Origin of the sequence: Mucilaginibacter sp. (assembly GCF_041663085.1) — a bacterium.
In the GTDB taxonomy this organism is placed as follows: Bacteria; Bacteroidota; Bacteroidia; order Sphingobacteriales; family Sphingobacteriaceae; genus Mucilaginibacter.
In genome coordinates this window covers 1-57,671 of record NZ_JBAZRC010000008.1, presented here as the reverse complement: position 1 = coordinate 57,671, position 57,671 = coordinate 1, and the positions used below count along the sequence as shown (strand labels likewise).

The 57,671-nt window shown below is 43.0% G+C and carries 55 protein-coding genes and 1 other RNA gene; 29 read left to right on the top strand and 27 right to left on the bottom strand.

Annotated elements, in window-relative coordinates:
• Nucleotides 1-105: 105 nt before the first annotated feature.
• The 3 genes from msrA to WC615_RS04010 form a co-directional block, all read right to left on the bottom strand.
• Nucleotides 106-765, bottom strand: a complete 660-nt coding sequence (gene msrA, locus WC615_RS04020) for a peptide-methionine (S)-S-oxide reductase MsrA (protein ID WP_372976849.1) — start codon at nt 763-765, stop codon at nt 106-108.
• Nucleotides 766-843: 78 nt separating this feature from the next.
• Nucleotides 844-1,083, bottom strand: a complete 240-nt coding sequence (locus WC615_RS04015; RefSeq protein WP_191176753.1) for a DUF3820 family protein — start codon at nt 1,081-1,083, stop codon at nt 844-846.
• 51 nt (nt 1,084-1,134) lie between these two features.
• Nucleotides 1,135-1,374 (bottom strand): helix-turn-helix domain-containing protein, encoded by a 240-nt coding sequence (locus tag WC615_RS04010; protein WP_372976848.1) that lies wholly within the window; start codon nt 1,372-1,374, stop codon nt 1,135-1,137.
• Between the two features lie 212 nt (nt 1,375-1,586).
• Between WC615_RS04010 and WC615_RS04005 the strand changes: the two genes are divergently transcribed.
• Complete coding sequence (locus WC615_RS04005) at nt 1,587-1,811, top strand: hypothetical protein (protein WP_191176751.1); 225 nt, start codon at nt 1,587-1,589, stop codon at nt 1,809-1,811.
• A gap of 14 nt (nt 1,812-1,825) precedes the next feature.
• A complete protein-coding gene (locus WC615_RS04000) occupies nt 1,826-2,776 on the top strand; it encodes an aldo/keto reductase (protein ID WP_372976847.1) in 951 nt (316 codons plus the stop codon).
• 74 nt (nt 2,777-2,850) lie between these two features.
• Here the strand turns inward: WC615_RS04000 and WC615_RS03995 are convergent, their stop codons facing one another.
• Nucleotides 2,851-3,654: a hypothetical protein gene (locus WC615_RS03995; protein ID WP_372976846.1), complete on the bottom strand. Its 804-nt coding sequence runs from the start codon at nt 3,652-3,654 to the stop codon at nt 2,851-2,853.
• A gap of 211 nt (nt 3,655-3,865) precedes the next feature.
• Between WC615_RS03995 and WC615_RS03990 the strand changes: the two genes are divergently transcribed.
• Nucleotides 3,866-5,176 carry a sorbosone dehydrogenase family protein gene (locus WC615_RS03990; RefSeq protein WP_372976845.1) on the top strand — a complete coding sequence of 437 codons (1,311 nt, stop codon included), beginning with the start codon at nt 3,866-3,868 and terminating at the stop codon, nt 5,174-5,176.
• Nucleotides 5,177-5,222: 46 nt separating this feature from the next.
• Here the strand turns inward: WC615_RS03990 and WC615_RS03985 are convergent, their stop codons facing one another.
• From WC615_RS03985 to WC615_RS03965, 5 genes are all read right to left on the bottom strand, one after another.
• A complete protein-coding gene (locus WC615_RS03985; RefSeq protein ID WP_372976844.1) occupies nt 5,223-5,744 on the bottom strand; it encodes a tetratricopeptide repeat protein in 522 nt (173 codons plus the stop codon).
• A 429-nt stretch (nt 5,745-6,173) separates the two neighbouring features.
• The gene (locus WC615_RS03980) at nt 6,174-6,422 is read right to left on the bottom strand and encodes a hypothetical protein (RefSeq protein ID WP_372976843.1); all 249 of its coding nucleotides are present in this window, start codon (nt 6,420-6,422) and stop codon (nt 6,174-6,176) included.
• Nucleotides 6,423-6,456: 34 nt separating this feature from the next.
• The gene (locus WC615_RS03975) at nt 6,457-7,206 is read right to left on the bottom strand and encodes an ABC transporter ATP-binding protein (protein ID WP_372976842.1); all 750 of its coding nucleotides are present in this window, start codon (nt 7,204-7,206) and stop codon (nt 6,457-6,459) included.
• Complete coding sequence (locus WC615_RS03970) at nt 7,203-8,069, bottom strand: ABC transporter permease (protein ID WP_372976841.1); 867 nt, start codon at nt 8,067-8,069, stop codon at nt 7,203-7,205. Before WC615_RS03970 ends, WC615_RS03975 begins: the two co-directional genes overlap by 4 nt.
• Complete coding sequence (locus WC615_RS03965) at nt 8,069-9,040, bottom strand: ABC transporter substrate-binding protein (protein WP_372976840.1); 972 nt, start codon at nt 9,038-9,040, stop codon at nt 8,069-8,071. The genes WC615_RS03970 and WC615_RS03965 overlap by 1 nt, the downstream gene beginning before the upstream one ends.
• A 114-nt stretch (nt 9,041-9,154) precedes the next feature.
• Here WC615_RS03965 and WC615_RS03960 point away from each other — a divergent pair, with 114 nt between their 5' ends.
• The 5 genes from WC615_RS03960 (at nt 9,155) to WC615_RS03940 (ending at nt 16,222) form a co-directional block, all read left to right on the top strand.
• The gene (locus WC615_RS03960; RefSeq protein ID WP_372976839.1) at nt 9,155-10,411 is read left to right on the top strand and encodes a transglutaminase domain-containing protein; all 1,257 of its coding nucleotides are present in this window, start codon (nt 9,155-9,157) and stop codon (nt 10,409-10,411) included.
• 69 nt (nt 10,412-10,480) lie between these two features.
• Nucleotides 10,481-11,626 (top strand): methionine aminotransferase, encoded by a 1,146-nt coding sequence (locus tag WC615_RS03955; protein WP_372976838.1) that lies wholly within the window; start codon nt 10,481-10,483, stop codon nt 11,624-11,626.
• 60 nt (nt 11,627-11,686) lie between these two features.
• Nucleotides 11,687-12,466 (top strand): amidohydrolase, encoded by a 780-nt coding sequence (locus tag WC615_RS03950; protein ID WP_372976837.1) that lies wholly within the window; start codon nt 11,687-11,689, stop codon nt 12,464-12,466.
• Between the two features lie 367 nt (nt 12,467-12,833).
• A complete protein-coding gene (locus WC615_RS03945) occupies nt 12,834-15,869 on the top strand; it encodes a GH92 family glycosyl hydrolase (protein WP_372976836.1) in 3,036 nt (1,011 codons plus the stop codon).
• A 5-nt stretch (nt 15,870-15,874) separates the two neighbouring features.
• Complete coding sequence (locus tag WC615_RS03940; protein WP_372976835.1) at nt 15,875-16,222, top strand: TfoX/Sxy family protein; 348 nt, start codon at nt 15,875-15,877, stop codon at nt 16,220-16,222.
• Nucleotides 16,223-16,229: 7 nt separating this feature from the next.
• Here WC615_RS03940 and WC615_RS03935 read toward each other — a convergent pair whose 3' ends face one another.
• Nucleotides 16,230-17,072, bottom strand: coding sequence for a phytanoyl-CoA dioxygenase family protein (locus WC615_RS03935; RefSeq protein ID WP_372976834.1), 843 nt, complete (start codon nt 17,070-17,072; stop codon nt 16,230-16,232).
• Nucleotides 17,073-17,165: 93 nt separating this feature from the next.
• Between WC615_RS03935 and WC615_RS03930 the strand changes: the two genes are divergently transcribed.
• Both WC615_RS03930 and WC615_RS03925 read left to right on the top strand, forming a co-directional pair.
• Nucleotides 17,166-17,726, top strand: coding sequence for an AraC family transcriptional regulator (locus WC615_RS03930; protein ID WP_372976833.1), 561 nt, complete (start codon nt 17,166-17,168; stop codon nt 17,724-17,726).
• A gap of 78 nt (nt 17,727-17,804) precedes the next feature.
• A complete protein-coding gene (locus tag WC615_RS03925) occupies nt 17,805-18,548 on the top strand; it encodes a heavy-metal-associated domain-containing protein (protein WP_372976832.1) in 744 nt (247 codons plus the stop codon).
• Here WC615_RS03925 and WC615_RS03920 read toward each other — a convergent pair.
• From WC615_RS03920 to WC615_RS03890, 7 genes are all read right to left on the bottom strand, one after another.
• Nucleotides 18,545-19,846, bottom strand: a complete 1,302-nt coding sequence (locus tag WC615_RS03920) for a PAS domain-containing sensor histidine kinase (RefSeq protein WP_372976831.1) — start codon at nt 19,844-19,846, stop codon at nt 18,545-18,547. The genes WC615_RS03925 and WC615_RS03920 overlap by 4 nt on opposite strands.
• The gene (locus tag WC615_RS03915) at nt 19,827-21,200 is read right to left on the bottom strand and encodes a sigma-54-dependent transcriptional regulator (protein WP_372976830.1); all 1,374 of its coding nucleotides are present in this window, start codon (nt 21,198-21,200) and stop codon (nt 19,827-19,829) included. The genes WC615_RS03920 and WC615_RS03915 overlap by 20 nt, the downstream gene beginning before the upstream one ends.
• Before the next feature lie 18 nt (nt 21,201-21,218).
• Nucleotides 21,219-22,331, bottom strand: coding sequence for an ABC transporter permease (locus WC615_RS03910; RefSeq protein WP_372976853.1), 1,113 nt, complete (start codon nt 22,329-22,331; stop codon nt 21,219-21,221).
• A 94-nt stretch (nt 22,332-22,425) separates the two neighbouring features.
• Nucleotides 22,426-23,664, bottom strand: coding sequence for an ABC transporter permease (locus WC615_RS03905; protein ID WP_372976829.1), 1,239 nt, complete (start codon nt 23,662-23,664; stop codon nt 22,426-22,428).
• Nucleotides 23,665-23,689: 25 nt separating this feature from the next.
• Nucleotides 23,690-24,355, bottom strand: coding sequence for an ABC transporter ATP-binding protein (locus WC615_RS03900; RefSeq protein ID WP_372976828.1), 666 nt, complete (start codon nt 24,353-24,355; stop codon nt 23,690-23,692).
• Between the two features lie 18 nt (nt 24,356-24,373).
• Nucleotides 24,374-25,831: a TolC family protein gene (locus WC615_RS03895; RefSeq protein ID WP_372976827.1), complete on the bottom strand. Its 1,458-nt coding sequence runs from the start codon at nt 25,829-25,831 to the stop codon at nt 24,374-24,376.
• Nucleotides 25,832-25,835: 4 nt separating this feature from the next.
• Nucleotides 25,836-27,083, bottom strand: a complete 1,248-nt coding sequence (locus WC615_RS03890; RefSeq protein WP_372976826.1) for an efflux RND transporter periplasmic adaptor subunit — start codon at nt 27,081-27,083, stop codon at nt 25,836-25,838.
• A 248-nt stretch (nt 27,084-27,331) separates the two neighbouring features.
• Between WC615_RS03890 and lepB the strand changes: the two genes are divergently transcribed.
• The 3 genes from lepB to WC615_RS03875 all read left to right on the top strand — a co-directional run bounded on the left by lepB (nt 27,332) and on the right by WC615_RS03875 (nt 31,821).
• Nucleotides 27,332-28,432 carry a signal peptidase I gene (gene lepB, locus WC615_RS03885; RefSeq protein ID WP_372976825.1) on the top strand — a complete coding sequence of 367 codons (1,101 nt, stop codon included), beginning with the start codon at nt 27,332-27,334 and terminating at the stop codon, nt 28,430-28,432.
• 181 nt (nt 28,433-28,613) lie between these two features.
• Nucleotides 28,614-28,940, top strand: coding sequence for a hypothetical protein (locus WC615_RS03880; RefSeq protein ID WP_372976824.1), 327 nt, complete (start codon nt 28,614-28,616; stop codon nt 28,938-28,940).
• Between the two features lie 70 nt (nt 28,941-29,010).
• Nucleotides 29,011-31,821 (top strand): prolyl oligopeptidase family serine peptidase, encoded by a 2,811-nt coding sequence (locus WC615_RS03875; RefSeq protein WP_372976823.1) that lies wholly within the window; start codon nt 29,011-29,013, stop codon nt 31,819-31,821.
• Between the two features lie 128 nt (nt 31,822-31,949).
• Here the strand turns inward: WC615_RS03875 and clpB are convergent, their stop codons facing one another.
• Nucleotides 31,950-34,547 carry an ATP-dependent chaperone ClpB gene (gene clpB, locus WC615_RS03870; protein ID WP_372976822.1) on the bottom strand — a complete coding sequence of 866 codons (2,598 nt, stop codon included), beginning with the start codon at nt 34,545-34,547 and terminating at the stop codon, nt 31,950-31,952.
• A gap of 182 nt (nt 34,548-34,729) precedes the next feature.
• Here clpB and WC615_RS03865 point away from each other — a divergent pair, with 182 nt between their 5' ends.
• Complete coding sequence (locus WC615_RS03865; RefSeq protein ID WP_372976821.1) at nt 34,730-36,052, top strand: ATP-binding protein; 1,323 nt, start codon at nt 34,730-34,732, stop codon at nt 36,050-36,052.
• Between the two features lie 467 nt (nt 36,053-36,519).
• Nucleotides 36,520-37,917, top strand: a complete 1,398-nt coding sequence (locus tag WC615_RS03860; protein WP_372976820.1) for an MBL fold metallo-hydrolase — start codon at nt 36,520-36,522, stop codon at nt 37,915-37,917.
• 4 nt (nt 37,918-37,921) lie between these two features.
• On the opposite strand, the gene WC615_RS03855 is transcribed toward WC615_RS03860, so the two are convergent.
• The 4 genes from WC615_RS03855 to WC615_RS03840 form a co-directional block, all read right to left on the bottom strand.
• On the bottom strand, nt 37,922-38,233 hold the full coding sequence (locus WC615_RS03855) for a hypothetical protein (protein ID WP_372976819.1): 312 nt from the start codon (nt 38,231-38,233) through the stop codon (nt 37,922-37,924).
• 209 nt (nt 38,234-38,442) lie between these two features.
• Nucleotides 38,443-39,171, bottom strand: a complete 729-nt coding sequence (locus WC615_RS03850) for a (Fe-S)-binding protein (protein ID WP_372976818.1) — start codon at nt 39,169-39,171, stop codon at nt 38,443-38,445.
• A gap of 14 nt (nt 39,172-39,185) precedes the next feature.
• Complete coding sequence (locus tag WC615_RS03845; RefSeq protein WP_372976817.1) at nt 39,186-40,505, bottom strand: MFS transporter; 1,320 nt, start codon at nt 40,503-40,505, stop codon at nt 39,186-39,188.
• Nucleotides 40,506-40,567: 62 nt separating this feature from the next.
• Nucleotides 40,568-41,257 (bottom strand): aspartate/glutamate racemase family protein, encoded by a 690-nt coding sequence (locus WC615_RS03840; protein ID WP_372976816.1) that lies wholly within the window; start codon nt 41,255-41,257, stop codon nt 40,568-40,570.
• Between the two features lie 161 nt (nt 41,258-41,418).
• Between WC615_RS03840 and rnr the strand changes: the two genes are divergently transcribed.
• The 6 genes from rnr to WC615_RS03810 all read left to right on the top strand — a co-directional run bounded on the left by rnr (nt 41,419) and on the right by WC615_RS03810 (nt 47,619).
• A complete protein-coding gene (gene rnr / locus WC615_RS03835) occupies nt 41,419-43,557 on the top strand; it encodes a ribonuclease R (protein WP_372976815.1) in 2,139 nt (712 codons plus the stop codon).
• An 86-nt stretch (nt 43,558-43,643) separates the two neighbouring features.
• Nucleotides 43,644-44,618 (top strand): polyprenyl synthetase family protein, encoded by a 975-nt coding sequence (locus WC615_RS03830; protein WP_372976814.1) that lies wholly within the window; start codon nt 43,644-43,646, stop codon nt 44,616-44,618.
• 7 nt (nt 44,619-44,625) lie between these two features.
• Entirely contained in the window at nt 44,626-45,036 is a 411-nt protein-coding gene (locus tag WC615_RS03825; protein ID WP_372976813.1) for an energy transducer TonB, read from the top strand.
• Nucleotides 45,033-45,437, top strand: a complete 405-nt coding sequence (locus WC615_RS03820) for an energy transducer TonB (protein WP_372976812.1) — start codon at nt 45,033-45,035, stop codon at nt 45,435-45,437. Before WC615_RS03825 ends, WC615_RS03820 begins: the two co-directional genes overlap by 4 nt.
• 2 nt (nt 45,438-45,439) lie before the next feature.
• Nucleotides 45,440-45,856, top strand: a complete 417-nt coding sequence (locus tag WC615_RS03815; RefSeq protein WP_372976811.1) for an energy transducer TonB — start codon at nt 45,440-45,442, stop codon at nt 45,854-45,856.
• A gap of 164 nt (nt 45,857-46,020) precedes the next feature.
• Complete coding sequence (locus WC615_RS03810; protein WP_372976810.1) at nt 46,021-47,619, top strand: M1 family metallopeptidase; 1,599 nt, start codon at nt 46,021-46,023, stop codon at nt 47,617-47,619.
• Nucleotides 47,620-47,795: 176 nt separating this feature from the next.
• Here the strand turns inward: WC615_RS03810 and rpmA are convergent, their stop codons facing one another.
• From rpmA to WC615_RS03790, 4 genes are all read right to left on the bottom strand, one after another.
• The gene (gene rpmA / locus WC615_RS03805; protein ID WP_372976809.1) at nt 47,796-48,236 is read right to left on the bottom strand and encodes a 50S ribosomal protein L27; all 441 of its coding nucleotides are present in this window, start codon (nt 48,234-48,236) and stop codon (nt 47,796-47,798) included.
• A gap of 49 nt (nt 48,237-48,285) precedes the next feature.
• Nucleotides 48,286-48,594: a 50S ribosomal protein L21 gene (gene rplU / locus WC615_RS03800; protein ID WP_067059538.1), complete on the bottom strand. Its 309-nt coding sequence runs from the start codon at nt 48,592-48,594 to the stop codon at nt 48,286-48,288.
• 68 nt (nt 48,595-48,662) lie between these two features.
• Nucleotides 48,663-49,166, bottom strand: coding sequence for a hypothetical protein (locus WC615_RS03795; protein ID WP_372976808.1), 504 nt, complete (start codon nt 49,164-49,166; stop codon nt 48,663-48,665).
• A 71-nt stretch (nt 49,167-49,237) separates the two neighbouring features.
• Complete coding sequence (locus tag WC615_RS03790) at nt 49,238-50,632, bottom strand: dicarboxylate/amino acid:cation symporter (RefSeq protein ID WP_372976807.1); 1,395 nt, start codon at nt 50,630-50,632, stop codon at nt 49,238-49,240.
• A 50-nt stretch (nt 50,633-50,682) separates the two neighbouring features.
• Between WC615_RS03790 and WC615_RS03785 the strand changes: the two genes are divergently transcribed.
• The 4 genes from WC615_RS03785 to WC615_RS03770 are packed head-to-tail and all read left to right on the top strand — an operon-like array spanning nt 50,683 to nt 52,854.
• Complete coding sequence (locus tag WC615_RS03785) at nt 50,683-51,210, top strand: hypothetical protein (RefSeq protein ID WP_372976806.1); 528 nt, start codon at nt 50,683-50,685, stop codon at nt 51,208-51,210.
• Nucleotides 51,211-51,253: 43 nt separating this feature from the next.
• Nucleotides 51,254-51,751: an RNA polymerase sigma factor gene (locus WC615_RS03780; protein WP_067059544.1), complete on the top strand. Its 498-nt coding sequence runs from the start codon at nt 51,254-51,256 to the stop codon at nt 51,749-51,751.
• The gene (locus WC615_RS03775; protein ID WP_372976805.1) at nt 51,738-52,328 is read left to right on the top strand and encodes a hypothetical protein; all 591 of its coding nucleotides are present in this window, start codon (nt 51,738-51,740) and stop codon (nt 52,326-52,328) included. The genes WC615_RS03780 and WC615_RS03775 overlap by 14 nt, the downstream gene beginning before the upstream one ends.
• 4 nt (nt 52,329-52,332) lie before the next feature.
• The gene (locus WC615_RS03770) at nt 52,333-52,854 is read left to right on the top strand and encodes a GNAT family N-acetyltransferase (RefSeq protein ID WP_372976804.1); all 522 of its coding nucleotides are present in this window, start codon (nt 52,333-52,335) and stop codon (nt 52,852-52,854) included.
• 115 nt (nt 52,855-52,969) lie between these two features.
• On the opposite strand, the gene dinB is transcribed toward WC615_RS03770, so the two are convergent.
• Nucleotides 52,970-54,154 carry a DNA polymerase IV gene (gene dinB / locus WC615_RS03765; RefSeq protein ID WP_372976803.1) on the bottom strand — a complete coding sequence of 395 codons (1,185 nt, stop codon included), beginning with the start codon at nt 54,152-54,154 and terminating at the stop codon, nt 52,970-52,972.
• 74 nt (nt 54,155-54,228) lie between these two features.
• Here dinB and WC615_RS03760 point away from each other — a divergent pair, with 74 nt between their 5' ends.
• From WC615_RS03760 to WC615_RS03745, 4 genes are all read left to right on the top strand, one after another.
• Entirely contained in the window at nt 54,229-54,834 is a 606-nt protein-coding gene (locus WC615_RS03760; RefSeq protein ID WP_372976802.1) for a 2'-5' RNA ligase family protein, read from the top strand.
• 134 nt (nt 54,835-54,968) lie between these two features.
• Nucleotides 54,969-55,067: signal recognition particle sRNA small type (gene ffs, locus WC615_RS03755), an RNA gene on the top strand.
• Nucleotides 55,068-55,183: 116 nt separating this feature from the next.
• Entirely contained in the window at nt 55,184-56,140 is a 957-nt protein-coding gene (locus WC615_RS03750; protein WP_372976801.1) for a YpdA family putative bacillithiol disulfide reductase, read from the top strand.
• A 60-nt stretch (nt 56,141-56,200) separates the two neighbouring features.
• Entirely contained in the window at nt 56,201-57,205 is a 1,005-nt protein-coding gene (locus WC615_RS03745; RefSeq protein WP_372976800.1) for a LacI family DNA-binding transcriptional regulator, read from the top strand.
• Nucleotides 57,206-57,671: the final 466 nt, after the last annotated feature.

The window sequence follows — 57,671 nt, the reverse complement described above, 5'->3', positions numbered from 1 at the left end:
TAAGGCTTCAGATAGAGGGCAGAAATTAAAACCACATTAAACTGATTATCAGCATGTTTCGTTTGTCCCGTTTGTCCCGTTTCAAAAATGGAACAAGATGTAAAATTATTTCTGAAACTCAGGTTTCAATTCCGCCTTCATCGCCTTGCGAAACTTCATCACTTTAGGTTCGGATACACTGCTGATGTACGGGTTATCACCATTGGTGCGGTAATACCCCTGGTGGTAATTTTCGGCAGCATAAAAAGCAGTAAATGGTACTACCTGCGTAACTATGGGGTTACTGTAATGCCTGCTTTCGTTTACTTTTTTAATGGTGCTTAGCAGGGTATTCTTTTCGGCATCGTTACGGTAAAAGGCTATGGAGCGGTAATCGGTACCCTCATCCGGGCCCTGGCGGTTAAGGGTGGTTGGGTCGTGCGCAAAAAAGAAAGCCTCGGCCAATGTAGCGTAACTGATCACTTTAGGATCATAATAAACCTGGGCCACCTCGGCATGGCCTGTATTCTGGCTGCTCACCTCCCTGTAGGTAGGGTTTTTGGTTTTGCCCCCTGCATAGCCCGATACCACTTTGCTAACACCTTTCAACTCGCTCATGGCCTCGCTCATACTCCAGAAACAGCCGCCGCCAAATGTGGCTACGGCCTGCCCTGCTACGGGTTTGGGTACAGGTGCAAAAGCATCACCATTATTATTTTTTGATTGCCCGTCGGCACAGCCGGTAAACATTAACAGGGCCGCGAAATATATTACTAAATTTTTCATGATCGTTATTTATCTGTTTAGTAGTATTTACGCAAACAACCTTACAATGGTTTAGGCCGATAGTCACGCGGGGGTAAACTATCGCCTCCCGTACTTTTGTTTGATCTGCCTCAGGATCTGGTCAACCCCGTTGCTTTTAATTTCGAATACGGTGCTCAGCATCATACCCAGTTTACCCGGCGGAAAGCCTTTATTGTGCATCCATTCCAGGTAGCTAATGGGCATATCGCATATCAGGGTATCTTTATACTTACCAAAGGGCATGCGGGTATTTACAATATCAATTAAAACCTGCGGGTCGGGTACTATATTTTCCACCGTGTAAATGTAGGATAATATTGTTTAAGCCGGTGGAAATGTTGGCGGTTGTCAGGCTACTTTTTTTAAATGCGGGGCGCATATAGGCTTCAGAAACTCATGTACCTCAACTTCAAATATCTCGCATATCTCAATAAGTTTCAACAGGGTTACTTTGGTATGCCCTAACTCAACTTTGCAGTACGCGTTTTGTGTTTGGTTAAGTTTAAAAGCCATATACTCCTGCGAGTATTTTAGTTGGGTGCGTTTTTGGCGAATGGCCATTGCGAGTGTTTTTCCGATTTGTAACATGGTAATATTTGGTTTTATTAAAGGCTTATTTAATAAACAAACGAGGAAAGTGTAAAAGCGGTTTCCGTAAGCCTACTTAAACTATAAAGCTAACAGTTGTACTCCCTGTAGTGGTAAATTTAATATTGTCAGTACATGCTCATAATTAACAGTCAAAGCATTCTGTGAAAACACAAAGCCAATACCCTTGTTAAAATATAAACAAAAACATGATGGAACAACAATTTGAAGCGGTACTTACCGGAACCGATACACCCGTAACAGGGATAGTTACACAAACTGGTAATGGCATTTACGAATTTAAAGCGATAGATGAAAGTATGGAGCTAACCATTGCCCGTGATAGTCAGGGAAACTGGGAACGCATTGCGGGTTCAGAACCTTATTTATCAAGCTGGATAGATGAACTGGCCGAACAGATACAAACCTCGTTATAATACTTACACACAATATGGAAAAGCGCGAATTAGGAAAATCGGGGATACAGGTAGTGCCGTTTTGCTTTGGTGGCAATGTTTTTGGGTGGACGGCCGACGAGAAAACCTCCTTTACCCTTTTGGATGCCTTTGTTGATGCCGGTTTTGATTTTGTGGATACCGCTGATGTGTACTCAAAATGGGTACCCGGCAACACCGGCGGCGATTCTGAAAGGATAATAGGCAATTGGCTTAAACAGGGCGGCAAGCGCGATAAGATCATCCTGGCTACAAAAGTTGGCAAACCCATGGCCGATGATAAAAAAGGCCTGTCTAAAGCTTATATCACTAAAGCTGTTGAGGATTCGCTAAAGCGCCTGCAAACCGATTATATAGACCTGTACCAGTCGCACGAGGATGATGCCAATACGCCCCTGTCCGAAACGATGGAAACTTTTGACAGCCTGATAAAACAGGGCAAGGTGCGCGCTATTGGTGCATCAAACTTTGGTGCCGACAGGTTTAAAGAGGCATTGCAGGTAAGCAAGGATAACGGTTTTGCCCGTTATGAAACCCTGCAACCCGAGTACAACCTATACGATCGGGAGGATTATGAGCATAAATACGAATCATTATGCCACGAGAATAATATTGGTGTAATTACTTATTACTCGTTAGCCAGTGGTTTCCTGACCGGCAAATACCGTTCTGAGGCCGATCTGGGCAAAAGTAAACGCGGCGGCGGTGTAAAAAAATACCTTAACGGCCGTGGATATAAAATTTTAGCTGCTCTGGATAAAGTAGCCGGAGAGTACAACACCACACAGGCAAGTGTTGCACTTGCATGGGTAATGGCCCGCCCGGGTATTACCGCCCCTATTGCCAGTGCCACCAGCATCCAGCAATTAAATGATCTGGCAAAAGCTGCTCAGTTAAAACTAAGTGGTGAAGCTATAGAATTACTTACTACCGCAAGTAGCTACTAATAAAGAACTATCAAAGCAAAAAAGCCATCCGTTGGTTAACGGATGGCTTTTTTGTATATATTGAGGCGGTAATTTTAGAACCTTACCGGGCGGTGCGAATCGCCACGGCCCATTTGGTTTTGTGCGAACTGCATGTTACCCCTGTCGCGGCCACCGCCATTATTGTCATTTCTGCTTGGTTGTGCAGGTTGGTTACCTCTATCACGTCCGCCACCGTTGTTATCGTTACGGTTTGGCTGGCCCCAACCGCCTTGTCCTCTATCGCCGCGTCCGCCGCGGTTATCGTTATTCCTGTTCGGTTGTGCGGGTTGGCCCCATCTGCCGCGGTTATCATCATTTCGGTTTGGCTGGTTAAAACCACGTTGTGGCCTGTCGTTTCGGTTATTGTTTCTGTTCCAATCACCACGGTTGTTATCTCTGTTCCAGTCGTTGCGGTTGTTATCAAACCTTCTGCCGGCATAGTTATCGTTCCTGCGGTTCCAATCCCTGTTAAAACCACCTCCCCATCTGCCACGGTATTCATCATGGCGCATATATGGCCTGCTGCCCCTTATTTCATATCTTCGGGCTGTGCGCCAATCGTAGTTGCGGTAAGCGCCGGGCAGGTAAGCTGCCGAGATCCAGCGGCCGCCATCCTGGTAATAATAGCAGTGGCGTGGTACACTGTAATAAGCCTCAACTTCGGGCAGGTAATAGTAATCATCGCTATCGTCAAATTCATCAGTATCATAAACTACTACAGGTTGTGGCGGCGGCGCGGGTACATAAACCCTGCGGGCCGGAATATTAAAACCAATATGAACTGATATTTGCGCCTGAGCACTGTTGTAAACCAAGCTACCGAATAATATTGCTGAGAGTATAACTGACTTTTTCATATCCTTAAAATTTATACATCTATGACGATAGCCGGATGCGATAGTTTAACAGGTTACTTAATAATATCGGGCAAAACGTTCCTGTCATCATATTTCTACAAAACACAATTCAATATTTAATGTATATTAAGTTAACTTTGGTTTACCAGTATAATACGAGGGTTTAGCCTGTTAAACCCTTATAAATCATCACCAATAAACACGCATACTAATGAAAAACAGATCGTTCAACTTTGTATTGGCGACCACGGTACTTGCCGGGTCGATGTTATTTAATGCTTGTAAAAGCAATGAAAGCAAAACTACCGCCGACAGCACCAACACTGCGTCTGACACCACAAAATCACCTTCGGGACTAACCATGCCAACAGGGTTTAATGCCGCAATTATTGCCGAAAACCTTGGCGGCACACGCCATATAGCAGTTTCGCCGCAGGGCGATATTTTTGTTAAACTTGGTAAGCCAAAAGATGGCAAAGGCGTTTTAGTTTTACACGAAAACAATGGCAAAGCCGAGATAAAAAATAGTTTTGGTGATTATGAAGGTACGGGCATTTATATCAAAAATGGCTATTTGTACACCTCATCAAACGAAGATGTTTACCGTTATAAGTTAAATGATAAAAATGAGGTTATTGACGCCACCAAACCTGAAACTGTAGTTAAAGGACTGTTAAACCGCAATCAGCACGAAGCTAAGGCTATTGTTTTAGATGATGCCGGTAACCTGTATGTAAATATAGGGGCGTACTCAAATTCATGCCAAATAAAAGACCGCGAAAAAGGCTCATTAGGCCAACCGGGATGCCCCATACTTGATTCGGCAGGCGGTATATGGCAATTTAAAGCTGATAAGCTGAATCAAACCTATAAAGACGGCGTGCGCTATGCTACCGGTTTACGTAACGTAGTAGGTATGGATTGGAATAAACAGGACAATCAGCTTTTTGTAATGCAGCATGGCCGCGATGCCCTCCATGATATATTCCCGGACATGTTTGACACCAAACAATCGGCTAACTTACCTGCCGAATGTATGTACGCTATTAAAAAAGGTGATAACGCGGGCTGGCCTTATATTTATTACGATCAGAATCAAAGCAAAAAGATACTGGCACCCGAGTATGGCGGCGATGGTAAAAAAGATGGTGACCCAACCAATAAATACATTAACCCCGCTGCTGCTTACCCTGCCCACCTCGCCCCTAACGGCTTGTTATTTTACACCGGGAGCCAGTTCCCCGAGAAATACAAGAACGGTGCTTTCATTGCCTTCCATGGTTCATGGAACCGCGCACCCGAGCCACAGGCAGGATATTACGTAGTTTTCCAGCCCTTTAAAGATGGCAAACCCGATGGTAAATGGGAAGTATTTGCCGATGGTTTCTCAGGTTCGGCAGCAAACACTGCAAAAGGCAGCGCCGAACGCCGCCCATGTGGTTTAGCACAAGGGCCTGATGGTTCTATTTACGTAACAGATGATTCAAAAGGAACGATATATAAGATCAGTTATAAAAAATAACAGATCCTTATTCAACAAAAAAGGCCTCGATATGAGGCCTTTTTTGTTATTCAGCAAGCGTATAATGATAAACAATACCTTGCTGTATCTTCCGTTTGATACGATTGATGCTTTGCTCAATATCTTCGAGCTGTTCTTTGGTAGTTGCTTCCATAAACGCATTACGGTATGCTTGCAAAGCCTTATTCCAGTCTTTGTTTTTTTCGGAATATAAGCCCAGCATGTCATAAACAGCGCCTGTGTTTACCCCGGGTGTATTCAATGCAGCATTCGCTACAATTTTTACCTGCTTATCCATTTTCAGGAAAACTACCAGGTTCAGGTAATGGAAATAATTATCAGAGAATAACGGGTCTAACTCCATACAGGTTTTAAAATGATAACCGGCAGTTTGGTAGTCCTTAAAATCGTAATAATATATCTTTCCTATCTGGAAATGCGCGCGTGCATACAAAGGGTCATTTGCTATCAACTCGTTCAGTAAATTCAGTGCTTTTGGTGTTTCGCCGTATGATAGCTCTTCCACAGCCTGCAAATACTTCTCTTCAATAGTATAATATGTGTCCATAAAAATTCAAATAAGTAAACCTATGGGCTAAAGCCTCAGGTATGTTTCAATAAAAAGTAAAATTGTGTGTTCCTGTGTTAAATCAGGTATACTAAGAGAAGAGTTGGATCCTTGATGCATAGCTCTTCTGCAGCGCGCCCATGGGCCGCTTAAAGGTGTTGCAGATGGCGTTTCTAAATAGCATCGTTTTAATTATTTGCTGCAAAAATACGGAATAGGCGGAAGATTTCAAAATATTAACGAATGAGTACACTGCTGTGGACGGTCTGTTAAGCCCCACTAACACGGCACATCTTTTTCCCGCGCGTCATTGCGAGGTACGAAGCAATCTCTGAACTTTGCATAAACATCTTGCATGTTAACATGCCTATCGGGAGATTGCTTCGTACCTCGCAATGACGTGTTGGATAGGCATCGGCGGTAAATTAATTACGCCGCTATTGCCTGGTTACCCTTACCTTTTTCTATCAGGTAATTATTCATCAGTTCGTTCTCGGAGATGATAACGCTGAAGTCTTCAAAGCGTACGCCATCTTCAAAAGCGTAAAGGGTGTAACCGCGTTTGGTACCATCGTAAGCGCCTAACTCGTAAACTTCTTCGTGATTTTTGGCTTTTATTTTTGCTCCGCTCACAAGCTGGTAAGCGTCGAATATATTTTCAAATGTTGTGTTCTTCATAGTACAAATGGCAATGCAATTTCTTTGCCATTTATTATCCAAACCAACTGTAAAGCTCATTTTGCTGTAAACTGTCTTTTTCTTTACCTGCAATGTCCTTTAAAACAGCCCCCTCGCTCATCTGTATAATCCGCGAACCATAGTTCCCGGCGTCCTTTAAATTATGCGTTACCATAATTGCAGTAAGGTGGTATTCTTTGATCAGGCCATCTGCAATACGCAAAACGTTTTCGGCAGAGCGCGGATCGAGCGCCGCGGTGGGTTCATCAAGCAGCAGTATCTTGCAGGTATCCATCACACTCATTAACAAAGTAAGCGCCTGCCGCTGACCGCCGGATAGCGTGCCGATGGGTTGCTCTACTTTATCTTCCAGCCCCATGCCAAGGGTAGCTATTTTATCACGCACCAACATTTTAAACTGTTCGTTTTTACCGATGGAAAGCCCCTTGGTCTGCGTACGCAATGCTGCTAATCGGAAGTTATCAATAATACTCAGATCGGCAGCTGTACCTAATAAAGGGTTTTGAAAAATGCGGGCTATCCATTTGCTGCGTTGATACTCGGGCAGGCGGGTGACGTTAGTTCCATCGATGGTGATAGTACCACTATCCGGTAGAATATTACCCGCAACCAGGTTAAGTAAGGTGGTTTTCCCCGACCCGTTGGAGCCTACTATCACCACAAACTCGCCGGCATTTATTTGCAGGTTTACATTATTTATGGCGATAACCTCATTTGGCTTGCCTGTATTAAATGTTTTATGGATATTATTTAGCTGTATCATGCCTGCCTCCCCGTTAAACGCGGCAAGCCGACTATCAACAATACAAATACAGCCGTTACAAGTTTAAGCAAGTTGGCATCTACCCCAATATTGAGCGTAAGCGCCAACACAAACTGAAAGATAACTGCACCAGCCATCACCAAAACCAAACTAAGCCATACCGATTTGATGCGCAGCCAGTTAATAATAGTTTCGGCTATAATAACAGAACCCAGTCCAACTATGACAATCCCTATCCCCATGCTGATATCCGCAAAGCCCTGCAATTGTACAATCAGGTAACCGCTTAATGCTGTTAATGCATTTGCAAGAGCCAGGCCGGTTATTTTCATCCGATCGGTGTTTACACCCAAGGCACGGATCATGGGCTCGCTGTTGCCTGTAGCACGCATGGCAATACCGAAATCTGTTTTAAGCAGGTAGCCAATAAGCAGGGTTACTATCAATACAAATCCAATTAATATGATCAGCGAGTTTTGGTTAACATCTGTAATTAAATTCACTACCGAAAACAAGGTGGGTAAGTTTAAAAGCGGCAGATTTGAGCGGCCAAGAATGGTAAGATTAACCGAATAAAGCGCCGTCATCACCAAAATACCGGCAAGCAGTGCGTTTATTTTTAGTTTGGTATGGATAATGCCCGTAAGCGCACCAGCTATCCCACCCGCTAACAGCACGGCAGGTAAAATGATATACCCGGGCTGATGATGCGTAAGCATTGCCCCTGTTACCACCCCGCCAAGCGTGTAGCTGCCATCGGTAGTAATATCCGGGATGTTAAAGATTTTCATGGAGATAAAAATACCGAACGCTATCCCCGCGAAACACAATCCCTGTAATAAAGCGGTTAGGTAAAAATCCATTATTTTACAGCTTCAAACCCGGCAGGGATAGTAATGTTATATTTTTTGGCAACTGTTGGGTTGTATACTCGCTTCCTGATCTTTACCATCTCCAGCTTAATGCCGTCGGTTTTGTGCGTTTTAAGGTATTGCGCCGCCTGCAGACCCGATTGGTAACCCCATTGGTAAATATCGGCACCAAATGCTGCTACGGCCCCCCGTTGCACTAAACCCGCTTCACTGGTAAAAATGGGTACATTCTTTTGGTCACAACTTTTTTGGATGGTTTCGAAAGCTGCAAACACGGTGTTATCCGGGTTGGCAAAAAAAGCGTCAATACCCTTGTTTAATAACGCCTGCGTTACCAGTTGCGCATCGGCCGACGAATTTAGAGGTAGCGCTATTATCTTTACATTCAATTTTGCAGCCAGCCCTTGTATCCGTTGCAAAGCATCGGCCGATTGCGGCTCGGATTGATTATAGATCATCCCGATGGTTAACTGCGCACCTTTTGGCTTTAACAGTTGGGGAATAATAGCAAATGAAGTATCAATATAGTTCAGTTCTTCCATTGTGCCATACAAGTTTGCCGGGGCTTTACCTGCGGCATCTGTCACCTTCATCCTGTCGGGTGTTGGCGATACCATCTGAAAGATAGGGATAGTTTTGGTTTTCTGAATAGCGGCTACTGTAGCCAGGGTTGTTGAGGTAGCCAGCAGGTCAACCTTTTCTGCCACAAACTGGTTAACCATCTGTGTTAGGGTTGGGATGCTGCCCTGGGCGTTGTTGTATTTAATGACCACTGTTTTTTGTTCTTCGCTAAAGCCATTCTTTTTTAAGGCATCAATAAAGCCTGTTTTGGCCTGCGATATAGTGGCATCTTCAAATGCATCAATAAAACCTACAACCGGTACATTATTTTTAGTAGATGATGAGCAGGATTGAATAACAATAACAACTATTAATAATGATAAAATACGTAGATATTTCATCCCACTAAGGTAAATAATCAGCCCCAAAAGAAAAACATTAAAATGCAACGTTTTAGCAGGTAAAAGCGTCTTTCAGGTGCATATTGATTATATTTACTACTATTAACATCCTTTATGAAACTTAAACTTATACTATCCGTAGCCGTATTTTTAACTACAAACAGTTTATTCGCTCAAACCACACCGGCCAATCCATTTGAAGTATACGGCAACCAACAAAGCCAACTGATACACAAAGCCTATGAAGCACGCGATGGCGAAACGGGTGTAAAATTAATGACTGAACTTACAGCAAAATACAATCAGCTGGCATCCGCTGATAAACGCACCTATAAAGGTTTTATTACCAACAACTATTATAATTTAAGCTGTCTTTATTCTATTATCAACAACAAACCAAAAGCGTTTGAATACCTGGATAGTGCCGTTAATAATGGTTATATGAACTACAATCACTTGCTGGAGGATACCGACTTCGCCAACATCAAAAACGAACCTAAATTTAAACAGGTAGCACAATCCCTGCGCGGCGTGGCCGATTACAAATACATCCTGCAAAAGGCAGAAAAGTTTAACCCTAATGATCAGCGTAAAGTTCCTGCATTCACCTATCAACCGGCAACAGATCCTAACCTGGTAGCCATCCGCAAGAATTTTAAGCTTGATTCTATAGCAGGTAAGGGCGATGAAAAATCAAAAGCCATTAACCTGCTTAAATGGGTGCACAACACTGTACAACACGACGGGCAGCATGAAAGCGGAATCCAGTTCATCAATGCTAACGAGATCATCAGCAAGGCTACTGCTAAAAAGATAGGTGTATCATGTGGTGAACTGGCTACTACTTTGAACGAATGTTACCTGGCTATGGGCTGGAAATCGCGCAAGGTGTATTGCTTCCCAAAGGATAGTTTGAATGTAGATTATGATTCGCACGTTATTAATGTAGTTTACCTGCCAAGCTTAAGCAAATGGGTTTGGATGGACCCTACTAACAACGCTTACGTAATGGACGATAACAAAAACCTGCTGGGCATTGCCGAGGTTAGGGAACGCATTATAAAAAACCAGCCCTTATTTGTAAACGATGATGCCAACTGGAACAATCGTGAAAAAATAACCAAGGAGTTTTACCTGGATAATTATATGGCTAAAAACCTGTACCGGGTTTACAGTCCGCAACATAATGAGTATAACTACGAAACACGCGATAAAAATAAAACCATCACCTATATAAGCCTTTTGCCTTTAGAATATTTTAAACAAAGCCCCGATAAAAGCGAGGATACAAACAAAAACACCAACTTTACTATAGAGCGTTACCGCACCAATAATGCCGATGCATTCTGGAAGGTTTCGGCAGGTAAATAGCTGTAAGTATTCGTTCATTTTTAAACAATCTGGCTATAATTGCGTTTATTGGTTAATTTAGCCCCCTACATGATATCTGTTATTTCTAAATTACCCCAAAGCGGGACAAACATATTCACCACCATGTCGGCACTGGCTGCCGAGCATGGCGCGATAAATTTATCGCAGGGCTTCCCGGATTATTCCTGTTCGCCAGAATTGATTGAACTGGTGCATAGGGCTATGCAGAATGGCCATAACCAATACGCGCCTATGGCCGGCGTTATGGCACTGCGCGAGCAAATTGCCATTAAAACCGAAAAGCTTTACGGTGCCCGGTACGATCCTGAAACGGAAATTACTGTTACCGCAGGCGGCACACAAGCCGTTTTTACAGCTATAAGCGCTATTATCCACCCGAATGATGAGGTGATTATGTTTGAGCCTGCTTATGATTGTTATGCCCCTGCCATTAAACTGATGGGCGGAGTGGTAAAATCATTAGAGTTGGAGCCGCCCGACTATCGTATTGCCTGGGATATGGTGAAAAGACTGGTGAGCAATAAAACAAAAATGATCATCCTTAATTCGCCGCATAACCCTACTGCTACTATTTTAAGCCGCGAGGATATTGACGAATTAAGTGCGCTTGTAAAAAACCAGGATATACTAATATTGAGCGATGAAGTTTATGAGCACCTGGTTTTTGACGGGCAGGAACATCACAGTATGGCCCGGTACCCGGAATTACAGCAGCGCAGCATGATAGTAGCATCATTTGGTAAAACATTTCACGCCACCGGCTGGAAAATGGGTTACTGCCTGGCCCCTGCTTATTTAATGCAGGAGTTCAGGAAGATCCACCAGTTTTTGGTGTTTAGTGTAAACACTCCTTTACAGTATGCAATTGCCGAATATTTAAAGGATGAGAACACTTATCTGAGCCTGCCTGCATTTTTTCAGGAAAAGCGAGACTATTTCCGCAACGGGCTGAAGCAAAGCAGGTTTAAGTTATTGCCATGCTCGGGTTCGTACTTTCAGTCGGTTACTTATGATGCTATTACGGACGAAAAAGATACCGACTTTGCTATCCGCTTAACAAAAGAAATTGGCGTGGCTGCCATACCTGTTTCTGCGTTTTATCGCAAGGGTACAGACAGGCATGTTCTGCGATTTTGTTTCGCTAAAAGGCAAGAAACACTGGATAAAGCCGTTGATAGATTGATAAAGGTTTAACCTTACGGCAAACATTTACGTATAAATTTAACTTGCCGCTACCTTAAAAAGCATTGTTATATGGATAATCTGAAAATTACGGTATACCAGGGATATTTATTTTGGGAAAATACAGATAAAAACCTGCAAAACATTTCGTTGCGGTTATCCAACATACGCGAAAAAACCAATCTTATCATCCTGCCAGAAATGTTTAACACCGGTTTTACCATGAACGCCGACGCATTAGGCGAAACCATGGACGGCAAAACCATGCAATGGATGCAAAAAACCGCGCAGAAATATGAATGTGTAGTAACCGGCAGCATCATTATAAAAGAGGGTGGTAAATTTTATAACCGCCTGCTTTGGGTGCGCCCCGATGGCAGCCATGAACATTACGATAAACGCCACCTGTTCGCCTTAGGCAAAGAACATACCGTTTACACCCCCGGCACCAAAAAACTGATCGTAGAACTAAACGGCTGGAAAATTTGCCCCGCCATATGTTACGATCTGCGTTTTCCGGTATGGCTGCGCAATGTTGATGAAGATTACGACCTGCTGATGATAGTAGCCAACTGGCCCGAAAAACGCGCCCTGCACTGGCGTACGCTTATCCCCGCACGTGCGGTAGAGAACCAGGCTTATGTTATCGGTGTAAACCGTGTTGGCCATGATGGTAACGAAATTTACCACTCCGGCGATTCTACCTGTATCGACCCTAACGGCAACGTGGTTTACTACAAACGCGATGAAGAGGATGTATACACATTCTCAATCATAGGCGATGAAGTAAAAAAAGCCCGCCGTGCTTTGCCTTTCTTAAAAGATGCGGATAGGTTTACGATAGAGGATTAACTCTTTCTCTCTCACGCGTCATTGCAATAACAGGCAGCTTAAAAATTCGTGGCAATTCAATGGCTCAACTACTAATTACGAAATAGCTGATTATAAGATATATACGAGCGTTCACTGGCGCACATGGCAGTGAACGTGAACACTATGGGGTAAAAAGGTTGTTTCGGAGCGTTTCAGATCGTTTCAGGTCGCTTCCGGGCGTTTTTTGATGGCGCTGATAATACCTTGTCAGTGTATCATTTTAAAACACGTGATAATCAGGTGTTTGCCAGAATAAAGATCGTAAACGTACTCAGTATTGCTAATAAATGGTTCTTTCCTACCTCAATAAATCTTGCTATTTTGCGCCTTCCTAAAAGTTTTTTAAATGAGATCTATAGTTCGTGGTGCTGCAATTGTATTGGCCCTGTTTATTACACTTAGCGCATCGGCCCAAAAGAAAAAGAAAGACGTTACACAATTTGTAAACCCCTTTATAGGTACAGGTGGCCACGGCCATACTTACCCTGGCGCGGTTGCCCCTTTCGGCATGGTGCAGTTAAGCCCGGATACCCGTTTAGAGGGCTGGGACGGTGTTTCGGGTTATCATTATACAGATAGCGTGGTGTATGGCTTCTCGCATACCCACTTGAGCGGAACAGGTATCGCCGACTTTTGCGACGTGCTATTTATGCCAACCACCGGCGAACCGCAATTAAAGAATACCGAATACCGCTCAGGCTTTAAAAAAGCAAATGAAACCGCTTCCCCCGGTTACTATAGCACCCTGCTCGATAAATACAACATCGGTGTAGAACTTACCGCCACAACCCGGGTTGGCGTACATAAATACGATTACAAGAATGCACCGCAAGGCAATGTTATTATCGATCTGCAACACCGTGATGAGGTGTTGGATAGCTGGATTGAAGTAGTGAACGACCACGAGATCCGCGGGTTCCGTCGTTCTAAATCATGGGCTACCGATCAGCATTTGTATTTTTATGCCAAATTCTCAAAACCATTTAAATCTTACGGTATTGCCTCAGACGACCAGGTGCAACAGGGGAAAAACAAACTGCAGGGAAAAAACATAAAAATGTATATCCAGTTTGAGGATCCGGGAACAGTTATATCAAAGGTTGCTATATCATCCGTTAGTGCTGAAGGTGCCTTAAAAAATCTGGATGCCGAAATGCCCGACTTCGACTTTAAAAAAGTTGTAAAAGCGACCAAACTGGCTTGGAACGAAGAGCTTTCAAAAATACAGGTTGAGGGCGGTGCACCAAATGTTACGCAACAGCGTGAGGCAAATTCGGTATACAACCCTTATGGCACAACAAGGCCCGCGGCTAAGGGTAAAAAGGAAGAAGTACCCGATTACGCCAAACAAAAACAGGTAATGTTTTACACTGCCTTATACCATTGCATGGTTGCGCCAAGTACTTATAGTGATGTGGATGGCCAGTACCGTGGCATGGATCAAAAGATCCATACAGCAAACGGCTTTACATATTATACCGCGTTTTCTTTGTGGGATACTTACCGTGCAGAAAACCCGCTACTAAATATCATCGACCGTAAACGAACGCTCGATTTTATTAAAACCTTTTTAGCTGTTTACGAACAAGGCGGTTTATTACCGATATGGCCACTGGCTACTACCGAAACTTATTGTATGGTGGGTAACCACTCCATCCCGGTTATTGTTGATGCATATGCAAAAGGTATACGAGGGTTTGATGCTGAGGAAGCCTTTACAGCCATGAAGGCTGCTGTTAACCGCCACCAGTTTGGGCTAGATAATTACAGGGCTACGGGTGCCGTTAACGCTGATGTAGAACACGAATCGGTTGCAAAAACGCTTGATTATGCTATTGACGACTGGTGCATTGCCCAAATGGCCAAAATGCTAAACAAGCCACAGGATTATAAAGAATACATTCAGCGTGCCCAGTATTGGAAAAACGTACATAATAATCAAAACGGATTTATGCAAGCCCGGGATAACGGCGGCTGGTACACCCCTTTTGAGCCTACCGAAATAAACAACAATTATACCGAAGGCAATGCCTGGCAGTATAGCTTTTTGGTACCGCAGGATGTAGAAGGCCTGATCAAAAGCCTGGGCGGTAAAGTAAATTTCGAAGCGAAACTCGATGAATTATTTAGCACCAATGCCAAATTAAGCGGCCGCCAGCAGGATGATGTTACCGGCCTGATTGGCCAATACGCGCATGGTAATGAGCCAAGCCATCATATAGCATACCTGTATAACTTTACCAACTCGCCCGATAAAACGCAGTATTACGTAAGTAAAATACTGCGCGAGCAATACAGCGCCCAGCCTGATGGCCTTTCGGGCAATGAGGATTGCGGGCAGATGTCGGCATGGTATGTAATGAGCTGTTTGGGCATTTACAATATAGCACCAGGGCAGCAGCAATATCAGGTTGGGGTACCGCAGTTTGAGAAGATCACCATCAATATGGAGAATGGAAAAAAATTCATTATCAGTAATCCAGGGGCTACGGTAAGCCGTGGTAATTTTTACCTGCAGGGTATGAACCTTGATAAAAAGCCTTATAGCAAATTGTACCTGAAGTATGAGGATGTTGCAAAGGGCGGCGAATTTGAAGTGTACACCGGCAGATTGGTCAATAAATTATTTATACAGGATCTGGAAAAACCAACATCGGCCATAACCGATGAGTTGATCGTACCTAACCCATACATTACATCGGGAACCAAAACCTTTAAACAATCCATCAGTGTAGAGATAGCCTGCGCCGACAGCGCCGCCAAGGTTTATTACACACTGGATGGCAGCACCCCTACAGCAGCATCAACAGAATATAGCAAGCCCATCAACATTATGGTAAACACCACCGTTAAGGCCATTGCAATAAGAGCTGGTAAAAGTAGCTTTGTTGATGAGGCTACCTTCACTAAAATACGCGGTGATATTAAGCTTACCCTGGTTCACAAATACCTGTCTAACTATTCTGCGCAGGGCGATGAAACGCTGATAAACGGCATACACGGAGCAGCCAACTGGCGCCTGGGCAACTGGCAAGGCTATCAGAGTAATGATCTGGTAGCGATACTGGATCTGGAGCAGGTAAAATCAGTTAAGCAGGTAAGCATAGGCACCTTACAGGATACCCGCTCATGGATAGTTTTTCCAGGGTCGGTTGAATTTTGGTTGTCTGACGACGGCAAAAACTACAAACTTGCTGCAACGGTAAACAGCAAGATAGATGTAAAAGACCTTACCCCGCAAACACAGCAATACACGGCCCCCGTCAATAAAAAAACAAGGTATATTAAAGTTGTTGCCAAACAATTTGGGGCATTACCCGAATGGCATGAAAGCAAGGGTAGCCCATCGTACATATTTGCGGATGAGATAACTGTAGAGTAATTAACATGGGATACGACGAAAAACAGGCAAACCGTATACGCGAAGCATTCATTGACGCCTCAAATGTTACCGAAAAAGCTATGTTTGGCGGCTTGTGCTTTATGGTTGATGATAAGCTGTGTATATGCGTACGCAATGCCGACCTGCTTTGCCGTGTTGGCCCTGATGAGTTTGAAAACGCATTAGAAAAGAACGGTGCCAGCACCATGACCATGGGCAGTCGAACCATGAAAGGTTACGTTTATGTTGAGGAAGACGCCCTGCGAAACCATAAAGATTTTGCTTATTGGGTAGACACTTCGCTTGCATATAACAAAATTGCCAAGCCGGCTAAAAAGCGCAAAAGCAAATAGCAAGGCTCTACTTCTCCCACCCTGTTTCTTTTAGTGCCGGGTCATTCTCTTTGGCCAGGAAATCATTATTTGATAATGAACCTGCATCCCAGTTAAAAATAGCTTCATCTGGCACAATAGCTACAGGCGTTTTCCACGAGGTTGATGTTTCGTTATACGCCAGGTTGCTTTGCAGCGAATAGCATGAAATGATAGACCAGCGAGGCCCATCGGATAAATTAGCTTCCGACCGGTGCAGCAGATTACTATGAAAGAATAGGGCGTCGCCGGGCTCCAGTTCACAATACACCAGTTCCATAGTTTGCAGGGCGTTGTTTACCATCGTCATATCCGCGCCAACCTGCTCGCCCGAAAAACCATGGTTAACCCTACCCAGTTTATGCGACCCTTTTATCACCTGCAGGCAGCCGTTCTCTTTATTGGCTTTTGTCAGCGCCACCATTACACTCATTAACTGATCAGGAAACATAAACTGGTTTTTATACCAGTAACCGTAGTCCTGGTGCCACTCCCACGCACCGCCAACTTTTGGCTCTTTTTGCATCAATTTGGAGTGAAAATGACAAACGGGTGCATCGCCATCTAATAACTGACTAACACGAGTTATCATCTTTTCGCTGCGCGTTAAATAACCAAAAACATCATTACCGGGTGTAAACCATAATGAAAGGCGCGTTTTTTTACCGCTTTGGTCGTTCAGGTCGAGGGCATTTTTGCGCATCGCATCGTCATTCAATGCGGTTGTGTACAACCTGTCTGTTTCTGCAGCCGAGCAAAACCCCTTGATCACGATATAACCATCACGATGATATGATGCTATCTGCTCTGCAGATAATACTTGAGTTGCCATAATCTAGATTTATTTGGTATGTAAATTTAAGTAACTATTTGTCAAAATACCATCCCTTACCGCTAGTTGATCTGTTATTACTAAATTAGCTGTATGAAATTCTACATAAAAAATATGGTTTGCAGCCGCTGCAAAATGATGGTTAAGGCCGAACTTGAAAAAGCGGGCATGCAGCCCACTTCTGTAGAATTGGGTGAGGTTGAAGTAACAGGCGAACCGGATAAAAACGCGATACAGCAACTAAACGATAATCTTAAATTATTAGGTTTCGAGATTATTGACGACCGTAAAAGCCGTATTATTGAGCAGATAAAAACGGCAATTGTTAACCTTATCCATTATAGCGAAGAACAGAATAATCTCAACCTGTCCGATTATCTCTCCGGCCAATTAAACTACGATTATGGTTACCTCAGTAACCTGTTTTCGGAAGTTGAAGGCAGCACTATAGAGAAATACCTCATCGCCCAGAAAATAGAAAAGGTAAAAGAACTGATGATGTATGATGAACTGACCTTATCGCAAATTGCCAACCAACTTGGTTATAGCAGTGTTGCCTACCTCTCATCGCAATTTAAGAAGCAAACAGGCCTAACCCCTACCTTTTACCGGTCGTTAAAAGAGAATAAGCGCCACAATATAGAGGACCTGTAAATGTTATAAACCAATCACGTAATTACGTAACATCTCACCCTGTCATCGGCTGTACATTTGTGTTATAAAATTAAAACTATGACACATTCATATAACATTACCGGCATGACGTGCACCGGTTGCCAGGCAAAGGTACAAAGCTTATTATCAAACATACCGGGCGTAACCGCTGTAGATATTGATCTGGCTAACAGCAAAGCCGATATTACCATGAGCCACCATGTAGATACACAAACGCTTCAGGCTGTTTTAGCACCGTATCCAAAATACGCACTCTCTGAAATGCACCGGCATCATGCACCTGTCTCTGCATTCAGTATGGATGAAGAAGAAGACAAACGCTCGTTTTGGGAAACCTACAAACCTGTATTGCTGATATTTGGATATGTATCGCTTGTAGCTGTTTTAATTTCGGTTACAGCAGGTTTAGGGTGGATGACCGGCATGCGCATATTTATGAGCGGCTTTTTCCTGGTGTTCTCCTTCTTTAAAATGCTCGATATAAATGGCTTTGCAGATAGCTATAGCATGTATGATATTGTAGCCAAAAAGTTTAAAGCTTGGGGGTATATCTATGTTTTTGTAGAACTGGCTTTAGGGCTGGCGTTCGCGGTTGGTTTTAACCCGTTACTTACCAATGTGGTAACGCTTGTAGTAATGAGCATCAGCATTATCGGCGTACTGCAAAGCGTCTTGAATAAACGAAAAATACAATGTGCGTGCCTGGGCGCGGTTTTCAATCTGCCCATGAGTACCGTTACCATTATTGAAGATGCTTTAATGATAGGTATGAGTATTGTTATGCTTGCGGCGATGCGCTAAAAGCTGATGGTAAAGGCGGTTTGTTTTTGTGCTATGGTCTTCAACGAAAACTCGTAGCCGTGGTTTAGCATTATCTCGCGCACTAAAGTAAGGCCTATACCCTGCCCATCTTTTTTGGTGCTGTAAAACGGTGTGAAAAGCTGTAAGTTTTGCTCGGTGCTGATGCCTTTACCGTTATCTAAAATCATCAACTGCCGTTTTTTAGTATCTACCTTAAATTCAATAACGCCATTGTTTCCGATAGATTCGATGGCGTTTTTTACGATGTTGATGAGCGCCTGTTCCATCTGCTGCACATCAGCTGTAATATAAAACGGCTGCAATGGCGATTGATAGACCAAATTAATATTATTGTCTTGCGCCTTTACCTGCATCAGCTGGACTATAGAATCAAGTAATTGATTCAAATCAATTTGTTTTTTATTGGCTTCGGGCAGTTTCACAAGGTCGGCAAAATTGCGCATAAAATGGTTCAGGTTTTGGTTCCGGTCGAAAGCCACCTGTAGGGCATTGTTTAACTGGTTATCGGTTTGGTTATGCCAAAGCTCATCGCTTTTAAGGGTAGATTGAATGATGGAGTTTACCGGTCCAACCGTATTATTCACCTCATGTGCCATCATACGGATAACCTTGCCGTAGGTATTTTTTTCGGCAGCGAGTATCTCTGTGGTAAGTTCCTCGATCATAATAAAATCGCGTTGAAAGCCCCTGTCGATAAAATGCGATTTTTGCAGCTTGTAGGTGGTAATACCGCTAAGTTTAACGGTGATGGTCTCGCCGACTTTTAACACCTTGGCATGTTCAAAAAGCGGGTGCTGTAGTTCCTTGATGTTGTTACCGATAAGTTCCTTTTCATCCATGCCCAATATCTGCAAAGCTTTAGGGTTTATCTGCTGCACCAGTTCGTCATGATCCATAATAATAATCCCCGTTGGCGAAGTATAAATGAGCTTCTCCAGGAAAAAATGCTGTTCTTCCTGCTGGGTACGCTCGGTTCTTAACTGGTCTATCATTTGGTTATATACGTTGATGAGTTGGTCTACCTCATGCTTACCTGTAGGCAAAAATTTAACATTAAAATCGCGGTCTTTCAGGGCTTCAATGCCTTGTAAAAGCATTTTTATAGGGCGTATAAGCTGTCCGTAAAGCCTTATGGCAATAACCAGGGATATAATGATGAATATCTCTGATGCAATAAAATACACCCTTTTCTCATTAAAAATAAAGAAGGTAAGCCCAAGGGTGAGCAGATGCAGTATGGTTACAAACAGGATGTATTTAGTCCTCAGCTTCATCATAGGGTATCTCAAACTTATCTAATCGCCGGTACAGGGCGCTGCGGGTAAGCCCTAGTGCAATTGCCGCTTTGGCAACCTTATTTTTATGATAAAGCATCGTTTTTTTTATCATCTCAATTTCCATTTCCTCCAGCGTGATACTGCCAACCGCCGGAACTTTGGCATTGCCCTGTTTTATGGGCGACTGCTCTAACTGCGATTTAAAATCATCAATATCCAGTTCGTTGCCTTTGCTAACCAATATAGAGCGCTCTACCAGGTTTTTTAACTGCCGGATGTTACCCGGCAGCGGCAGTTGCTGCAACCATTTCATCGCCGCTTTTGATACCGTAAGCTGTGGCCGGTTATAGATCTGTTTCAGGTTATTGATAAAGAAGTTTACCAATAGTGGTATATCACCCGGCCTGTCGCGAAGGGCTGGCAGGGTAATGGTTATCAGGTTGATACGGTATAGCAGATCCTCACGAAAAGTGCTGCTGCTTACCATCTGGTTGAGGTTTTTGTTGGTAGCGCAAACAATGCGTACATCAACTGTTTTGGTGCGGCTGCTGCCTAAAACCTCGTAAGTCCTGTCTTGCAATACCCGTAACAGTTTTACCTGGCTGCCGGCATCAAGATCGCCAATTTCATCTAAAAATATAGTACCCTTGTTGGCCAGCTCGAATCGCCCGGCCCTGTCAAAACGCGCGTCAGTAAATGCCCCGCGGATGTGGCCAAACATCTCACTCTCAAACAGCGAGGTAGAGATACCGCCCAAATTCACCTTTATAAAAGGTTTATTAGTGCGTAGGCTATTCTGATGCACAGCCTCGGCTATCAGCTCTTTACCGGTACCGCTTTCGCCCATGATCAGTATAGAGGCATCGGTACCGGCAACACGGCCTATGGTTTCCAATATTTGCAGCATCTGTGGGTCTTCGCCAATAATGTGCTGAAAGTTATACTCTTTATCAAGCTGCTTACGGGTAAGGCTTACTTCTTTTTGCTCCTGCAGGTCTATCAGTGTTTTTACAGATTGCAGCAGGTGCCCGTTATCCCATGGTTTATTGATAAAATCGTTAGCGCCTATTTTCATGCCCTGTACAGCCAGATTAATGCTCCCCCAACCTGTTATCAGGATAACCGGGACGGTTGGCTCCAGCTTCTTAATCTGTGCCAGCAAAACCATACCCTCTTCGCCGGATGTACTGATAGAAAAGTTAAGGTCGAGAATGATAAGTTGTGGCGTGTTGCTTTTTATGATCTTTAAAGCTTCAGCCGGAGTTTCGGCTCCCGTCACCTCGTACTTTTGGCTTTTAAGCAGCAAAAGCAGCGAGGTACGTACAGCAATATCATCATCAATAACCAATATCATACAGTCAAAATTAAAGTATTATTCTTCATGTAAAGCAATTGCCGGTAAAATTGCCGAAGCCTGTTTGCCGGGATATAATGAGCATATCAACACCAGCAGATAAATAAACATAACCGATAAAAGTATTGCCATCAGATAAACACTTGCAGGCAAGTCAAAAACGTTTAACAGCGGAAACTGCACCGCGAAAAATATCCCGATAAAAAGCGCCAGCGTAGCCAGTATTATAGATTCTGTTACCAGTTGCCATGACACCGAATCACCGCTGGCGCCAATTGCCCGGCGTAAACCTATTTCGCCTTTGCGTTTATTTATATTGTACCAAAGCACACCAAATAAACCTAAAGCCACATTAATGATCAGGAAACAGGCTACAATAAGTAAAATCATCATGGGTATAAGCGTAGTGTTGTTAATGGTTTTACGCTTATCTGTAAGGTGTTCTATCTCAATACCTGAATTATTAGGGTTGCTAGCCATTAGTTTATACAGGCGGCTTTCAAAAGCAGCATCGGCATTGGCATTTACTTTTACCAAAATCCTTCCCCTGCCATCGTTTGATGATGTATCTATACGTTCATACATGGCAACCCCGGCCTCCTGGTAATCGCCTTTAGCTTTTACATCCTCTACTACCCCTACAATAACCCTTTTACTGTCATTGCCGCCCACCTTTTCGCCAAGGGCTTTGCCACTACCAAAAAGCTGCTGCCGTAAAGTATGGTTTATAATTGTTGGTTTAACTGTCGCGGCATCGTCTTGTTTACCAAACCAGCGGCCTTCGGTTACCTTCATATTTAAAACCTTATCATAAGTATCACCTGCGGTGTAATAATTAACCCGGTTAACATGTATTTTCTTATAATCCACATTGTTCATATGCGTATTGGCCGAGAATGGTACGTTTGAGCTGGCAAAACTTGCTTCCTGCACCTGCGGCATGCCCTTAATATTGCTCAATATAGTTTTATAATATACATCTAATGAATCTTTATCCTTGATTTTAACGTCGCTTTGGTAATTGATAACCCATACACGGTCATACTCAAACCCCATGGGCTGTTTATAATGCTGATAGTAATTTACTACCAAAGTAAACACCGCAAATATTACCATGAAGGATACTAATATCTCCGTAATGAGTAAAAATTTTGCTTCTTTTTATTCCAGATCAGCTTAAACAAATGCTTAATCATAATATTTTATTTAAATGTTAATTAATGTATTATGCCTTTAAGGCGTTAACTACGTTTAACCGCGACATACGCCAGGCCGGGTACACGCCGGATAATAACCCAAATACCAAACAAGCCAGCAAGCTGCAAAAAAGCACCATGTAATTAAGGCTAAGATTAAGATTGGCTATAAGCCCCGAGCTATTAATTATCTGCATAACTACTACAGAAAGCACCACGCCTATCAGCCCTCCTAACAGGGTTAAAATGATATTCTCGACAATAAACTGGTAAACCAATGTTTGCGACGATGCGCCAAAGGCCTTGCGTACACCGATCTCTGATGAGCGCTCCATAATACGGGTAATATTTATATTAACCAGGTTAATTGTTGGCAGCAGCATAAAAAGGAAAACAAATATGCTAAAGCCAATGATCATTTTGGAGATGCCCGATTCGGGGCCATTTCCAAGAATTATCCTTATTAAACTTGTGAAGTATGTATCGGCAAAGCTATACAGGTGGTCAAACTCCTTATCGGGAATTTTTATGCGCGATACCATGTCTGAATATTCCTTTTGCATTTTAGGCAGGTCATCGGCAGATTTTGCAAGCAGTATGCCCGAGAAATTACCGTTAAGACCTTTGTCTTTTGTGTAATTGTTTTTTGATACGGTGTATGGCAGGTACATATCTCCATACATAGTTAATTGCGTAATAGGCACGTTTTTTACAACACCGCTAACCCTGTATTTTATATTATCAACCTCTATATATTTACCCACCACAGATGGCGCATCGCCGAAGTAAGCATTTTTGGTGTCCTCAGAAATTACGGCAACTCTTTCGGCGTTATCTATTTGCTGTTTACCAAAAGGTTTGCCTTCCAAAAAGTCGTAATCTAAAACATCCCAGTAATCAGCATTGGTAAATTTCATGCTGATAGGTACTTTTTTATTGTTTACATATGCGCTCGAAAAATCAAACATTGACGATATGGCTACTTTAACAGGCGTTTTTAAACTTTTAGCATAATGCTCTAAAAAGTAAAAAGAGTGCGGCCCTTTGGTCATAGCGCCATTTTTCGAACCGGTCATTTCCATGTTAAGGATGTATAATGATCGGTCGCGTTTTTTATCGGGATAGTTTGAATTGCCAACCCTGTCAATAAAAGCGGTGAGTACCATTAATACAGTAAGGGTAAAACTGATGCCAAACAAACTAATGAAAGTGAAGAACTTTCTGCGCTTTAGCACCGCTATGGCTATTTTGAAGTAATTTTTTAACATGATCTTTTCTGTTTAGGCTGATGAATTATTGAACCTGCGACCCATCAAATAACCTCACCAAACGATGGGTTTTTTGCGCCATGTTTTCGTCGTGCGTAACCATTACGATGGTGGTACCGTCATTTCGGTTAAGTTGCAATAGTATGTCCATTATCTCGTTCCCCATTGCGCTATCCAGGTTACCGGTAGGCTCATCGGCTAGTATAATTTCGGGGTTACCTACAATGGCGCGTGCTATAGCCACACGCTGGCGTTGCCCTCCTGACAATTGTTTCGGGAAATGCTTTAAGCGGTTGCTCAACCCTACCTTTTCCAGCGCTTCGGTGGCTAAACGCCTGCGCTCTTTAGCTGTGGTATCGCGATATAATAATGGCAGCTCTACATTATCTATCACCTGTAGGTCGCCTATCAGGTGGTAGCTCTGAAATATAAAGCCCAGCTTTTGGTTACGGAATTTAGCCAGTTGCTTATCGTTAAAGCGGTTGGTGGTTTGTTCTGCTATGCTGATGCTACCTTTAGAAGGTTCATCAAGCAGGCCCATAATGTTTAGCAGTGTGCTTTTGCCGCAACCCGAAGGGCCCATTATAGATAAAAATTCGCCTTTGGCTACATCAAGGTTTATACCATTAAGTGCCAGTGTTTCAATAGTATCTGTACGATATACTTTTTGAATGTTTTGTAATTTTATCATGTGATTAATTTAGAGTTTTTATTTATAAGTTATTTTTTGATTTTTCTCAAAGTCGTAAAGCGACAGGTAGCGCAGCTGGTAGTAAGCACCCCAGAAATCGCGTAGGGCAGCAACATAATCACGTTTGGCGCGGTCGTTCTCTTCAAAGGCGATGCTCAGGTCGGTGATGCTCAGGTCGCCTAACACATAGCGTTCGCGGGCTATCTGGTATTTTTCCGACGCGATACTATCTGCCTGAGCGGTAAACACCAGTTGATCTTTCATCATATTAAACAGCGTTACCTGTGTTACTATCTGCTGCTTAAAAGTTTGCTTATCCTGCTCAACCGCGTACTCGGTAAACTGCTCATTAGCCAGCGCCGTTTTTACACGCGATTTGGAGCGGCCCCAATCCAACACCGGAATAGAAAATTGCAATTGCAGCAACTGCTGGTTTTGCGGCGATTTATAAACATCCAAAATTTTAGGAGAGCTGTTAGAGAAACCCAGGTTTGCGGTTAATGTAGCTACCAGGCCGCTTTGCCCCTTTGCCTTGGCCACATCCCTTTTTGCCTCGGCAATTCGGCGGATAAAACCTATCGCGTCCGACCTATTATCAAACGCCTCCGCCAGCACCTTTTGGGCTGATACAGTCATGTTAATTGACGAGCCGGGAAGCATTAATGCTATCTTATCATCGCTTTCCATGCCGGTATAACTGCGCAGGGTTAATGTGGCTATTTCCATATCACGCTTGGCAGTACCTACAGCCTTTTGGGCGTTCAATTGCTCCAGTTGCAGCTGTAATATTTCATTTTTTGATACTTTACCCAGGTCGAACTTCAACTTGGCTATTTTTAAGATCTTTTGGGTATTGTTATAATTGGTTTCGGCTATTTGCAGGTTCACCTGCGCCAAAAGCAGATCGAAGAAGTACCCGCTCACGGTATAAGCTATCTGCTCCTGCGATTCGATATAAGCTTGTTTACTTTCGTTAAACTTTAACGGCTCAATCTTTTTATCCCAGCGCAATGCGTTAAACTGAAACAGCGGCTGACTATACCCTATAGCGTAAGGCACACCATTGTAAAGCACATTATCCCTGTCGAAATCGTAAAAACGCTGCATTTGGGTGGTGCCGTAAATAGTACCACCCGTTGCGGTAATGCCCTGGCTAAAATCCAGTTGTAAGGATGAGTTATCATTATGTATCGGCTGAAATAATATGGTACCGTTTGGCTGCAATACCTGTGTGTAGGTTTTGCTGTAACCCGGCAAAACACCTGTTAATGATAGCTGCGGCTGATAGTTTGATTTAAATGTACGCCATTGCCAGTATTTGGTTTCGCGCACAGTAGTGGCTTGTTTGGCAGCTATAGAGTTCTTTTTGGCCATCTCTACCACCTGCTGCAAACTAAGCCGCAGGGTATCGGCACCACTGCGGCAAAAAGCAGTGGTGCTGATGAATAGTAATATGATAAGGTATAGGTATTTCATTGTATTAGTTTTTGATGGTGAGTTCGGTTGAATTTTTAAACTCGCTCATGTCTGATGTTATCACCGCGTCGCCGGGTTTTATGCCGTCTTTTATCTCTACAAAATCAAAATTGGTAAGGCCGATGTGTACCCTTCTTTTTTCGGCTTTGCCGCCGTTTATTACAAATATTTCCTGCACATCGGCACCTTTAAATGCCGGGCCGTTAGCTACACGCATTACGCTATTATGCAGATCTGTCACTAAAAACACATCCACTTTCATGTTTGGGCGCAGTAGTTTATTGTTGCGCTCGTCCAGTTGCACATCAAACGTTACAATACTGTTCTGTACAGATGGATATACGTTGGCCACATGGCCCTTCATTTGTTGTTCGTTGATGCGGATTATAACCGGCATGCCATTACGCAACTGATCCATGTAGTTATCAGATATGCTGCCGTTTACCTTAAAGCTGCCCAGATCGGCAATGCGGGCAAGTGATTCGCCTTCGCGCACTGTGGCACCTATGTTTTTGTTTATCCAGGTAACCACCCCACCGCGTGTAGCGATGATGTTGGCCAGATTTAGTTTACGTTGCAATTCATGCAGGTCATTCTGCTGTATAGCAAGGGCTATCTCAGCTTCTTTTATCTCAATTTGCATGGTTTGCTGCTTGCTTTTTATCTCGTTTTCCAGTTGCTTTTTTTCCAGTTGAGCAACTTTCAGGTTAAGTTCAGCCTGCTCAATACCTTCGCGGGTACCGCCGCCTGCTTTGAAAAGGCGTTTGGCGTTTTCAACCGCATCGGCCAGGTTGCTGATGCGTAGTTGTTTGATATCGTTATTGGAGCGGATATCGAAAAAGCTTTTACTCAGGTCCAGCTTAAGCTTGCTGATCTCGTTACGTTTGCTTTGCAGCTGAAAGTTCAATCTCTCGAACTCCGTTTGCGTGGCCGATTTATCAAGCGTAAGTATAGATTGGCCTTCTTTTACCTTGTTGCCTGCATCCATCAGCACTTTTTTTATGGATGCATTAATAGGGCTGGTCAGGATCTCTTCAAACTCGGGCAAAACCTCGCCGGTAGCATTTAACGTATTTTCAACACTGCCTTTTTCAACCACAGCAGTGGTGATGTTGGCTTTACTGATGGTTGATTTTAATGATGCGCGCAGCAACAATACAGCCCCTGCTAACACAACAATTATTACTGTTGCTATGATGATGGCACTCTTCTTTTTACGCGCCGTTACTTCTTCTTCAATTACCTTGTCCATTGTATTATTGTGATCAAATTTGCCAAGGGTTTTGCAAGAGCTATACCAAACTTAAAATATTGAAATACAGATTATTATATAATTTAGATAATTGAAATTTGTCCGATATCGGACAAAGCTTTTCAATTGCGGTCAAAGAGGGATTATCGGTAAAAACGAGTGCAATAATGAAATGGGAATCTTATGTAACAAATGAGCGCAGTGGCAGTCTAATATCAACGTACAGTTAAACATAAACCACAATAACCATGAACTGGAAGTTTTTATCACGCCGAAAAAAAGACACTAACAAACCAAAAAAGAGCGTTATGCGTGAATGGGTAGATGCTATTTTATTTGCAGTAATTGCATCAACTATTATCCGTGGTTTACTATTCTCGGCATACGCTATCCCTTCCGCTTCAATGGAAGGCAGCCTGCTTACCGGCGATTACTTGTTTGTGAGTAAAATGGCTTATGGTGCACGTATGCCCATGACACCTGTCTCTATCCCCTTCCTGGAATCGACCGTTACCGGTGCCAAGATCAAAACGTACTGGGATGCCATACAGCTACCCTATTTCAGGCTGCCCGGTTTAGGCGAAGTAAAAAAGGGCGACCCGGTTGTATTTAACTATCCTGCTGAAACGGTTAACCGCCCGGTTGATATGCGCACACACTTTATTAAACGCTGCGTAGGCACCCCCGGCGATATTATTGAGATAAAAGACGGTAAAGTTTATGCAAATGGTAAATACTATGCTAACGCGCCAAAAGGCCAAACTTCATACGTTGTTACTACCGATGGCAAAGATCTCAATTCAGAGATGATCCATAATCTAAAAATAGACCTGCGTTACCAATACAACCCTACTACCTATGAAATGATCATCCCGCCGGATAGTTATAATGAGTTTAAAGGTTACTCAAATATCAAATCGATAAAAGAAGTTATTGAGCCAAAAGGCGAATACAGCCCGCAGATTTTCCCGCATAACGAGAAGTTTAAATGGAACGAAGATAACTTTGGCCCTTTGCTGATACCGAAAAGAGGTACTACTATTCCTTTGAACGACTCTACCATGGCTTTATATGGCCGCTCGATAGAAGTTTACGAACATAACAAGGTTACCCGTGATGGTGCTGCTGTTATCATCAACGGTAAAAAAGCAGATACCTATACTTTTAAAATGAACTACTACTGGATGATGGGCGATAACCGTCACAACTCGGAAGATTCGCGCTTTTGGGGCTTTGTACCCGAAGACCATATTGTAGGTAAAGCGATGATCACCTGGATGAGTATTGATAGCACACAAAGCACATTGAATAAGGTACGCTGGAACAGGATATTGCGAGCGATACATTAAAACATACTAATAATAAAGCCGGAAGCATAACTTTCGGCTTTATTGTTTAACTGCACGCTTCCGTACACTACTTGTATTAAAACCGACCAACAAAAACCATTAAAACAATTTAAATAATTAACAATCAGATAATTAAAACCATGGCATCTGATTTGAGGTATGTTAGGTCAATAGCAGTGTCATGAAAAAAGACAATCGGTATATTATCAGGCGCACCCTATCTCAAGAGAGGTTTGAAGTGCTTTGGAAAAAACGCAGCAACGGGCAGGCAACTTTAAAAGACCTTACCGAAATGGATGAGATCATCAACCGTGATGCTGGGGTTCGCCAGTTTGTTTTGGAAGAAATGGAAGGCAAAGCCCCTCTTAACGATGATAATGATATGCAGAATATACTGCAGCAACCAACAGTATCTCATCAATCTATAACGGATAAAATAAAAGCATTTTTTAACCGGTTATTTAATATAATGGCGGCCAACCATAAATTAACATCGGCCAACTTGTAACTTTTTCATTTCATTAACTGCCAAAGCATTAAAATTTGAGATATTAGGGCTGATTACCATCCGCTTCGATATGAAAAAAAATTTACTGCCCATATTTCTACTGTTCTGTTTTTATGCATCCGCACAAAAAACATCAAAAAAACCGTTGGATCAATCTGTTTACGACGGATGGCAAAGTATAGCCGGCGAGCGCATCAGCAACGATGGTAAATGGATAGTTTACGCTATAAAACCACAAGAGGGTGATGCTAATTTGGTAATAACAGGCGCTAACGGTAAAAACCTGGTTAATATCCCGCGGGCAGATACCGCACGCTTTACACCCGACTCTAAATACGCTGTGTTTTTAATAAGGCCGTTTTATAAAGATGTGCGCCAGGCCAAGATCAAAAAGAAAAAGCAATCTGAATTCCCTAAAGATACACTGGGGATCATTACTTTAGGCAAAAATACGATAACCAAAATACCGGCTATACGCTCATTTAAAATAGCCGATAAAGCTACTGTTATAGCTTACCTATCTCCTGCCGATACGGTTAAAAAACCTGAAGCATCTGATACTTCGAAAAAAGCTATTGCAACCACCATTGCCCCATCCGTTAAAGAAGGTGCTGAATTAACAGTAAACCAACTGTTAAAAGGCAAAACCCGCAGCTTTAGGTATGTAAGCGATTACCAGCTTACCAAAAACGGTAAATGGCTGGCCTTTTCGGTAACTGCCCCCAAGAAAAACAAAAACGTGGTATCGGGCCTGTTTATTTATGATGTAGAAAAAGACACATTGAAAACCGTAAGCACGGGCCGTGGCAATTATAAAAACCTAACTTTTGATGATGCCGGCAAACAGCTTGCCTTTACCGCCGAAAAGAACCCTGAAAAAGCCTTAGTAAAACCGTTTAAACTTTATTACTACACCACTGCAAATGATAGTGCTATTGTTATTGCCGAACCAACATCGGCAGGTATGCCGGTAAACTGGGCGGTAAGCGGCGACAGTAAAGTATTTTTCAGCAAAAGCGGTAACAACCTGTTCTTTGGTACAGCGCCAATCCCAAAACCTGCCGATACTACCCTGGTTGATTTTGAGAATGCCCGTGTAGATATCTGGAACTATAAAGACGACTACCTGCAGCCACAGCAATTAAAAAACCTGCAGCGCGAGTTAAAACGCAGTTACCAGGCGGTTATCCGCCCGGCTGATGGCACTCACAAACTTGTGCAGTTGGGTGATAAAGCTATCCGAGAGATAATGATATCTGATAATAACGATGCGCCATTTGTTTTGGGTTTAACCGATACCGGCGCACGCGTACAGGCGCAATGGGAAGGTGGCTCGCAACAAGCTGCTTATCTCATCAATACTAAAACCGGCGAACGCCTGCGCATAAACGACCGACTGAAAGCCCGCTACAGTATATCGCCAGGGGGGAATTACGTAGTTTGGTTTGATTCCAAAGATCAGAACTGGCACAGCTACAGCATAGCCACGGGTAAAAAAATAAATATCACCAACAGGCTTGGTGTAAAACTGGGTGCCGAAGACAATGATGTGCCTGACGACCCGTCACCATATGGCTTAAGTGCCTGGGAAGAGAGCGACAAACACGTACTGATCTACGACCGATATGACATTTGGGCCATTGACCCAGCAACCGGTCACGCCACCTGTTTTACCAATGGTGTGGGCCGCAGGTATAAAATCGAGTTCCGCTATAATAGTAACGACCCTGAGGAGAAATTCATCCCATCAAAAAAAATGTTGTGGATGATTGCCCAGAACGACGAGAATAAGCAATGGGGCTATTATAAAAAAGAGTTAAACAGCGATTACGCCCCTAAAAAGGTTGTAATGGCACCAATGGGTTATAGTGGTTTGCAGAAGGCCAAAAACGCCAATGAGTTTATTTACACCAAATACAGTTACACGCAATCTCCCGATCTGTATGTATCAGCCGATCTGCTACAGGAAACAAAACTAAGCGCCATTAACCCACAGCAATCACAATACAACTGGGGTACTGCCGAACTGGTGCAATGGACGACACCCAAAGGCTACAAATCAAAGGGGATCTTATACAAACCTGAAGATTTTGATCCGGCCAAAAAGTACCCGATGATAGCCTATTTTTATGAGAAACTATCAGATGGTTTATACAACTACCTTCCTCCTGCACCAACGCCATCACGCCTGCCAATCTCATGGTTTGTGAGTAACGGATATTTGGTTTTCGCACCAGATATCAGCTATGAAACAGGTCATCCGGGTGCATCGGCGGTTGAGTTTGTAAACTCGGGGGTAGAGGCTTTAAAGAAAAACCCATGGGTTGATGGCCAGCATGTAGGCATACAAGGCCAAAGTTGGGGCGGTTACCAGGTGGCTTACCTCATAACCCAAACCAATATGTACGCCGCTGCATGGGCCGGCGCACCTGTTGCCAACATGACCTCGGCCTATGGTGGCATCCGTTGGGAAAGCGGTGCAAACAGGCAGTTTCAGTATGAAAAAACGCAAAGCCGTATCGGTGTCAGTTTGTGGGATAAACCCAATTTGTATATCGAAAACTCGCCCCTGTTTCAGTTGCCAAAGGTAAAAACCCCGGTAGTTATTATGAGTAATGATGCCGACGGTGCAGTGCCGTGGTACCAGGGTATTGAAATGTTTACAGCACTGCGCAGGCTGGGCAAACCCGTTTGGCTGCTGCAATATAATGATGAGGCCCATAATTTGGTAAAACGCCAGAACAAGAAGGATATCAGCATCCGCGAAGCGCAGTTCTTTAACCACTTTTTAAAGGGCGCACCAATGCCTGTATGGCTGGATAAGGGCGTACCTGCAGTTGATAAAGGTAAAGACTGGGGTTTTGAAACGAGCGGACAGTAAAACAGTTTGCAGCTAGCGGATTTCAATAAAAATCTTAAAAGGCAAGCCAAATAGGCTTGCCTTTTCTTATAAACAACAAGAGCCGCCCAAAGGCAGCCCTATTGCATGAATGCGTCTTACTCATCAAATCACTCACCTGCATTCATAAACACAAAGTTATTATCAAACATATCCAGCTTTATCTTACTATCCCTATCCACCTTACCGGCCAGTATTTGTTTTGATAACTCATTCAGTATTTTCTTTTGTATCACACGTTTCAGTGGTCTTGCACCAAACTGCGGGTCGTAACCCAATTGTGCCAGCCAATCCAAAGCTTCTTCTGATGCTTCGATGGTTACTCCCATTTCGGCCAGGGTTTGCTGCACCTGTTTGAACTGCAGTTTTACGATATCCGTTATCTCGTCCCTGCTTAGCGGGGTAAACATAATGATCTCATCTATCCTGTTCAAAAACTCGGGCCTAATGGTAGCACGCAGCAAGGTGAAAAGTTCATTCTTGGTTTTAGCTATAACTTCCTCGCGGTTATTATCTTCCAGTTCAGCAAAGTTCTCCTGTATGATGTTTGAGCCGATATTAGATGTCATGATAATGATGGTATTCTTAAAGTTCACCACACGGCCTTTATTATCAGTTAAATGGCCGTCATCCAATACCTGCAACAGAATGTTAAACACATCCGGGTGGGCTTTCTCAATCTCATCCAACAATACTACGCTATATGGTTTACGGCGTACGGCCTCGGTCAACTGACCGCCTTCATCATAACCTACGTATCCCGGAGGCGCACCTATCAGCCTTGATACCGAATGGCGTTCCTGGTACTCGCTCATGTCTATACGAACCAATGAGTTTTCGTCATTGAACAGGTATTCGGCAAGGGCTTTGGCCAGCTCGGTTTTACCAACGCCGGTAGTCCCCAGGAATATAAACGAGCCGATAGGCTTACGTTTATCCTGCAAACCGGCACGGCTACGGCGTATAGCATCGCTGATGGCTTCTATAGCTTCCTCCTGCCCGGCCACACGTTTATGCAACTCGGCTTCAAGGCTCAGCAATTTTTCGCGCTCGCTCTGTATCATTTTACTAACCGGGATGCCTGTCCAGCGGCTTACAACACCGGCAATATCGTCGGCAGTAACTTCCTCTTTCAGCATACGGCTGTCGTCCTGATTTTCGGCTAAAGCGGCTTTCAGTTTGTCAACCTCCTGCTGTGCTTCAACGATGGTACCGTAGCGTAATTCGGCTACTTTACCGTAATCACCGGCCCGTTCGGCCTGTTCGGCTTCCAGCTTATAATTTTCAATTTGCTCAACCTTTTGGTTGATGCCATCTACAATATCTTTTTCGCCCTGCCACTTGGCACGTAACGAATCGCGGTCGGCAGACAGATTGGCAATTTCTTCGCTCAGCTCGCTTACCTTGCGGTCGTCTTTTTCGCGTTTTATGGCTTCGCGCTCAATCTCCAGCTGCATAATGCGGCGCTCCAGCTCATCAACAGCCTCGGGTACCGAATCCATCTCTAAACGTAATTTTGAGGCGGCCTCGTCCATCAGATCGATAGCTTTATCGGGCAAAAACCTGTCGGATATATAGCGCTGCGACATTTCTACCGCGGCAATAATAGCCTCGTCTTTGATCCGCACTTTATGGTGGGCTTCATAACGTTCTTTTAATCCACGCAGAATAGAAATAGCATCGGCAGTATCTGGCTCATCAACCATCACCTTCTGGAAACGGCGTTCTAACGCTTTATCCTTTTCCACATATTTCTGGTACTCATTTAAGGTAGTTGCGCCAATGGCCCTTAACTCGCCACGTGCAAGGGCTGGTTTCAGGATGTTTGCTGCATCCATCGCACCTTCGCCGCCACCTGCACCAACAAGCGTGTGTATCTCGTCAATAAACAATACTATCTCACCATCGCTTTGGATAACTTCTTTTATAACTGCCTTCAGGCGTTCTTCAAACTCGCCTTTGTATTTGGCACCGGCAATCAGCGCGCCCATATCAAGCGAGTAAACAGTTTTGGTTTTCAGGCTTTCGGGCACATCGCCTTTGATGATCCGGAAAGCAATACCTTCGGCAATGGCGGTTTTACCAACACCGGGCTCGCCCACCAGTATAGGGTTGTTTTTAGTACGGCGCGATAGGATCTGTATCACGCGACGTATCTCTTCATCACGGCCTATAACCGGGTCGAGCTTGCCGCTTTCGGCGTACTCATTCAGGTTACGGGCGTATTTATTTAATGCGTTGTAGGTAGCTTCAGCGTTTTGATCGGTTACCTTGCTATCGCCGCGTAAACTGGTGATGGCCTTTTTAAGGTCTTTCTCGTTAACGCCAGCATCTTTTAAAACGCTTGCGGTGGCATCGCTGCCGGCAAGTATGCCTAACAAAATGTGCTCTACAGATACAAACTCGTCCTTAAATTCCTTTAAGTAAGCTGTAGCTTTTTGCAATGCACTGTTAGTGCCCGATGACAGGTACACATCGCTCCCACTCACTTTGGGGAACGATTTTATCTGCGCATCAAGCGTATCGTTTAACCTGTTTAGGTTAACGTTTAGTTTTTTCAACAGGTAGGTTATAACATTCTCGTCAACCAGTAATAAACCTTTCAGTAAATGCGCGGTTTCTATAGCTTGCTGCTGGTTACCTGTTGCAATTTCGGATGCCTTTTGTACAGCTTCCTGGGCTTTTATGGTAAAGTTGTTAAAATTCATAGTACTCAATTACCCTCAAAACAATTGCCACTTTGCAAATAATGAACATATGGCATTCAATTTAAAAATGAACAGACATTTTGTCAATAAGAACACTAATTTTGCCATCTACAACTTATAGGAGTTATAAGATTTATTGCCGAAAATTTATATTTTTGGAGTCCCCTTACACAAAAAACAATTTGGAAACGCATTTTTTTACAAAGCTATCCCCCAAATATAGTACGGCTTACCGTAACTATTATACCTACCAGAATTTACAAGGGGTACGTACAGCCAGTTTTATTTTCCTTACCTTAAGTATAGTTATCCGCATCCTTTATCATGTTTTCCCCGAGAGTTTAACCAAGGCACAGAATTTTCCTGAGTTTAACTTTATCAACTGGATATTTATTGCAGTAACTCCTTTTTTTTACCTGTTTAGCCACTTACTGATTTTGCGCATGCGTAAAACCAAACGGGCGACTGCCGAAATGGCTTTGTTTGTTTTTGTATTTGCCCTCTACATCATTTGCTGTGGCATGTACTCCAGCTTTATATCCACATCCGACCCGAGTAACGCATTAACGCTTTACCTCATAGCCCTGAGTATTGTAAGCGTAATGTTTGTATTTGAGTATCATGAAACCATCGTGTTGCTGATTGGTATCGAGATGTTGTTTACCATGATGCTTTTTCACGCTCAGGTTGGCGCTACCGAAATGACGCACAACCAAATGATATCGGCCATTTTGCTTGCAGGTTTTTACTTAACATCAAGATATTTTTTCTCGTACAAAGCCAGTTACTATGGGCAGATAGTAGAGATTCGCCAGAAGAACCAGGAAATTGAGAAAGCCAACAATTTTAAAAACCAGGTTTTAGGCACCGTAGCGCATGATCTGCGTAACCCTATTGCCGCCGTGGAATCATTAGCAATGATGATGGAACTGGAGGATATTGATGAAGATACACAGGAAAACCTGACAATGATGCGAGAATCGTGCGTGAAGGCACGTACCATTATAGATGATTTGCTGGATGCCGCGCGTAACGATAATATGAACGCGTTTGATACCACCCGCACCGAACTTAATAAATGCCTGCAGGATATTGTAACAACCTGGAAGATACAACATAGCAATGTGGTATTTATAAGTGATGTTAAAGCAGTTTACGCGATGATAAATCACGAGAAATTCCCGAGGGTGATGGATAACCTGATCAGTAACGCGCTTAAATTCAGTAAGGATACGGATAATGTTGAAGTGCACCTTAAGCGTGAAAACAGCAATATCATTATAGCTGTAAAAGATCGCGGTTTAGGCATCCCGCAAGATCTGATCCCAAAACTGTTTGAGCGCTTCTCGGGCGTGGGGCGCACCGGGTTAAAAGGCGAGCAATCTACCGGTATAGGTTTAAGTATTGTTAAAGATATTTTAGAAAACCACGATGGTAAAATAAGTGTTAACAGCGTAGAAGGCGAGGGCAGCACATTCACTATTACACTCCCGGTTGCAGATTAATATTTGTTTGTTCCATTTTGAATAAGACAAAACGGAACAAACGGAACATCCTTATAATCAGACTATTGGCTTTTAACTTTCATCAACCTATCTAAAGTATCTCTTTACATTTTTCAATTAATTATTTAATATACAGTTATTTATATTTTTTGATTTTTGTTCCGTTTTTTTCAGGACAAGACACGAACGATTGCGTTAAAAAAACGACCTTTTTTCGCCTTTTTTAGGCCTTAGTACGACCTTTTCATGGTTGCAATGTCAATAAAAAGAAAAGATGAATATTTTAATAAAAATCTGATTTATAAATACTTATCACTTAACACATTGTTCCGTTATTTCCCATTTTGTTCCATTTTTGAATGAAACAGAACGCGAACAGTGCGGCTAACATCAACATAATTTAAGGATTAATCGTTATTATTGCATAAGGCCGCATACCCTTGTACGCCGCCTTGCGAACTATATACATGAAACTAACTATACACGGCGCTGCCCGCCAGGTTACGGGCAGCATGCACCTGCTCCAGGTAGGGCAATATAAGATACTGGTAGACTGCGGGCTGGATTACGAAAAAGACCATAACATACAGGTAAACGAAGATTTCGGTTTCAGGCCGGAGGAGATCGATGTAGTGATCCTCACCCACGCGCATATCGACCACTCAGGCAACCTGCCTACATTAGTGCGCATGGGCTTTAACGGCCAGATACTTTGCACGCCCCCCACCGCCGATCTGACTGAATTGTTATTGTTAGATTCGGTAAACATATTTTTATCAAAGGCGCAGAAAGGCCGTGGTCGTGGCCGTAAGCATAAACATAGCAGCGGCGGTCCGCAGCCTCTATACCTGCAAAAGCACGTAATGGATACTGTGGAGCGCTTTGTTACTATCGCATACAACAAGCCTTTCCGTATTACCGGCGATATAGAACTAACTTTTATCCAGGCCGGCCACTTACTTGGCGCTGCAGCCGCGGTATTAAAGATCAATGATAACGGCGAGGAAAAATCCATCGCCTTTACCGGCGATATAGGACGCAAAAATTATCCTGTATTAAATGACCCTGAGCCGCTGCCACCGGTGGATTATATTGTATCAGAATCTACCTATGGCGGCAGGATGCATACCAAAGGTAAATCGGTACAGGAAACGCTGATAGAAACCATAGAAAAGGTTTGTATTGTTGAGCAGGGCCGTTTAATTATCCCCGCTTTTAGTATCGGGCGTACACAATCGCTGGTTTTTGCTTTGAATAAGATATTTAACAGCGGCTTGTTGCCCAAAGTGCCTGTTTTTGTGGATAGCCCAATGGCAGCCAGGGCCACCAGCCTATACCGCAAACACCACAGCCTGGTAAATGCCGAAGCGCAGGAGTTTTATAACAAACAAGGCGATGAGTTTGATTTTGAGAACCTTACCTATGTAGAAACTTTAAAAGATAGCCGACAAGTATCAAATTACTACGAGCCTTGTATCATCATCTCATCGGCAGGGATGCTGGAGGGCGGCCGTATCCAGGATCACCTGTTTTATAACATCCAGAATTACTATTGCACCATTCTTTTTATAGGTTACTGTGCTAAAGGTACGCTTGGTTATCGCCTGCTTCGCGGTGACCCCATCGTGCATATTAAAGATCGCGACCTGGCCGTTTATGCTACCATTAAACAAACCGACGTATTAAGCGCCCACGGCGATCATGAAGACTTGGTGAACAACGTTAAGGTGCAGGACGCAAACAAGCTTAAAGGGGTTTATTTAGTGCATGGCGAGGCCACCAGCATGCAGGCCATGGCCGATGCTTTAGAGCAGGATGGTTATAAGGTTACTATACCGGAGAAAAGCGTGGCGTACGAGTTGTAGTGGCTTATTTATAAAATTCATCGGTCGCTGCCACCAACATAACATGCTCTAATACCGGGTCTGCTTCTAATCCGCTGGCCCAAAGCTCTTCATCAAATTTTTTGAAGGATGCCAGCGATGTTAAAATATTATGCGCTTCTTCGTTCTCAAACTGGTCGAAGTGCATAAAGGTTTTGCCATCTGGCAGCAGCCATGTGCTGTATTTAATGCCTGGATGATTAAGCTCTTTTAACTCTTTTACGATGCCCGTGATGTTTGCCTGGTTTATTGGCGCGAATGCAGCGTTTGTGGTGTAATGTACGCGTAATGCTTTCATGGTTACTAATTTAATAAACCAAATTTAGCACAACGGTTAATAAGATGTGAGGCGAATTAAGACAGCTTAGCGGGGATATTGCGGCAAGATACCCTCTCCGCGCGTCATTGCGAGAAACGAAGCAATCTCAAAACAATGCATAAACGCTTTGCATTCGCTATTACCTATCGGGAGATTGCTTCGTTCCTCGCAATGACGCGTAGAAAACACTACACATTCCCCCACCCATGCGCCAATACATCGGCTATATGGATGGTTTTAATGGGCAGGTTATTCTTATCAATATACCCTTGCAGGTGCAGCAGGCATGATGCATCTGTAGAGATAATATAATCGGCTTTGGCAGCTAAGGCGTTATCAACTTTTTGCTGTGCCATAGCGGTGGCTATACCATCAAACTTAACGGCAAATGTACCACCGAAACCGCAGCAGGTTTCGTTATCCTTCAAATCAACCATTTCAAGGCCCAATACTTTGGAAAGTAACTGTCGGGGCTCGTCTTTTATTTTGCATTCGCGCAGGCCGGCGCAGCTATCATGGTAAACAGCGCGGCCTTCCAGTTCGGCGCCAAAGTAATCAACCTGGAGTATGTTCACCAAAAAATCGCTCAGCTCGTAAATATTGCTTTGAATATTACGGCATTTATTATGCGCGGTGGTATTGGTAAACAGGTCGTTATAATAGTTACGTACCATTCCTGTACATGATGCCGATGGCGATACGATTACACTATCTTCCTTAAAATCATTCAGAAACTTGGTACCTACCGCTTTGGCATCGTCCCAAAAACCGGCGTTAAATGCAGGCTGACCGCAGCAGGTTTGTTCGGGGTTATAATTTACCGTACAACCGGCCTTTTCAAGCACCTTAACGGTATTAAAGGCGGTATCCGGATACAACTGATCTATAAAACACGGAATAAACAACTCAATTGTCATCGGCACAAGTAATATTAAAGAGCGCTAAATTCAGCATTTTTCTGAACTTTTCGCTCAGTTCTTAATAAAGAAAACAATAACAACAAGCCGATAATAAAGAACACACCCAAAACCAGGGTTGAATTACGCATGCTGCCGGTAAGTTCTTCAATAAAGCCAAAACTGAACAAACCGCCAACTATGGCAAGTTTTTCGGTAACATCATAAAAGCTAAAGAACGATGCCGTATCGGGGATATTCTGCGGTAAAAACTTAGAGTAAGTTGATCGCGAAAGCGATTGGATCCCTCCCATTACCAGGCCAACAAAAACTGCTACAATATAAAAATGCGTTGATGTTTGGGTATAATATGCTGCAATACAGATACCTATCCAAATAAACACCACAAATATCAGCACACGTACGTTACCGTACTTATCAGATAAGCGCGACATCAGCGTGGCGCCCGCAATAGCAACAATTTGTATAATAAGGATGATCTTGATCAGGTCCTCTGTTGGCATTCCCAACACCTTGGCTGCAAAACCGGTAGCCACCAGCATAACGGTTTGTACTCCCATGGAGTAGAAAAAGAAAGCCGGCAAAAACCTTTTTAACAACGGCATTCCCTTTATTTTAACCCACACGTTACCCAGTTCAACAAACCCGCCCTTTATAATATTAGTGTGATGGTTTTGCGCGTTGGGGCTTCCTTTAGGTAAAATAGAGAATGGTATCAGCGCGAAACCTATCCACCAGACACCTACCAGCAAAAAGGACAATTGCGAGGCTGAACCTTTGGTCATCCCAAATTTATCCGGCATCAAAATAAATACAAAGCAAATTAATTGCAGCAATACGCTGCCTATATAGCCGTAGGTAAAACCTTTGGCGCTTACCTTGTCCTGCATATCTAAGGTGGCTATCTCGGGTAGGTATGAGTTATAAAAAACGAAGCCTCCGCTGTAACCAATGGCAGCCAGCGCAAAGCAAATAACCCCCGCTTCGATGCGGCTTGCATCAAAAAAGAACAGGCAGCAGCAGGCTATTGAACCCAGGATGGTAAAAAACTGCATGAAGATCTTTTTATTTCCCCGATAATCGGCAATTGCGCTTAGTATGGGTAACAGCAAAACCATCACCAGGTAAGCAGCAGCCAGTGCATAGTCGGTAAGCGCGGTGTTTATAAAGCTATGCCCGAAAAAGTTTACGCGGTTGCCATTATCCGCATTGGTGGTAATAGCCACATAATAAGCCGGGAAAACGGTTGTAGTAATTACCAGGTTGTAGGCCGAATTTGCCCAATCGAACATGGCCCATGCCCGGATGGTTTTTTCGTTATTTTTCTCTTCCATTGCACATAAAAGTATGCAATTTTTGGAGTTTAAGAAATATTTGAAAAAATCAACAGTTTACCCTATCCCAAAGCAAACTCTACCGCTGCTACCGAATGGATCTGCGTGGTATCAAATTGTATCACATCGGTATCTTCGGGCTTTATTAGTAAAGGTATTTCGGTACATCCCAGTATAATGCCCTGCGCACCCCGCTGTACTAAGCTATCTATTATTTGCAGATAACGGTCTTTTGTTTCGGGCAGCAGGATGCCTTTCCCCAATTCGTCCATCAGGGTTTGGTGGATAAAAACCCTGTCGGTATCATTTGGGGTGATGCTATCGATGCCCGCTTCGGTTAGCTTATCGGTAAAGAAAGTATTCTCCATGGTAAACTTTGTGCCCAACAGCCCTACTTTAGTAAGTTCGTGTTTTTTGATAACCCCGGCCGTAGCTGTGGCAATGTGTATCACCGGTAAACCAATTTTTGCTTCCGCCTCTTCGGCTACTAAGTGTAGAGTATTCGCGCAAAGTACTATCGCCTCTGCCCCGCTGTTCTTTAAACCGATACCTGCTTCAATAACCATTTGCGTGGTTTTGGCCCAATCGTTAGCGGCGTGGTTTTTGGCTATATCGGCATAATTAAAAGAGTGCAGCAGCAGTTGGGCCGCATTTACACCGCCAAGTTTATCATTAATGCCCTGGTTAATAAAACGGTAATAATCTATAGTTGATACCCAGCTGGTACCGCCAATAAGTCCTAAGGTTTTCATGTGGTAAAACTATCATTATTTGTAAACGGCAAAGCTAAATCTTCAGTTTTGACGAACAAACAAGGCATATTTTACATTATAGTTACGGTTGCAAATTGTTTAGCTGTGGTTACAGCATAAAAGCAAGTACCATTTCGTACCTTAGCATCAAACATCTATACATGTCTAAAAAACACAAACATAATTCTTCAATAAACCAGGTGCTCACGCAAATGGTGCTCGATATTTTTGAACAAAACGGCAATACGCCATTAAATCATAAACAAGTTTCTGCCAAATTAAACGTGCGCGACCCTGATGCCCGCGGCGTTATACTCGATATTTTAAAGGATGAGGCTTTTAAAGGTGTACTGAAAGAAATTACGCCAGGCAAATTCCAGCTGCTTGAGTTAAAAACCTTTATTGAAGGCAAGGTTGACCTGACCAACGACGGTTCGGCCTTCATAGTTACCGACGACCCAAGCGAAACCGATATTTTTGTTGCCCCACGTAAACTGCGTAACGCCCTTAACGGCGACCGTGTGAAGGTTTACGTTTACGCCAAAAGCCGCGGCAAACGCCAGGAAGGCGAAGTGATAGAGATATTACAGCGTAATAAAATGGAGTTTACCGGTGTGGTAAAACTATCTGAACGTTTTGCATTCTTCATACCCGACGACCGCAAGATGATGCACGATATTTTCATCCCCATCAGCGATCTGAACGGCGCCAAAAATGGCATAAAAGCTGTTGCCGAAATCACGGACTGGCCCGCAGGTGCTAAAAACCCAATTGGCCGCATAAAACACGTGCTGGGCGAACAGGGCGAGAACGATACCGAAATGAACGCCATACTGGCCGAATATGGTTTCCCGCTCTCCTTCCCTGCCGAGGTTGAACGCGAGGCTGAAGAAATTCCGAATGATATTACCGCCGAAGAGATTGCCAAGCGCCGCGATTTCAGGGATGTGCTTACTTTCACCATCGACCCGTTTGATGCCAAGGATTTTGATGATGCCCTATCCTTTAAAAAACTGGATAACGGCAACTACGAAGTTGGTGTGCACATTGCCGATGTATCGCATTACATCATCCCCGATTCGGCTTTGGATAAAGAAGCTTATGAGCGCGGCACATCCGTTTATTTGGTAGACAGGGTTATCCCGATGCTTCCTGAAAGATTGTCGAACGGCTTATGCTCGCTACGCCCTAAAGAAGATAAGCTTTGCTTTGCCGCTGTTTTTGAGTTGGATGAAGAAGCCAATATTGTTAACCAATGGTTCGGGAAAACTGCTATCCACTCCGACAGGCGCTTTGCTTATGAGGAAGTACAGGATGTTATTGAAACCCAAACCGGCGACTACGTTGAAGAAATACTAAAACTGAATGCCCTGGCATATAAACTGCGCGAGCGTAAGTTTAAAGCAGGCGCCATCAGCTTTGAAACTACCGAGGTTAAATTTAAGCTGGATGAAACCGGCAAACCTATCGGTGTTTATGTAAAAGAGCGCAAGGATGCCCACAAACTTATTGAAGACTTTATGCTGCTGGCCAACCGCAAGGTAGCCGAACATGTAAGCAAAATGGGCAAAGGCAAGCACAAATACACTTTTGTTTACCGTGTGCATGATACGCCAAAACCCGATGCACTGGCCAACTTCGCGCAGTTTGCGGCAAGGTTTGGTTATAAGATCAATACAAAATCTGATAAAGAAACTGCCAAATCCCTTAACTTTTTGATGGAGGATGTGGAAGGTAAAAAAGAACAAAACGTACTTACTCAATTAGCTATCCGCTCGATGGCTAAAGCCATATACACTACCAAAAGCAGCAGCCACTACGGCCTGGCTTTTGATCATTACACCCACTTCACCTCGCCCATTCGCCGCTACCCTGATGTTATGGTGCACAGGTTGCTGCAGCATTACCTTAACGGTGGGCAAAGCGTTAACGCCGACCATTACGAAGAACTTTGTAAGCACAGTTCGCTGATGGAGAAGAAAGCTGCTGATGCTGAGCGCTCATCGGTTAAATACAAACAGGCCGAATACCTGAAAGACCAGGTGGGCAATGTGTTTACCGGCATTATTTCGGGCGTTACCGAATGGGGTATGTACGTTGAGATAGTAGAGAACAAATGTGAGGGAATGATTCGTTTGCGCGATATAAGCGACGATTTTTATACTTTAGACGAGAAAAACTACGCCATCATCGGCCAGCGTAAAAAGAAAACCTATCAGCTTGGCGATGAGGTACAAATAAGAGTGAAAAATGTTGATCTGACTAAAAAACAGATAGACTTTACTTTGATAAATAATTAACTTTTTAGTTGATTGAGTTGGATTAGTTGAATGGAGAATGGTTTTAACCACTCACACAATAAACCACTCACCAATCAACCCATAACATGAGAAAACTTGAAGATCTGCAATCGTTAATTGCAAGTTCCGTTTCTGAACTGAAATACCCGGATTATCCCGCGGAATTATACGAACCTATAAAGTATATACTGGCTTTGGGCGGCAAACGAATGCGCCCCGCTCTGCTGTTAATGGCCTGTGATCTTTTTGGCGGCGATGTGGAGGCAGCATTGCCCCCTGCCCTGGCTATAGAGGTTTTCCATAATTTCACGCTGATGCATGATGATATTATGGATAACGCCCCCAAAAGGCGCGGCAAAACCACCGTACACGAAAAGTGGAACAACAACGTGGCTATCCTATCCGGCGATGTAATGCTGATAGAGGGCTATAAGCTGATGATGCAGGTACGCGAGAACATCCTGCGTACTGTACTTGATATTTTTAACGATACCGCTGTAGGTGTTTGCGAAGGCCAGCAGCTGGATATGACCTTCGAGACGAGCAACAATATCAGCATTGCAGAATACATTAACATGATCCGCCTTAAAACCGCTGTGGTGCTTGGTGGCGCTTTAAAGATAGGCGCGCTAATTGGCGAAGCCGACAGAAAAGATGCCGACCTGCTTTGCAGTTTTGGCGAGTACCTGGGTATTGCGTTCCAGTTACAGGATGATATTCTGGACGTATATGGCAATCCCGAAAAATTTGGCAAACAGGTTGGTGGCGATATCATCTCCAACAAAAAAACCTACCTACTCATAAAAGCCCTTGAACTGGTTAAAGGCACCGATGCCGAAGAACTGGCCCGCTGGATAACTTTCCCACAGTTTGACCCTGCCGAGAAAGTTGCTGCCGTTACCGAAATATATAATAACGTAAACATCCGCCAGTTTGCCGAAGCTGAAATGCAGGCCTACGCCGAAAAAGCATTTGAAGCGCTGGACCAGATAAACCTGCCCGAAGAAAGCAAACAGTACCTGCGCGATTTTGCCGATGGGTTATTAGTGAGGGAATATTAATAAGAAAATGAAAAAAATACTTTTGTTGTTCATTATTGTGATGACGACTATTACTGTTAAAGCGCAGGTTACTGACACAACGAAGGCTGACACTCAAAAAAATACTCTTGTGCGTGTGGCCCCTAGTGTAGTAGGTGGTTTAGAAAAGTATTATAAATACGTAGAAAAGAACTTGAAGTATCCCAAAGCGGCTATAAAGAATAAAATTGAAGGCCAGGTTGTGCTTACTTTTATTATTGAACGTGATGGTAGCTTTACCAATATTAATGTTGCAAAAAGTTTGTCGCCCGAGACTGATTCTGCGGCCATACGATTAATATCTGACCCAAAAGCACCGAAATGGACGCCAGGTATACAAAATGGTAAGCCTGTAAGAGTACAATATTCTTTACCATTTTTTTTCAAAAAAAATAGATGATACGCAAAACCCTTTTCGTCCTATTCATTTTATTAGCCCCTTTATCACAAACAAGAGCACAAACAGGCACTACCGATACAACTATCTACTCAAAAGTTGACAAGGCGCCGAAATTTGCCGGAGGGGATAAAGAACTTATTCGATTTCTTAACCGTAACACCAGGTACCCATGGCATGCAAGGAATAACAATATCCAGGGTACGGTGCAGGTTTCATTTGTAGTGGAAACAGATGGTACATTAACCAATTTCAAAATTATAAAAAGCGTCGCTCCCGATCTTGATGCTGAATCGATAAGGGTAATGCATTCATCCCCAAAATGGAAGCCGGGAAAAAAGACTGGCAAACCTGTAAGGACACTCCACCAAGTACCTATTTCTTTTACATTAATACCCGGATAAATATGAAACTTAAAACCTACCTCATTGTGCCGCTTTTAATTTGCAGTATTTATGGTGCTAAAGCACAGGTAACCGACACAACCAAAACCGATACCTCAAGATTTTTGCCTGTAGACCAACTGCCCGAGGTAGTTGGTGGAATTTCTAAACTAATTATATATCAGCAAAAGAATTTGAGATATCCCGATGAGGCAAAAAAGAATAAAATTCAGGGTCGGGTAATTGTTGCTTTTGTGGTTGAACGTGACGGCAGTTTAAGTAATGTTAAAATTCAACGAAGTTTATCTGCAGATACCAATGCTGAAGCAATACGATTAATAACCGCTCCGGAAGCGCCGAAATGGACACCGGGTATGCAGGGTAATAAGCCAGTAAGGGTACAATTCTCTATACCTGTTTCTTTTAAACTTGATGAATAAAAGATCATAAAAATGCTGTTTTTCGCCCTTGTTGGTGTTGTCACCAACAAGCCGCCATGTATAAGAATGAATGCAAACTATATTGCGTATATAAAATTTACATTCCTAACCATCAGCAAATAGATACACATGCTTATCTTTAGCATTCAATCATTCCTTGTCTGATGAAAAAAACTACAAGAACTATTTCTGCCGCGTTATGCCTGCTTGCTTTAGGCATTGGCGCAAATGCCCAAACCTCGGGCGGTAAACTTAAGCCCGAACAAGCCATTATGGATGTGCGCCATTACACCGTGGCGCTTAATATGGATTTCGCCAAAAAATCTATCGACGGTTCAACCGTTATTGATGTTATCATGGCACAACCTACCAAAGTGCTGATCCTCGACCTGATGGATTCGCTGCATGTAAGCGCGGTATCGGTAAACGGCAAAAAAGAAGCATTCAATCATAAAAACGGCCTTATTACCATCAATACGGCAAAACAACTTCCGGCTGGCAAGGCAAGTATTAAAGTGGTGTACGGCGGCAGGCCACGCATCGCCAAAAACCCACCATGGGATGATGGCTTCACCTGGACACAGGATTCTACCGGTCACCCCTGGCTGGCTGTTACTGCCGAAGGTACCGGCGGCAAGATCTTCTTTCCCTGTAAAGACCATCCCAGCGATGAGCCCAACGAAGGCGCCGATATGCTGATAACCGTACCTAAAGATCTGGTTGTTGCAGGCCCCGGCATATTAAAAGGCGTTAGCAAAAAAGGCACCACGGCCACCTATCACTGGCAAACCAAATACAGCATCAATAATTACAGCATTGTATTTAACGCAGGCGATTATAAAGTGGTAACCGGCAGCTATAAATCGGTAGCCGGTAATATCGTTCCTGTTCAGTTTTATGTATTAAAATACCATACCGAGCAAGCCCCCCATTTTATTGAACTGGTAATAAAGGCCGCACAGGAAAAAGAAAAATACTTTGGTGAATACCCATGGGCTAAAGAAAAGCTGGGCATTGCAGAAACCCCGCACTTGGGTATGGAACACCAAAGCATGAATGCTTATGGCAATAAATTCCGTTATACAAAAGTTGGCGGGCAGGATTTCGACTGGCTGATGTACCACGAGTTTGGCCACGAATGGTGGGGCAATAAAGTAACCGCCCGCGACTGGGCCGATTACTGGATCCACGAAGGGATTGATACCTACGCAGATGCGCTGCCGATACTGGATCTGGAAGGTAAAGCAGCCTACATCAAACACTTTAAACAATCGGCTTTTGGTATTGCCAACAAGCAGCCGATTGTACTGGGTAAAGATATCGACGAGGAATCGGCCTATAATAATGACATATACACAAAAGGCGCTTACTTTATGCACACCCTGCATTATGTAATGGGCGATACCCTGTTCTTCGCCACGTTAAAAGGCTTAGCCACCGACCCTAAATTTACTTACGACCACCAGAACGTTACCGACGATGTGGAGCAATATTTCAGCAAAGCCTACGGAAAATCGTTAAAACCATTGTTTGATTTTTACCTGCGCACCACCAACAAGCTGGAAGTAAGCGTAAAAGCCAAGCCTCGTGATAAGTATTTGATCACGCTGCTCAACATCGGAACAGAACTACCTGTTGATGTTACTACCGATGCCGGCACCAAACGCATGACGCTGACCCCAAAAGGAATTACGGTTGAAAGTAAAACTACGCCTATAATAGATGCTGATGGCTGGTATTTGAAAAAGGTGATATTGGAGTAGGTATCTAAACCGTCATTGCGAGGTACGAAGCAATCTCTTCACATGCTAAACTAATGCAAAGTCTGGAGATTGCTTCGTACCTCGCAATGACGCGCGGGTTAGTGGGTTAGATTATCCCACAAAAAAAGCCCTTATCAAATTGATAAGGGCTTTTTATATTTTAAAGCTTGGCTTAATTATTCAGCTGCGGCTTCTTCAGCATCAGGTGCTGCTTCTTTTTTTGCTTTTGGCGCTGCTGCTTTCTTAGCTTTAGGAGCTTCTTCAGCTACTTCTGCTGCTGCAACAGGTGCTTCAACTTTTTTTGCTTTTGCTTCAGCTTTAACAGCTGGTGCAGGTGCTGCATCTTCAGCAACCGGTGCAACTTCAAAAGGGATAACAGAAACGTATGAACGGTTGTCTGCTTTCTTTTTGAATACTACGTGACCTGCTTTTAATGCAAATAAAGTATGGTCTTTACCGATACCTACGTTAAGGCCCGGGTTGTGTTTGGTACCACGTTGACGAACGATGATGTTACCTGCAATAGCTGGCTGACCACCGAAAATTTTGATACCTAAACGTTTGCTATGTGATTCGCGGCCGTTTCTTGAACTACCGGCCCCTTTTTTGTGTGCCATTTCTTAATTTCTTTTGTGACCCTAATGAATCGAGTCGGTTAAAATTTAATTATAATGTTATACCGGTGATCTCGATCTTGGTAAATTGCTGACGGTGACCATTTTTCTTCTGGTAACCTTTTCTTCTTTTCTTTTTGAAGATAATTACTTTATCACCTTTTAAATGAGACACGATCTTAGCTGAAACTTTAGCGCTTTTCAAATCAGAACCTAATTTGAATTTACCTTCGTTTTCTGCTAACAACACATTGTCAAATTCAATACTAGCGCCTTCATCTCCTTGTAAACGGTGTACAAAGATCTGCTGGTCTTTTGCAACTTTAAATTGCTGTCCGGCTATACTTACTATTGCGTACATTGTTGAATAATTATTGTTTTAAATTTTGAGGTGCAAATATATGGATTAATAAATTAAATTCCAACGCACTATTTAACATTTCTTTGGCGTGCTTCAGCATCAGCTAATATCTTCTTTATTTCTATAATCAGCCTTTCATTGGCATCTACCAATTTAGGGGCGCCATCAAATGAAGCATCAAACATTACTTTTTTACTTTTGCGCAGGTAGTTAAATTGTATCACATACCTTGGCACCCTGCCCTTTACATTCGGGTTAAGCTCATTTGCAGGGAAATCCCAGAAACCCAGGTCGGCAGCCTTGCGGTGCAGATATAACAGGTCGTCCTTGTTTAAGTGCATGTTAATTTTAACTAACGAGTCGCGCCTGTTCACAAACTGGTATTCGCCGGTTTTAGAATCGTATATATTGTTCAGTGTATCGCCAAAACCATATTCAAAATGTAACGACTGAAACTCGGAGAACTTATACGGGGCGTTTTTGATCATCATGCCATAGTAATAAAGGCAGTAGGCCAGGAATGGCACGATGATACTCATCACCAGGAAGATTTTTTTCGACTTAGTTGTCATTTATGGGTTTTATAGAATTTGCAAATTAAAGGCTAAAAATTTAAAAATGGATCATAAGATGGTCAGGAAAGCTATTGAATTTCTTCCTGTTGTGCATTCCCAAGTTCCCCCTCCCACTTGCTTACAACGGCGGTAGCCATGGCGTTACCCAAAACGTTGGTAGCAGAGCGGCCCATATCCAATAATGGATCGATACCGATCAGCAATGCTAAACCTGCCTCGGGGATATTGAACATAGAGATAGTACCGGCTATTACTACCAGCGATGCACGCGGAACGCCCGCTATACCTTTACTGGTAAGCATCAGGATAAGCAACATGGATAGCTGCTGCTCGAATGAGAGGTGAATATTATATGACTGCGCCAAAAAAAGCGACGCGAAAGTCATGTACATCATAGAGCCATCAAGGTTAAAAGAGTAACCAAGCGGTAATACAAAACTTACAATTTTGTTATTACAGCCAAAACGTTCCAGTTCTAACAATACTTTTGGGTATGCCGCCTCACTTGTTGAGGTACCAAAGGCTATCAGCATGGCATCCTTAATGCGCGCTACCAATTTAAACGCACGGCCTTTTAACACTACCGAACCTGCCAGTATAATTACTACCCACAATACAATAAGCGAGAAATAAAACTCGCCTATAAATATGGCATAGGTTGACAGGATGCCTAAGCCCTGTTTGGCTATAATAGCTGTTATGGCGCCGAACACGGCCAAAGGTGCCAACTGCATTACGTAGCCGGTTATTTTTAAGATAACGTGTGCAATGGCATCCATTGCTTTAATTACTATAAGGCCCTTTTCGCCAATGGCGGCTGTTGCTACACCAAAGAACAGCGAGAAGATAACGATCTGCAATATCTCGTTATTAGCCATAGCCTCCGTAAAGCTTTTCGGGAAAACGTGGCCTATAAAATCGCGCAGCGAAAGTGCTGTTTTCTGAATACCTGTAGATAAATGGCTATCCGGTAAAGGCAGGTGCATTGCCTCGCCCGGTTTAAAAAAGTTAACCAGTAACATCCCCAATAATAACGATACCAGCGTAGCGCTTAAAAACCAAAGCAGGGTTTTACCGCCAATACGGCCAACCGCGCTTATATCGCCCACTTTGGCAACCCCAACTACCAGTGTGGTAAACACCAGCGGGGCAACTATCATTTTTATTAATCGTAAAAATATATCACTTAGTACGGTAAAGCCAACCAGCTTATCCTCGCGGGCGGTATCGCTGGCCTTACGGATAATTGCCTGTGCTGCGCGTTCCTTCTTTAAAGCCTTAAAGGTTGCGGTAGTAGTATCAGCAGACGTAGTTATTTGCTCGTCTAATGTTTTTATATTTACCTCGGCGGCGTTTATTTTGGTATTAATATTGTTTATTACTGTAGCATTGTAAATATACCCGGCTATTACGCCTAATATTAATGCTATAAAAATGTACAGGGTTAGTTTACTCTTCTGCATGTGTTTATATGGTGCCGCAAAACTACAAAAATTAAGCTTTATATATACCGATGAGTATCACTACCTACGGATTACAACAAATTAAGAAAGAACTTCAGCATTTACCGCAGGAGCAACTGGCCGAACTATGCCTGCGATTGATACGTTATAAAAAGGAAAATAAGGAGTTACTTGCCTACCTGCTGTTTGAGGCCCACAACGAGCAGGACTTTGTGGAGAGCATAAAAGCCGAAGCGGGGTTTATGTTTAGCCAGTTGCCATCGCAAAGCTACTTTACTGCCAAAGGGCTTCGTAAAATATTAAAGATGCTGGCCAAATACACCAAATTTATCGGCTCAAAACCTGCCGAGATAGAACTGCTTTTAAACTTTTGCCAAAACTACCTGCAATACGTTATCAAACAAACATCGCACAAGCCTATCCGCCTGATACTCATCCGTCAAATAGAGAAAGTGCGCACCGCCATTGGTAAGCTGCACGAGGACCTGCAATTTGATTACAGCCAGGATTATAACAAACTTTTAGACGATGCCGAAAGTAAATTACCCTGGTTAAATAAAAAAAGTTACCTGTTGTAACATTTATGGTGTTAATTTGTCAAACAAAAAATTAACTAATCAGGTGGCAGACAGAGAAGACGCTTTCCGGAAAATATACGAAGCTAATTCAAAGAAAATTTACCATTTGTGCTATGGTTATACCGGCGATGATGATGCCGCGAACGATCTGTTGCAGGAAACTTTCCTGAAAGTTTGGCAAAACCTGCATAAGTTTCGTAATCAGGCGCTGATATCTACCTGGATATACCGTATAGCTGTTAATACCTGCTTAACCTATTTACGATCAGAGAAACGACAAGCAAAAGACGAGCTTACTCCGGCAATTGCTGAAAACAAACGCGAAGAGTTTTCAGAAAAGAACGAGCAGGTTGCTTTGCTTTATAAGTGTATTTCAAAACTGGAAGAATCGGAAAGAATTATAATAACGTTGGTGCTTGATGAAGTGCCGTATCCCGAAATTGCAGAAGTATCGGGGATATCAGAGGGGAATTTGAGAGTGAAGATCTATCGCATTAAACAAAAATTGACAGAGTTATACAATCAGCATGAAAGACTTTGATCATTTAATGTCGGTTTGGCAGGCGCAGCCAAAGCAAGAAAAGCTTTCAGTAGATGAAGTGCTTAAGCAGGTAAAAAAGGGCATCCGTAGTTTTACTTCAAAACTGTACTGGGCAATTATTGCCATGACAGGAACTATTTGTGCTGCATTTATATTGATGTTTTTTATGGCCTTTAAATCACCGGCCACAATTATTGGTATATTAATTATGGTGGTAACCATGATGATGTACTTATTTATGATTTTAAGGCATTACCATATATTAAACAAGGATGATCCTACTCAAAATCCAACTACTTATCTTAACAGCCTTAAAAAATATCAAAAAGACCGAAGCCGCGTAATTGGCTGGTTCTACTACATATACATACTACTATTAAGCTGCGGATTAGGGCTGTACTTTGTTGAAGTACTGGAAAGAGTACCCGCATATATTAAGGTTTTAACTTATAGCTCGATATTCGTGTGGTTTATGTTTACCACGTTTTATTTAAAACCACGCATGTTTAAAAACGAGGAAGAAAAGTTAAACCTGATGATAGATCGTTTAGAGCGATTAAAACAGCAGTTTGATTAGTTAAATGACCCTATCTGTAGAAATAAAACAGGTAACAATAGCAGATATTGATACCCTGTTAAACTTAAGCCGCCAAACTTTTTTTGATGCCTTTGCCCATTTAAACAATGCCGCCGATATGGAAAACTACGCGGCAAATGCCTTCACAATTCAAAAATTTGAGGATGAGCTAAGCAATCCTGATTCACGATTTTATTTTGCGGTGATTGATAATACCATTGCAGGTTACTTAAAACTAAACTACAAAACCGCCCAAACCGAATTGCGAGACCCAAACTCACTGGAAATAGAACGGATATACATATTGCAACAATACCAGGGGCAGCAGATAGGTAAAAGACTAATAGATTTTGCCATAGATACCGCCATAAGCCGGAAACTTAGCTACGTGTGGCTTGGCGTTTGGGAGCATAATGATAAAGCTATTAAATTCTATAAAAACAAAGGCTTTGAGCAATTCGGCAGCCATCCGTTTATGTTAGGCAGCGATGAGCAGACGGATATTTTGATGAAATTAGCGTTATAAAACAACTTGTCATTTCGAACGACAGAGAGAAATCTTGTTCATTATGCAAGTTCACCGCCTGTCATTTGAACAAGATTTCTCCTCGTACCTCGTTCGAAACGACATTGAAATTTACCTAGCCCTTCAAAAACGGATTAAAAGTCCTCGCGCCTATCTCCATCCCTGCTGCCCTGCAAACCGTTTTATCGCCAAAACGGAAGTTGATGTTATCCATAGCCTGGTACAGTCTTATACGTTCTTCATTATCTTCAAACAGGTTTATCTGGTAGCTGCCGGTACAAAGGTTACTCAATCTTACTCCTATCAACCGTATTGGCCTGTGCTGGTTCCAGGCGCTTTTAAGCAGGTTTTTTACACCGGGGATCAGGATATGCTCGGCAGCAGTTAGGGCTATTTTTTGCTGCTGTGTATGTGTTTCAAAATTTGCGTACCTAATTTTAATAGCCAGGCAGGATGACACCTTATTCTCGCGGCGGAGTTTACCGGCCAGTTCTTCGGTCATGCTTACCAAAATATTTTCCAGCGTTCGCAAATCTTTTACGTCGCTTTCAAAAGTGTGTTCGGTAGAGATGGATTTCCGGTCGCTGTGCGGGATGATCTCGCTGTCATCAATTCCATTGGCTTTGTTGTAGATATAAGTACCCATTTTACCGAACACCGCCTCCAGAAATTTAAGGTTCACCCGTTGCAGGTCGCCTATCTTCTCGATACCATACTGATAAAGTTTCTGACAGGTGCTTTCGCCCAGGCCGGGTATCTTGCCGATGTTCAGCGGCGCTAAAAAGGCTTTCTCCTGCCCGTGTTTTATCCAAAGCTGCCCGTTTGGCTTGGCCTGGTTGGTAGCCATCTTGGCTATGGTTTTGCCCGATGCCATCCCAAAGGAAATTGGCAATCCGGTTTCACGGATCACCTTTTGGCGGAGCTCGCAGGCTAATTGAAATGGATCATGAAAACGTTCCATGCCGCTCAGATCGATATAAAACTCATCTACCGACGACTTTTGGTACAGCGGCACCATATTGTGGATGATCTGCGTAACCTCGCGTGAAGCCTCTGAATAGCGCCCGTGTGTACCATGTATTACAATAGCATGCGGGCAAAGTTTCAATGCCTGCCGGGTGGGCATAGCCGAATGCACGCCAAATTTACGTGCCTCGTAACTGCATGAAGCCACCACGCCCCTATCTGCCGAGCCGCCTATAATTACAGCCTTGCCAATGAGCGAAGGGTTGAATTTTCGCTCTACCGAAACGAAGAATGAATCAAGGTCGATATGTACAATATGCCGCTTAGCATCCATGTACAAATATGAAAATATATTTTGAATTATGCTAATTTTATTAGCAATTTTGAGGCAATAAACGATGTGATGTTATGACTGGTTATGCTGATTATTTGTTCCTCCTCTCCCCTCCAGAGCCTGTTAAAGAGCTTATCAGCAAGTATAAAAAAGCATCGGTTAAACATATTGGCAATTTCAAAAGCATGGATGCGCCAGCGCATATTTCCATACTGCATGCCGAGAGGCAAAAACCCTATTTCGCCGACCATACCATAACCCTTATACAAAAAACGCTGAATATTATGCCGCCGGTTTTGTTGCATATTGATGGCTTTAAATACTTTTCTCATCTGCATAGCCAGTACACCATTTATGCGCACATCCGCATTAGCCCTGCTGTGGATGCCTGGTTTACTTTGTTAAAGAAAAATCTCAGCATCAAAAAAACGCTGGTGCCGCATATTACCGTTGTTAGAAATGTGCCCGAGGCTGATTTTAATACCCTATGGCCACACTTTCGCCACAAAAATTTGATTGAGCCATTTTGGGTAAAGGATCTGAAAATAGTAAAGCGCGAAACTTTCGACAGTATGGCTAAATGGGAACCTTTTAAAACGTTTCAGTTTAGAGGGACAAGGGGGTTTGAATATGTGGATACGAGGCTCGAAGAAGTGAAAAAGCAGATCGATCTTTTCTAACCTAACCACCACGTCATTGCGAGGGAGTAGCGCGTTTTAATTTTACCCTCCTGATAATCAACCCTTCAGCCCGCCAATTTCCTTTTTTAATAATTTCTTAACCTAAAATGCATCCTTTTTCTATCTTTGCGGCGGGATAAGTCTTTTACGGCCAGCTCCTCTTGAACTCCCCCAGGGTGGGAACGCAGCAAGGGTAGAGAGTTGAGCGGCGCGATAAAAGTAGCTTATCCCATTTTTTTTGCCCTCATTTTTCCTTTACCCTATCCTGAATGATCCGCTACTTCAAAATTTGACATTCGGCATTCATTATTCAATATTATCTTCCCTGTAAACTGCCTATCTTCGCCTTATGCTCGATATACTTATTATTGGCGGTGGCCCAATTGGTTTGGCCTGCGGATTAGCGGCTCAAAAAGCTAACCTTAGTTTTGTTATTGTTGAAAAAGGCTGCCTGGTAAATTCGTTGTACAACTACCCCTCTACCATGACCTTCTTCTCCACATCAGAGAAACTGGAGATTGGCGGCGTGCCGTTTGTAACCGTGCACAACAAACCTACCCGTAACGATGCTTTAGAGTATTACCGCCGGGTAGCATTATCTAACAAGCTTCCTCTTAACCTATTTGAAGAAGTTACCAATGTAAAGCCCATTGAAGGCGGTTATGAAATAACCACCTCAAAAGCTACCTACAGGGCAAAAAAAGTAATATTATGCACCGGCTTTTATGATATAGCCGTAAACCTGGATATCCCGGGCGAAGACCTGCCAAAAGTAAAACATTACTACCAGGACCCGCATTACTACACCTCGCAAAAGGTTGTGGTTGTAGGTAGCAGTAACTCGGCTATTGATGTAGCTTTAGAAACCTTCCGCAAAGGCGCAGAAGTAACGCTTGTTATCCGCGGCAGCGAGGTAAGCAGCCGGGTTAAATACTGGGTACGGCCGGATATTATTAACCGCATTAAAGAAGGCAGCATCAAAGCGTATTTTAATTCGAGCCTTGCGGAAGTAAGACAAACCGAGGTTGATATTGATACGCCTGAAGGTAAAGTCACCATCCCTAACGATTTTGTAATGGCCATGACAGGTTATAAACCCAACTTTGATTTCCTGGCAAAAATTGGGATCAGGTTAACCGAAGATAAATTCATCCCAACCTATAACCCCGAAACAATGGAAACCAACCAGCCGGGGCTTTACCTTGCCGGTGTGGTTGTTGGCGGGCTGGATACACACCTTTGGTTTATAGAAAACTCGCGCATTCATGCGGATATGATCATTGATGATATAGTGAGTAAGAAATAAACGTTGTTTTTTACTTGCCATGAAAAAAGCCTTATATTAACTTCATAAACCCCGGGTTTTATGAGTAGTATCACCATCAAACAGCTTGCCTATGAATTAAACTTGTCTGCTGCAACAGTTTCACGGGCATTAAGTGATAGCTACGAAATTAGCGCTGCGACTAAACAAAAGGTTTGGGATTTAGCAAAAAAACTAAATTATGAACCCAACCCATCGGCAAGTACTTTGCGAAGCCACAAAAGCAAAACCCTTGCGGTAATTGTTCCGGAAATAGCCAATAATTTTTTTTCGCAGGCAATTAATGGCATCGAAGAAGTTTCAAGGCAACATGGCTATCATGTATTAATCTACCAAACGCATGATAACAGCGAAACAGAAGCAGCCTTTATAAAAAGTTTATTGAGCGGCCGTGTTGATGGTGTTTTGATTTCCGTTTCGAGTGAAACCGGCAACAGCAATCATTTCGCAGATCTTAATAAAAATATCCCCGTTGTATTTTTCGACAGAGCCTTAGAAGATATTGATGCCGTTAAGATAACCACCAACGATTATGAAAGTGCCTACCTTGCTACCGAACATTTAATTGAATGCGGTTGTAATAAAATAGGCTATTTGTTTGCCCTAAACAATCTAACGGCAGGCAAAAAACGTTTAAGCGGATACAAAGATGCCCTGTTAAGCAACAATATAGCTTATAATGAAAACCTGGTAGTTATCTGTGGTAAAGAGGAAAGTCAAAACTATTCGCAGATAAAGGATTTACTGATTACAAATAGACCGGATGGTATTATCTCATCTATCGAAGAATTGGTACTGCCCTGTTATGCTATATGCCGGGAACTAAATATCAATATCCCCGATGATCTTAAAATAGTAAGCTTCTCAAACTTAAAAACAGCCCCATTCCTAAATCCATCATTAACAACCATTACACAGCCCGCATTTGAAATTGGTGAAACGGCCGCAACCCTTATTTTAAAGTTATTGAACAACAAGCAAGTTGATACAGGCGAAGATGTAGTGTTAAAATCTGCGCTTATCAAAAGAGGGTCTACGGCAGTTTAAAAAACACCCGGGCAGGCGCGTTAAAATAATACTGGCAAGGGTTGACCAATAACGCAGACCATCTCCAGAAGCATTTATGCATATGAGATATACCCGTTCCGAAATGGAACAAAACGGAACAAAAACGGAACAGGCTTTTTTGCGAAATTTGACAGGTGCAGCTATTATGTATTGCACCTACAGAGAAACAACAAATGGGTTATTATCATTTACCAGCCTATTGGCAACTACGATATAAACAAACCTTTAGTTATCTAAAAGCAATACTTTTTTCACATAAAGGGTGCTTTGCAAAGAGTTTTTTTTTAAATTTAAGACCTGTAATTGATCAATCACAGGCCTTAAATTATCAATGTTTATTAACTTCTATTACCGGGTTTTGGTCACCTTAACCCAGTCTACCCACATTTTAGCCTGGCCGTTTTTCACCATATTAACAGAGCTTTCGGGCAAGCCATAATAAGGT

Bases quoted from the DNA above. Each gene is read 5' to 3' on its own strand.
- msrA (WP_372976849.1), bottom strand. From the start codon at position 765: ATGAAAAATTTAGTAATATATTTCGCGGCCCTGTTAATGTTTACCGGC.
- WC615_RS04010 (WP_372976848.1), bottom strand. From the start codon at position 1,374: ATGTTACAAATCGGAAAAACACTCGCAATGGCCATTCGCCAAAAACGC.
- WC615_RS04005 (WP_191176751.1), top strand. From the start codon at position 1,587: ATGGAACAACAATTTGAAGCGGTACTTACCGGAACCGATACACCCGTA.
- WC615_RS04000 (WP_372976847.1), top strand. From the start codon at position 1,826: ATGGAAAAGCGCGAATTAGGAAAATCGGGGATACAGGTAGTGCCGTTT.
- WC615_RS03995 (WP_372976846.1), bottom strand. From the start codon at position 3,654: ATGAAAAAGTCAGTTATACTCTCAGCAATATTATTCGGTAGCTTGGTT.
- WC615_RS03990 (WP_372976845.1), top strand. From the start codon at position 3,866: ATGAAAAACAGATCGTTCAACTTTGTATTGGCGACCACGGTACTTGCC.
- WC615_RS03985 (WP_372976844.1), bottom strand. From the start codon at position 5,744: ATGGACACATATTATACTATTGAAGAGAAGTATTTGCAGGCTGTGGAA.
- WC615_RS03980 (WP_372976843.1), bottom strand. From the start codon at position 6,422: ATGAAGAACACAACATTTGAAAATATATTCGACGCTTACCAGCTTGTG.
- WC615_RS03975 (WP_372976842.1), bottom strand. From the start codon at position 7,206: ATGATACAGCTAAATAATATCCATAAAACATTTAATACAGGCAAGCCA.
- WC615_RS03970 (WP_372976841.1), bottom strand. From the start codon at position 8,069: ATGGATTTTTACCTAACCGCTTTATTACAGGGATTGTGTTTCGCGGGG.
- WC615_RS03965 (WP_372976840.1), bottom strand. From the start codon at position 9,040: ATGAAATATCTACGTATTTTATCATTATTAATAGTTGTTATTGTTATT.
- WC615_RS03960 (WP_372976839.1), top strand. From the start codon at position 9,155: ATGAAACTTAAACTTATACTATCCGTAGCCGTATTTTTAACTACAAAC.
- WC615_RS03955 (WP_372976838.1), top strand. From the start codon at position 10,481: ATGATATCTGTTATTTCTAAATTACCCCAAAGCGGGACAAACATATTC.
- WC615_RS03950 (WP_372976837.1), top strand. From the start codon at position 11,687: ATGGATAATCTGAAAATTACGGTATACCAGGGATATTTATTTTGGGAA.
- WC615_RS03945 (WP_372976836.1), top strand. From the start codon at position 12,834: ATGAGATCTATAGTTCGTGGTGCTGCAATTGTATTGGCCCTGTTTATT.
- WC615_RS03940 (WP_372976835.1), top strand. From the start codon at position 15,875: ATGGGATACGACGAAAAACAGGCAAACCGTATACGCGAAGCATTCATT.
- WC615_RS03935 (WP_372976834.1), bottom strand. From the start codon at position 17,072: ATGGCAACTCAAGTATTATCTGCAGAGCAGATAGCATCATATCATCGT.
- WC615_RS03930 (WP_372976833.1), top strand. From the start codon at position 17,166: ATGAAATTCTACATAAAAAATATGGTTTGCAGCCGCTGCAAAATGATG.
- WC615_RS03925 (WP_372976832.1), top strand. From the start codon at position 17,805: ATGACACATTCATATAACATTACCGGCATGACGTGCACCGGTTGCCAG.
- WC615_RS03920 (WP_372976831.1), bottom strand. From the start codon at position 19,846: ATGATGAAGCTGAGGACTAAATACATCCTGTTTGTAACCATACTGCAT.
- WC615_RS03915 (WP_372976830.1), bottom strand. From the start codon at position 21,200: ATGATATTGGTTATTGATGATGATATTGCTGTACGTACCTCGCTGCTT.
- WC615_RS03905 (WP_372976829.1), bottom strand. From the start codon at position 23,664: ATGTTAAAAAATTACTTCAAAATAGCCATAGCGGTGCTAAAGCGCAGA.
- WC615_RS03900 (WP_372976828.1), bottom strand. From the start codon at position 24,355: ATGATAAAATTACAAAACATTCAAAAAGTATATCGTACAGATACTATT.
- WC615_RS03895 (WP_372976827.1), bottom strand. From the start codon at position 25,831: ATGAAATACCTATACCTTATCATATTACTATTCATCAGCACCACTGCT.
- WC615_RS03890 (WP_372976826.1), bottom strand. From the start codon at position 27,083: ATGGACAAGGTAATTGAAGAAGAAGTAACGGCGCGTAAAAAGAAGAGT.
- lepB (WP_372976825.1), top strand. From the start codon at position 27,332: ATGAACTGGAAGTTTTTATCACGCCGAAAAAAAGACACTAACAAACCA.
- WC615_RS03880 (WP_372976824.1), top strand. From the start codon at position 28,614: ATGAAAAAAGACAATCGGTATATTATCAGGCGCACCCTATCTCAAGAG.
- WC615_RS03875 (WP_372976823.1), top strand. From the start codon at position 29,011: ATGAAAAAAAATTTACTGCCCATATTTCTACTGTTCTGTTTTTATGCA.
- clpB (WP_372976822.1), bottom strand. From the start codon at position 34,547: ATGAATTTTAACAACTTTACCATAAAAGCCCAGGAAGCTGTACAAAAG.
- WC615_RS03860 (WP_372976820.1), top strand. From the start codon at position 36,520: ATGAAACTAACTATACACGGCGCTGCCCGCCAGGTTACGGGCAGCATG.
- WC615_RS03855 (WP_372976819.1), bottom strand. From the start codon at position 38,233: ATGAAAGCATTACGCGTACATTACACCACAAACGCTGCATTCGCGCCA.
- WC615_RS03850 (WP_372976818.1), bottom strand. From the start codon at position 39,171: ATGACAATTGAGTTGTTTATTCCGTGTTTTATAGATCAGTTGTATCCG.
- WC615_RS03845 (WP_372976817.1), bottom strand. From the start codon at position 40,505: ATGGAAGAGAAAAATAACGAAAAAACCATCCGGGCATGGGCCATGTTC.
- WC615_RS03840 (WP_372976816.1), bottom strand. From the start codon at position 41,257: ATGAAAACCTTAGGACTTATTGGCGGTACCAGCTGGGTATCAACTATA.
- rnr (WP_372976815.1), top strand. From the start codon at position 41,419: ATGTCTAAAAAACACAAACATAATTCTTCAATAAACCAGGTGCTCACG.
- WC615_RS03830 (WP_372976814.1), top strand. From the start codon at position 43,644: ATGAGAAAACTTGAAGATCTGCAATCGTTAATTGCAAGTTCCGTTTCT.
- WC615_RS03825 (WP_372976813.1), top strand. From the start codon at position 44,626: ATGAAAAAAATACTTTTGTTGTTCATTATTGTGATGACGACTATTACT.
- WC615_RS03820 (WP_372976812.1), top strand. From the start codon at position 45,033: ATGATACGCAAAACCCTTTTCGTCCTATTCATTTTATTAGCCCCTTTA.
- WC615_RS03815 (WP_372976811.1), top strand. From the start codon at position 45,440: ATGAAACTTAAAACCTACCTCATTGTGCCGCTTTTAATTTGCAGTATT.
- WC615_RS03810 (WP_372976810.1), top strand. From the start codon at position 46,021: ATGAAAAAAACTACAAGAACTATTTCTGCCGCGTTATGCCTGCTTGCT.
- rpmA (WP_372976809.1), bottom strand. From the start codon at position 48,236: ATGGCACACAAAAAAGGGGCCGGTAGTTCAAGAAACGGCCGCGAATCA.
- rplU (WP_067059538.1), bottom strand. From the start codon at position 48,594: ATGTACGCAATAGTAAGTATAGCCGGACAGCAATTTAAAGTTGCAAAA.
- WC615_RS03795 (WP_372976808.1), bottom strand. From the start codon at position 49,166: ATGACAACTAAGTCGAAAAAAATCTTCCTGGTGATGAGTATCATCGTG.
- WC615_RS03790 (WP_372976807.1), bottom strand. From the start codon at position 50,632: ATGCAGAAGAGTAAACTAACCCTGTACATTTTTATAGCATTAATATTA.
- WC615_RS03785 (WP_372976806.1), top strand. From the start codon at position 50,683: ATGAGTATCACTACCTACGGATTACAACAAATTAAGAAAGAACTTCAG.
- WC615_RS03775 (WP_372976805.1), top strand. From the start codon at position 51,738: ATGAAAGACTTTGATCATTTAATGTCGGTTTGGCAGGCGCAGCCAAAG.
- WC615_RS03770 (WP_372976804.1), top strand. From the start codon at position 52,333: ATGACCCTATCTGTAGAAATAAAACAGGTAACAATAGCAGATATTGAT.
- dinB (WP_372976803.1), bottom strand. From the start codon at position 54,154: ATGGATGCTAAGCGGCATATTGTACATATCGACCTTGATTCATTCTTC.
- WC615_RS03760 (WP_372976802.1), top strand. From the start codon at position 54,229: ATGACTGGTTATGCTGATTATTTGTTCCTCCTCTCCCCTCCAGAGCCT.
- WC615_RS03750 (WP_372976801.1), top strand. From the start codon at position 55,184: ATGCTCGATATACTTATTATTGGCGGTGGCCCAATTGGTTTGGCCTGC.
- WC615_RS03745 (WP_372976800.1), top strand. From the start codon at position 56,201: ATGAGTAGTATCACCATCAAACAGCTTGCCTATGAATTAAACTTGTCT.